This window comes from Collinsella sp. An2, assembly GCF_002160065.1.
Classification (GTDB): domain Bacteria; phylum Actinomycetota; class Coriobacteriia; order Coriobacteriales; family Coriobacteriaceae; genus Limicola.
On sequence record NZ_NFJW01000009.1, the window covers coordinates 1 to 57,671 of the forward strand.

At 63.8% G+C, this 57,671-nt stretch carries 46 protein-coding genes (1 of these 46 running past the window's edge); 31 read left to right on the forward strand and 15 right to left on the reverse strand.

Annotation, left to right across the window (positions count from 1 at the left end; all coding sequences use genetic code 11):
* Positions 1-2: 2 nt before the first annotated feature.
* Entirely contained in the window at positions 3-1,019 is a 1,017-nt protein-coding gene (locus tag B5F33_RS06775) for a hypothetical protein (protein WP_087411054.1), read from the reverse strand.
* A 441-nt stretch (positions 1,020-1,460) separates the two neighbouring features.
* On the opposite strand from B5F33_RS06775, the gene B5F33_RS06780 reads away from it, so the two are divergent.
* Complete coding sequence (locus tag B5F33_RS06780; protein ID WP_087411055.1) at positions 1,461-2,303, forward strand: helix-turn-helix domain-containing protein; 843 nt, start codon at positions 1,461-1,463, stop codon at positions 2,301-2,303.
* A 44-nt stretch (positions 2,304-2,347) separates the two neighbouring features.
* On the opposite strand, the gene B5F33_RS06785 is transcribed toward B5F33_RS06780, so the two are convergent.
* From B5F33_RS06785 to B5F33_RS06795, 3 genes are all read right to left on the reverse strand, one after another.
* Positions 2,348-3,739, reverse strand: coding sequence for a hypothetical protein (locus B5F33_RS06785; protein ID WP_087411056.1), 1,392 nt, complete (start codon positions 3,737-3,739; stop codon positions 2,348-2,350).
* Complete coding sequence (locus B5F33_RS06790) at positions 3,718-4,455, reverse strand: ABC transporter ATP-binding protein (RefSeq protein ID WP_087411057.1); 738 nt, start codon at positions 4,453-4,455, stop codon at positions 3,718-3,720. Before B5F33_RS06790 ends, B5F33_RS06785 begins: the two co-directional genes overlap by 22 nt.
* Before the next feature lie 146 nt (positions 4,456-4,601).
* A complete protein-coding gene (locus B5F33_RS06795) occupies positions 4,602-5,579 on the reverse strand; it encodes a helix-turn-helix transcriptional regulator (protein WP_158095328.1) in 978 nt (325 codons plus the stop codon).
* A gap of 385 nt (positions 5,580-5,964) precedes the next feature.
* Between B5F33_RS06795 and B5F33_RS06800 the strand changes: the two genes are divergently transcribed.
* Together B5F33_RS06800 and B5F33_RS06805 are read left to right on the forward strand one after the other, a co-directional pair.
* Positions 5,965-6,879 (forward strand): helix-turn-helix transcriptional regulator, encoded by a 915-nt coding sequence (locus tag B5F33_RS06800; RefSeq protein ID WP_087411059.1) that lies wholly within the window; start codon positions 5,965-5,967, stop codon positions 6,877-6,879.
* Positions 6,869-8,491 carry an ABC transporter ATP-binding protein gene (locus B5F33_RS06805; RefSeq protein WP_087411060.1) on the forward strand — a complete coding sequence of 541 codons (1,623 nt, stop codon included), beginning with the start codon at positions 6,869-6,871 and terminating at the stop codon, positions 8,489-8,491. The genes B5F33_RS06800 and B5F33_RS06805 overlap by 11 nt, the downstream gene beginning before the upstream one ends.
* Before the next feature lie 36 nt (positions 8,492-8,527).
* On the opposite strand, the gene B5F33_RS06810 is transcribed toward B5F33_RS06805, so the two are convergent.
* Both B5F33_RS06810 and B5F33_RS06815 read right to left on the reverse strand, forming a co-directional pair.
* Positions 8,528-8,923 carry a HepT-like ribonuclease domain-containing protein gene (locus B5F33_RS06810; RefSeq protein ID WP_087411061.1) on the reverse strand — a complete coding sequence of 132 codons (396 nt, stop codon included), beginning with the start codon at positions 8,921-8,923 and terminating at the stop codon, positions 8,528-8,530.
* Positions 8,910-9,410, reverse strand: coding sequence for a type II toxin-antitoxin system RelB/DinJ family antitoxin (locus B5F33_RS06815; RefSeq protein WP_087411062.1), 501 nt, complete (start codon positions 9,408-9,410; stop codon positions 8,910-8,912). The genes B5F33_RS06810 and B5F33_RS06815 overlap by 14 nt, the downstream gene beginning before the upstream one ends.
* Before the next feature lie 228 nt (positions 9,411-9,638).
* On the opposite strand from B5F33_RS06815, the gene B5F33_RS06820 reads away from it, so the two are divergent.
* Complete coding sequence (locus tag B5F33_RS06820; protein WP_087411063.1) at positions 9,639-10,520, forward strand: Fic family protein; 882 nt, start codon at positions 9,639-9,641, stop codon at positions 10,518-10,520.
* Between the two features lie 46 nt (positions 10,521-10,566).
* Here B5F33_RS06820 and B5F33_RS06825 read toward each other — a convergent pair whose 3' ends face one another.
* Positions 10,567-11,004: a YjdF family protein gene (locus B5F33_RS06825; protein WP_158095329.1), complete on the reverse strand. Its 438-nt coding sequence runs from the start codon at positions 11,002-11,004 to the stop codon at positions 10,567-10,569.
* A 654-nt stretch (positions 11,005-11,658) separates the two neighbouring features.
* Here B5F33_RS06825 and B5F33_RS06830 point away from each other — a divergent pair.
* The 15 genes from B5F33_RS06830 (at position 11,659) to B5F33_RS06900 (ending at position 27,291) form a co-directional block, all read left to right on the forward strand.
* Positions 11,659-12,591 carry a virulence protein RhuM/Fic/DOC family protein gene (locus B5F33_RS06830; protein ID WP_087411065.1) on the forward strand — a complete coding sequence of 311 codons (933 nt, stop codon included), beginning with the start codon at positions 11,659-11,661 and terminating at the stop codon, positions 12,589-12,591.
* Positions 12,592-12,717: 126 nt separating this feature from the next.
* Complete coding sequence (locus B5F33_RS06835) at positions 12,718-13,479, forward strand: MerR family transcriptional regulator (protein ID WP_087411066.1); 762 nt, start codon at positions 12,718-12,720, stop codon at positions 13,477-13,479.
* Between the two features lie 93 nt (positions 13,480-13,572).
* A complete protein-coding gene (locus B5F33_RS06840; protein ID WP_087411067.1) occupies positions 13,573-13,944 on the forward strand; it encodes an MmcQ/YjbR family DNA-binding protein in 372 nt (123 codons plus the stop codon).
* A 136-nt stretch (positions 13,945-14,080) separates the two neighbouring features.
* On the forward strand, positions 14,081-14,707 hold the full coding sequence (locus B5F33_RS06845) for a GNAT family N-acetyltransferase (protein WP_087411068.1): 627 nt from the start codon (positions 14,081-14,083) through the stop codon (positions 14,705-14,707).
* Positions 14,708-14,902: 195 nt separating this feature from the next.
* The gene (locus tag B5F33_RS06850) at positions 14,903-15,655 is read left to right on the forward strand and encodes a GyrI-like domain-containing protein (protein ID WP_087411069.1); all 753 of its coding nucleotides are present in this window, start codon (positions 14,903-14,905) and stop codon (positions 15,653-15,655) included.
* A 177-nt stretch (positions 15,656-15,832) separates the two neighbouring features.
* Positions 15,833-16,135 (forward strand): hypothetical protein, encoded by a 303-nt coding sequence (locus tag B5F33_RS06855; protein WP_204214441.1) that lies wholly within the window; start codon positions 15,833-15,835, stop codon positions 16,133-16,135.
* 198 nt (positions 16,136-16,333) lie between these two features.
* The gene (locus B5F33_RS06860; protein WP_087411070.1) at positions 16,334-16,663 is read left to right on the forward strand and encodes a cupin domain-containing protein; all 330 of its coding nucleotides are present in this window, start codon (positions 16,334-16,336) and stop codon (positions 16,661-16,663) included.
* A 52-nt stretch (positions 16,664-16,715) separates the two neighbouring features.
* Positions 16,716-17,060, forward strand: coding sequence for a GIY-YIG nuclease family protein (locus B5F33_RS06865; protein ID WP_087411071.1), 345 nt, complete (start codon positions 16,716-16,718; stop codon positions 17,058-17,060).
* A 619-nt stretch (positions 17,061-17,679) separates the two neighbouring features.
* On the forward strand, positions 17,680-20,466 hold the full coding sequence (mgtA, locus tag B5F33_RS06870; protein WP_158095330.1) for a magnesium-translocating P-type ATPase: 2,787 nt from the start codon (positions 17,680-17,682) through the stop codon (positions 20,464-20,466).
* Positions 20,467-20,720: 254 nt separating this feature from the next.
* Positions 20,721-21,659 carry an ABC transporter ATP-binding protein gene (locus tag B5F33_RS06875; protein WP_087411073.1) on the forward strand — a complete coding sequence of 313 codons (939 nt, stop codon included), beginning with the start codon at positions 20,721-20,723 and terminating at the stop codon, positions 21,657-21,659.
* Positions 21,649-22,422 carry an ABC transporter permease gene (locus B5F33_RS06880; RefSeq protein WP_087411074.1) on the forward strand — a complete coding sequence of 258 codons (774 nt, stop codon included), beginning with the start codon at positions 21,649-21,651 and terminating at the stop codon, positions 22,420-22,422. Before B5F33_RS06875 ends, B5F33_RS06880 begins: the two co-directional genes overlap by 11 nt.
* Positions 22,423-22,531: 109 nt before the next feature.
* The gene (locus tag B5F33_RS06885; RefSeq protein ID WP_204214449.1) at positions 22,532-23,206 is read left to right on the forward strand and encodes a TetR/AcrR family transcriptional regulator; all 675 of its coding nucleotides are present in this window, start codon (positions 22,532-22,534) and stop codon (positions 23,204-23,206) included.
* 139 nt (positions 23,207-23,345) lie between these two features.
* Positions 23,346-24,155, forward strand: coding sequence for a TetR/AcrR family transcriptional regulator (locus tag B5F33_RS06890; RefSeq protein WP_143757959.1), 810 nt, complete (start codon positions 23,346-23,348; stop codon positions 24,153-24,155).
* 166 nt (positions 24,156-24,321) lie between these two features.
* Positions 24,322-25,590, forward strand: coding sequence for an MFS transporter (locus tag B5F33_RS06895; RefSeq protein WP_158095331.1), 1,269 nt, complete (start codon positions 24,322-24,324; stop codon positions 25,588-25,590).
* Between the two features lie 195 nt (positions 25,591-25,785).
* Positions 25,786-27,291 (forward strand): MFS transporter, encoded by a 1,506-nt coding sequence (locus B5F33_RS06900; RefSeq protein WP_087411078.1) that lies wholly within the window; start codon positions 25,786-25,788, stop codon positions 27,289-27,291.
* A gap of 172 nt (positions 27,292-27,463) precedes the next feature.
* Here B5F33_RS06900 and B5F33_RS06905 read toward each other — a convergent pair whose 3' ends face one another.
* Positions 27,464-28,489, reverse strand: a complete 1,026-nt coding sequence (locus tag B5F33_RS06905) for an AraC family transcriptional regulator (protein ID WP_158095332.1) — start codon at positions 28,487-28,489, stop codon at positions 27,464-27,466.
* 160 nt (positions 28,490-28,649) lie between these two features.
* Here B5F33_RS06905 and B5F33_RS06910 point away from each other — a divergent pair, with 160 nt between their 5' ends.
* Both B5F33_RS06910 and B5F33_RS06915 read left to right on the forward strand, forming a co-directional pair.
* A complete protein-coding gene (locus B5F33_RS06910; protein ID WP_204214457.1) occupies positions 28,650-30,506 on the forward strand; it encodes an ABC transporter ATP-binding protein in 1,857 nt (618 codons plus the stop codon).
* A complete protein-coding gene (locus B5F33_RS06915) occupies positions 30,506-32,281 on the forward strand; it encodes an ABC transporter ATP-binding protein (protein WP_087411080.1) in 1,776 nt (591 codons plus the stop codon). The genes B5F33_RS06910 and B5F33_RS06915 overlap by 1 nt, the downstream gene beginning before the upstream one ends.
* A 104-nt stretch (positions 32,282-32,385) precedes the next feature.
* Here the strand turns inward: B5F33_RS06915 and B5F33_RS06920 are convergent, their stop codons facing one another.
* On the reverse strand, positions 32,386-32,985 hold the full coding sequence (locus B5F33_RS06920) for a tRNA (cytidine(34)-2'-O)-methyltransferase (RefSeq protein ID WP_087411081.1): 600 nt from the start codon (positions 32,983-32,985) through the stop codon (positions 32,386-32,388).
* Positions 32,986-33,412: 427 nt separating this feature from the next.
* Here B5F33_RS06920 and B5F33_RS06925 point away from each other — a divergent pair, with 427 nt between their 5' ends.
* Positions 33,413-34,471 carry a hypothetical protein gene (locus B5F33_RS06925; protein ID WP_087411082.1) on the forward strand — a complete coding sequence of 353 codons (1,059 nt, stop codon included), beginning with the start codon at positions 33,413-33,415 and terminating at the stop codon, positions 34,469-34,471.
* Positions 34,472-34,545: 74 nt separating this feature from the next.
* On the opposite strand, the gene B5F33_RS06930 is transcribed toward B5F33_RS06925, so the two are convergent.
* Positions 34,546-37,137 carry an FAD-dependent oxidoreductase gene (locus B5F33_RS06930; protein ID WP_087411083.1) on the reverse strand — a complete coding sequence of 864 codons (2,592 nt, stop codon included), beginning with the start codon at positions 37,135-37,137 and terminating at the stop codon, positions 34,546-34,548.
* 333 nt (positions 37,138-37,470) lie between these two features.
* On the opposite strand from B5F33_RS06930, the gene B5F33_RS06935 reads away from it, so the two are divergent.
* The 3 genes from B5F33_RS06935 (at position 37,471) to B5F33_RS06945 (ending at position 42,416) form a co-directional block, all read left to right on the forward strand.
* Positions 37,471-37,944: a bifunctional precorrin-2 dehydrogenase/sirohydrochlorin ferrochelatase gene (locus B5F33_RS06935; protein WP_087411084.1), complete on the forward strand. Its 474-nt coding sequence runs from the start codon at positions 37,471-37,473 to the stop codon at positions 37,942-37,944.
* A gap of 134 nt (positions 37,945-38,078) precedes the next feature.
* Positions 38,079-38,780: an ABC transporter ATP-binding protein gene (locus B5F33_RS06940; RefSeq protein WP_087411085.1), complete on the forward strand. Its 702-nt coding sequence runs from the start codon at positions 38,079-38,081 to the stop codon at positions 38,778-38,780.
* Positions 38,781-38,789: 9 nt separating this feature from the next.
* Complete coding sequence (locus B5F33_RS06945; protein ID WP_087411086.1) at positions 38,790-42,416, forward strand: FtsX-like permease family protein; 3,627 nt, start codon at positions 38,790-38,792, stop codon at positions 42,414-42,416.
* 114 nt (positions 42,417-42,530) lie between these two features.
* On the opposite strand, the gene B5F33_RS06950 is transcribed toward B5F33_RS06945, so the two are convergent.
* Positions 42,531-43,496 carry a DNA polymerase III subunit epsilon gene (locus B5F33_RS06950; RefSeq protein ID WP_087411087.1) on the reverse strand — a complete coding sequence of 322 codons (966 nt, stop codon included), beginning with the start codon at positions 43,494-43,496 and terminating at the stop codon, positions 42,531-42,533.
* A 153-nt stretch (positions 43,497-43,649) separates the two neighbouring features.
* Here B5F33_RS06950 and B5F33_RS06955 point away from each other — a divergent pair, with 153 nt between their 5' ends.
* From B5F33_RS06955 to proC, 4 genes are all read left to right on the forward strand, one after another.
* A complete protein-coding gene (locus tag B5F33_RS06955) occupies positions 43,650-44,693 on the forward strand; it encodes a putative manganese transporter (protein ID WP_087411088.1) in 1,044 nt (347 codons plus the stop codon).
* 312 nt (positions 44,694-45,005) lie between these two features.
* Entirely contained in the window at positions 45,006-45,923 is a 918-nt protein-coding gene (locus B5F33_RS06960) for a glycyl-radical enzyme activating protein (RefSeq protein ID WP_087411089.1), read from the forward strand.
* Between the two features lie 2 nt (positions 45,924-45,925).
* The gene (gene hypD / locus B5F33_RS06965; RefSeq protein ID WP_204214451.1) at positions 45,926-48,481 is read left to right on the forward strand and encodes a trans-4-hydroxy-L-proline dehydratase; all 2,556 of its coding nucleotides are present in this window, start codon (positions 45,926-45,928) and stop codon (positions 48,479-48,481) included.
* A 62-nt stretch (positions 48,482-48,543) separates the two neighbouring features.
* The gene (gene proC, locus B5F33_RS06970) at positions 48,544-49,344 is read left to right on the forward strand and encodes a pyrroline-5-carboxylate reductase (RefSeq protein WP_087411090.1); all 801 of its coding nucleotides are present in this window, start codon (positions 48,544-48,546) and stop codon (positions 49,342-49,344) included.
* A gap of 315 nt (positions 49,345-49,659) precedes the next feature.
* Here the strand turns inward: proC and B5F33_RS06975 are convergent, their stop codons facing one another.
* From B5F33_RS06975 to serC, 3 genes are all read right to left on the reverse strand, one after another.
* Positions 49,660-50,922, reverse strand: coding sequence for a DUF1015 family protein (locus B5F33_RS06975; protein WP_087411091.1), 1,263 nt, complete (start codon positions 50,920-50,922; stop codon positions 49,660-49,662).
* Between the two features lie 632 nt (positions 50,923-51,554).
* Entirely contained in the window at positions 51,555-52,718 is a 1,164-nt protein-coding gene (locus B5F33_RS06980; RefSeq protein WP_087411092.1) for a phosphoglycerate dehydrogenase, read from the reverse strand.
* A gap of 279 nt (positions 52,719-52,997) precedes the next feature.
* Complete coding sequence (serC, locus tag B5F33_RS06985) at positions 52,998-54,092, reverse strand: 3-phosphoserine/phosphohydroxythreonine transaminase (RefSeq protein ID WP_087411093.1); 1,095 nt, start codon at positions 54,090-54,092, stop codon at positions 52,998-53,000.
* A 449-nt stretch (positions 54,093-54,541) separates the two neighbouring features.
* Between serC and B5F33_RS06990 the strand changes: the two genes are divergently transcribed.
* Positions 54,542-55,381, forward strand: coding sequence for a metallophosphoesterase (locus B5F33_RS06990; protein WP_087411094.1), 840 nt, complete (start codon positions 54,542-54,544; stop codon positions 55,379-55,381).
* A 207-nt stretch (positions 55,382-55,588) separates the two neighbouring features.
* Here the strand turns inward: B5F33_RS06990 and B5F33_RS06995 are convergent, their stop codons facing one another.
* Complete coding sequence (locus tag B5F33_RS06995) at positions 55,589-56,884, reverse strand: oligosaccharide flippase family protein (protein ID WP_239284915.1); 1,296 nt, start codon at positions 56,882-56,884, stop codon at positions 55,589-55,591.
* Between the two features lie 481 nt (positions 56,885-57,365).
* Between B5F33_RS06995 and pckA the strand changes: the two genes are divergently transcribed.
* Positions 57,366-57,671, forward strand: partial view of a phosphoenolpyruvate carboxykinase (ATP) gene (gene pckA / locus B5F33_RS07000; RefSeq protein ID WP_087411096.1) — the 5' portion only. It continues 1,287 nt past the right edge of the window; only the first 306 of its 1,593 coding nucleotides appear in the window; its start codon is at positions 57,366-57,368; the stop codon falls past the right edge of the window.

Below are 57,671 nucleotides of genomic sequence, written 5' to 3' on the forward strand. Positions count from 1 at the left end.
TGTTAGACATTCTTGGAGGCGCAGATAGGCACCGGCGGGGGCGGGTACGGGGCCTCCACCATCGCCCGCCAGGTCGTCCTGTACCGCCCCACCGGGATGAGGGCGATGAGCTCCCGGAGCCGGCCGGCCACCCCGCCGGTCGCGGTGTCCGCCCAGGAGAACCACCACATGTACGACTGCATCCTCCTGGAGCTGACCCCGTCGAACCGCCGCATGAAGCGCTTGATGCGCGAGTGCACGGCGTTCACGGCGTTGACCCGCCCCTCGGCGCGCTCCTGCGCCAGCCCGGCGAGCCTGGCCGCGTGCCCCATCTGGCCGCCCCTCTCGGTCCTGACGACGCACGAGGCCCCGAGGCTCGAGCGCATCATGGCGACGGCGGAGCCCAGCGGGCTGCCCCAGGCCACCCCGACCTCGCTGCCGCCCCGGCCGTCGGCGAGGGTGATCAGGCGCTCCTGGCGCCTCCGGCCCCCGCCCGTCCCGCCCCGCCTGCGGGAGGGCCTCCCGGGGCTGAACGAGGGGTCGCGCGAGTGGTTGCCCGAGAAGCTGGCGGGCAGGTAGGCCTCGTCGGCCTCCACGGGCGCGCCCGACGGGCGGAGGGTCACCGTCTCGATCCCGAGCATCTCGCACATCCTGTGCCGCATGAAGAAGGAGGTCTTGAGGCACACCCCGCAGCGCTCCGCGCAGTCCCTGAGGGTGGCCCCCTCCGCGAAGGCCCGGGCGTACTCCGCCCAGGTGGACGCCGGCAGGTGGGAGCGGGAGAGCAGCCCGAACGACTCCTTGGTGAACGACCTGCCGCACCCCCGGCAGAGCCAGCGCTGCCTGCCGCGCGCGTCGCGCCCGCGCCGCGCCGGGGCGCCCGCGCCGCACCTGGGGCAGCAGGACGGCTCCGCGAGCTCCGCGCGGGCGCGGGCCGCGCCCTCCTCGGCGAGCGACACGACGATCGCCCCGGCGACCGCGGCCCGGTCCCCGGCGTCCAGCCCGAGTGCCGCCCTCACCACTTCCTCGACCGCGCAGCCCATGGCGCCCCTCCCGTCTCTCGTTGACGGGAAGATGGTCCCACCGCGTGCGGACACGAGCCTCCAAGAATGTCTAACATAGCCCAAAAACGGCAAAATCGAGGACTTCGTTTGCGAGGGCGAGGGGCGGGCACGCGGCGGGTCTGTGGTCGAGCGGCGGACACGCACGGAGGGGCCGTGGCCGAGCAGCGTGCACGAGCGGCCGGGGCTGTGGCTGAGCAGCGGGCGCGAGCGGCAGCGGCTGTTGCCGAGCTGTGGGCATGAGCAGCCGGGTCTGTGGCCGAGCAGCCGTGTGACGCCGCTCCTGCGTGAAGGCGCCGATGTGCTGGCTGCCTTCGTTTGCTATCATCCCAGGTCAAAAGCCATGTAAACCACGTTATACAGCGTACTCAGCGCATTTGCCTTACGCTCGGGGTGTCGAGAAGATGACGAGAAGGGGCGGCTATGGACATCGGCAACCAGATCAAGGAGCGGCGCCAGGCGCTCGGACTCTCGCAGGAAGACCTCGCGCAGAAGCTCTACGTGAGTCGCGTCACCATTAGCCATTGGGAAACAAACCGAACCTTGCCCGATGTCCAGAGCATGCTTTTGCTCGCAAATCTCTTCGATACTACGATTGACGAGCTCGTAAAAGGAGACGTGGACGAGATGCGCGGCATGGTGGAGCAAAACGAGCAGCGGACGAAGACCTATGCGGCAGTGCTCGGCGCGGTGGAGATTACCGTGGTTGTGGTGCTCGCTATTACGGCGATGGTGGATCGCGATTATCTGGAGCCGGTGCTGAGACTTTTGCTTGCTGTGCTCGTGCTGGCGTCTGCAATCGTGGCCTTGGTCGCGCGACGGGACAATGCCGAGCAGGGGCAGACGGCCAAAAGCGTGGCCGAGCTTCTTGGTGCGGCGACGGGCGAGCCCGCCGAGGCGGTGCGGCAGAGTACGGCGGCGCACGTCATGGGCCTCGTGCTGCAGGTGTTCGCGGGGCTCGTCGTGGGCATCGGCGTGCTTGTGGCGGGCAGCCTGGTGCTCGACACACAAGCGTTCATCGGCCTTGCTGTTGTGGTTGGTGCCGTCGCTGCCTTTGCCGGCTCGTATGCTCTGGGCCGCTTCACCCATTCGGTATGGACGGCGGCGGTTCTGCCCGCGCTGTGGATAGCGGGTGCCGTTGCGCTTGCTGCGGCGGCCGACGCCCTCGCCTTGCCAAAGACCTGGTTTGCCATTGCAGGCGGAGCGGTCACCCTTGCCGTCTTCTGGGTCGATGGACGCCGTCGTGCCGGCGGGCCCACGAAGTAAGCAAGCGCATCTACTCAAGCATGCCCGCTTGCAGGTTCCTAGCGTCACGCTGCATCGTTGGGCATGGGTATGCCATAGGGGCTGCGAACTGCGGCGACGGTGGGTGCCAACATGCTGCTCGCAAGCAGGAGCAGCCCTAGGGCAGCGATCGCCATGGCAGGGATAGGGGAAAATCCGCACAGCGCGGGCAGCCCTGCTGCCGTCGAGACCACAGCGTCCGATACGAGGGCAATAAGCAGACCGGCAATCAGAGCGTTTACCGTGTGCGCGACGACTTCGAGGACGCGCGCAGCGACGATCGTCGTGCGTCGGGCTCCACATGCCGCCAGAAGACGCGCATCGTTTGTGAGGGCGCGGGAGGTCATGATGACGCTTGAGGCTGCACCTACGGCGCACAGGATTACGGGACCGCCAAACAGCAACAGCATCGACGTGAAATCCAGTGAGGCCGCCATGTCGACAATGCCGTTGCGGGCGATGTATTCCTGGAGCGTGTCGGATATCGAGCTCACACCGCACACCACGCCGATGCCGACCGCGACGGGGACCTCCATCGCGGTGCTTGACGTTAGGCTGTGGCGGGCGCTTGCCCGCGCGAGCATCCAAGGGGTACATCGTTGCGGAATCGGGCGGGTCCATGCCGCGAACAGCGAGGGTAAAAGAAGCGGGGCAGCGACGGCGAAGGCGGCGGAAGCCAGCAGGGGAAGAAACGGGGATACGCTCCATTGGCTCGACGATGTGGGATCCGCCCCGTAGAGAGAGGACGAGGCGAGGCCAAACAGCGCCATCGGGACGAGGGCCGCTGCAGCGCGCCTTATCCGGGCGCCATGCGGACGGGTACCAGGGTGGCCGCTGGGAAGAGGACCGTCGTCAGCTGTTTGTAAGGCAGCAATCGGCGGAGTGGTTCCGGCAAGACGCGCGCTGCGAGCGCCGCCAAGGACAAAGACCGCAGCGCTTCCAAGCCATATCCATGGCATGAGGGGGAGTCCCACATCTACGGTGGTGTGGGAAATGGTCTGGTAGTAGGGCGAGCAGAACACGAGCGGAAAGAGCGGCCGAACCGATGCGGCCTCGAGAGCAGTCCCGAAGGCCGCTCCTACGAAGCCCACGGTGGCAAGTTGGGCGCGTACGATGCGCGCGATGAGGCGGGGGCTTACATTTGCTAGCTGCCACAGCGCGAAAGAACGTCGTTGTGCTACGACGGCAAGGCGAGACGCCGAGGACACGACCGCTGCCGCGGAAGGGGCGGAAAACGCCAGCACCATGTCGCCCCAAAATCCAAGGGAGGTTTGTGCGTGCGTCGTGGCAAGCATCGACGCGCCCCATCCACCAACGAAGCCACATGCCACGGCGACCGCGAATGCGCCTGCCCACGTTGCGGCGTTGCGACGGAGCTCGGCGAATACCAGATGCGTCATCTGCTGGCCTCCATCCATTCCAGAATCTCCTGGGCGGTTGGGCGCGCCAGTTCGCCGGCGACGCTGCCGTCGCGCAGCAGAACGACGCGGTCGGCCAGCGCCGCCGCTTCCAGGTTATGAGTGACCATAACGACCGATCTTGCAGGGTCGGTCGGCACAGCCCGCAGCAGATGCAAGACGTTGCTGGCGTTGTGCGAGTCGAGGGAGGCAGTCGGCTCATCGGCGAACACGATCTGGGCATCGCTGGCAAGGGCGCGCGCAACGGCGACCCGTTGGCGCTCGCCGCCCGATAGCGTGTCGATGCGTGCTCGTGCTCGCTGGGCAAGGCCTACGCGTTCCAGCGCCTCGTTCACCTGTTTGCGTGAAAGGGGATGGCCGGCGAGCCGGGCGGGCAGGGCGACGTTCTCGCTTGCGGAAAGCGAGGGGATGAGATTGTGTGATTGGAAGACGAAGGTAATGTGGTCTCGACGGATCTCGAAGATGGTATCGGGGGCGGCGCCGTGCAGCTCACGCTCGGCGACGCGCACCGATCCCGAATCGAACGCTTCCGACCCTGAAAGGCAGTAGAGCAGCGTCGATTTGCCCGAGCCGGAAGGGCCGACAATTGCGACCATCTCGCCTGCGCGAACCTCGATGTTGATGTCGTTGAGAACGCGGACGCTCCTTCGCCGCCATCGGCTCCGGCCGACAGGAAACGATTTGCACACGGCGCGCGCAGACACCAGGACGCTCATGAGATCCTCCGTAATGGTTGTTGAGGGCTTATTCACGCTGAGATGCGGCGGGTCCATTCACGCTGAGATGCGGCGGGCCCCGTTCGCTCTTCGAATCCGCAGCTTCAACTTCTGATGCTTACGGCCCTAGCCTTTGTGCTCGCGCCTCAGTTTCCGTCCTTGGGGTAAAGGCGTGCGCGGGCAATGCAGCAGCCAATGCCGCCGACCGCCCACGGCACCCAGAAACTGCTCTGAGCGTGCAGGGGTGGCACAAACAGGAGGACGAGTGCCAGGGCGGTTGATGCCAGCATGATTACGGTGCAGACGCTTCGCACCCTTTTCGCACGCTCGGCGCGAGCCCTGATGTCGCCGTCATCCATGGCGTCGATGTCCTGCTCGCTCAGGCCTCCAAGCGCTTTGCGGTTATACGCATCGAGATCGCATCGTCCGCCAGATATAAGCCCCCACGCCGCAGCCGAGACGCCTAATCCCGCCAGAAGCACGAACAGTCCTCCTGCGACCCAGGCATTGGAACCGGTCAAAAACGCCACAACAGCACCGGAAACGACGAGGAGCGCCCCGATGGCAAGCCCGGTCGACCTTTCAATGTCCGCCTGTCGTTTTTGCTTCGAGGTGTAGAAGTCTTCGACGAACGGGTGGTCTTTGAAAAACCACTTCCGGCGAAATCGAGCGGGCAGGATGATGGCGGTCCCGATAGCGAGGCCGACGAGCGCCGCGGCAGAAGCTACAACAGGAGCTGCATGCGCGAAGCCTGCCGATGGAAACAGGCCTGCCAGGAGAAGGGCGGCCGATTCCACGGCGCAGAGAGCGGCGATTCCCATCGCCATGCGTGCCGCGTAGGAGCGAGCCGCTTCGTCGTATCCAGACACATCCTGAGGGGTTCCTCCAAGAGGCGTCCATGCGGTCGCTTCCTCGTCGCGGCAGGTCACGTCTCCTCTGACAAGCTCGTCCAGCGAACAGCCGAAGAGGTCGCAGAGTTTCACCAGCTTCTCCAGCTCGGGATAGGCCTTCCCCGCCTCCCATTTGTTAACCGACTGGCGGCTTACCCCAAGCAGCATGGCGAGCTGCTCCTGCGTCATGTTGTGTGCCGTCCGCATGTGCTGGCAGTTTTCTCGAAAGCCCATCGCTTGCACCGTCCTTATATGCTGAGATGCGTCGTTGGCATTGCGTCCTGTGGCACATCTCATGCTAGCGTCGAGGCTATGGACGAAAACCAACTTCCGGTGGCTTTCTGATCACTGCCGACGTCAACCAAAGGTGACATGCGCAGGTCAGCGGCGTGTCAACTGCTGAGAGGGGAGCGGTCGGTTCGTGGCGAAAGCGCCGCGAGAGGCTGTGTGACGAGTGACGGTTGGCGCCGGCCCCTGAGTTCGTCCAGCGGTTGACTGCTCGCTCAAAAGGTCAACCAGGGCTCCATTGAATCCATAGACAGTTGACCAAATAATGGAAGCAACGAAGCGGCTGAACGCAGAAGCCTTGAAGGCAACGTATCTGATGGGGAGGCCTGAAATGGATGCTTCGCTCAACATCGGGCGCGCGATCGCGCGCGAGCGGCGCCGCATGGGCGTCACGCAGGAGGAGCTCGCCAGCCACTTGGGGGTTTCGAAAGCCGCGGTCTCAAAATGGGAGCTCACGCAGAGCCTACCAGATGTGAGTCTTTTGCCGCGGATCGCCGCGTACTTCTCGCTCACGATGGACGAGCTTTTTGACTGGCGCGACGAGCTCACAGAGGGGGAGTCGGCTGCGCTCTACGCCGAGGTCTACGCGTTGGGCGAGCGGGATCTCCCCGCGGCGTACGCGCGGCTGCGCGAGCTCGTGGCGGAGCATTACTCGGATGCGAACCTGCTGCTCATGATGGCATCTCTGCTGACGACGTGGGCTACCGGCACCGAGGCGCCGCAGGGATCTGCAGCTGAGCGGAACGGTGCAGATGCGGGGGACCCGAGTGGCGCACCCGATGCCGCCGCGCTCGCGGGCGAAGCACTCAAGCTGCTTGATTGCATGCTCGATGTCGCCGCGGAACCGGCAACGCTCTTCCTTGCGCAGCAGCAAAAGGCAACGACGCTCTTTCAGGTGGGGCGCTATGAGGACGCGGCAGCGCTCCTGGAGCCGCTGGCAAAGCGGCGGGACGCCGGAGCCGCGGTGATGCTGCTCGCCTCTGTCTATCGCAAGCTCGGCCGCGTTGACGCACCGCTTTGGGATCGCATGGGCAGCAGGCTTGACCCGGCGCATGCCGGAGACGCGTGGGCTGAGCACAAGACACGCCAGGCTGCTGGGGCAGCAGCGGTGCTGAAGCAAGCCGTTGCGGAGCAGGTTGCATCAGACACGTGGCGGGAGTTTGCGGGAGGCGACCCACGCTATCAGGAGATCGTAGCGGCCGTCCAGCGCCTGGTAAACGGGGAGGCAACCGGTCATGAGGACTGATGCTCGGGCGCTCCGCCTCATCGCTCCGTTTGTGCGCGCTCGCACCAGGCAGCTCGCCGGGGCCGTCGTTCTGCTCGCCATGTACTCTCTTGTGGCGATCCTGCCGGCCTTTATTACCCAGCATCTCATCGATCAGGGGCTTTCAACCGGCAATGTTCCCCTTGTCGCCGCGCTCGCGGGTGCGCTCGTTGCGGCCACGGCTGCTCAGTCAATCTCCTCGGTGCTTGCGGCTCGCGTTCTTTCAGAGGTGGGTGAAGACGTGGCGGCGGATCTTAGGAAGGAGCTTGTGCGCCGCACCTTCGACGCGAGCATGAACTGGATGGCGGGGCGCGATAACGGCTATATCGCGGCGCGGATCACCGAGGCGTCACGCGTCTCGTCCCTGTTTTCAAAAACGAGCTTTACGTTTGTCAGCAGCTTGTTGCAGGCGGCAGGTGCTGCGGCGGCCGTGGCGACGATGAGTCCTGCGGTGCTTGCCCTTACGCTCGTACCCGTGCCCATCTATGTATGGTGCGCGGTGCGGTCGTTGAGGGGCTACCGGGCTTCTGTTGTTGCCGCCATCGAGGCGAGCGCGGGGCTTGCCGGTACGGTTGCCGAGGCGGTGTCCGGGCGTGAGGAGGCTGCTGCGTCGGAAGGTGTAAAGCTGGTTGCCGGACGGGTTGGCGGTGCGAGCGAGCGGGTCAGATCGACCTCGGTGCGTCAGAGTGTGCTGGCTGCGTTCACAGGCGAGGGGATGTCGCTCCTCTCAACGGCGAGCGCCTCGCTCGTCTACGTTGCCTGTGCGGGGCTCGCGGGCTCGCTCTCGGTTGGGCGTACCATCGCTACCGTGCAGCTTGCGGCGCGGATTTACAGCCCCTTTCTCGTCGCTGTCTCAGCGGCAATCACGGTGCAACCGGCTTTTGCTGCCCTTGGACGCATCGCAGAAGCGTTTCCCGAGTCCAGCCGGCGCGGTGGTGTCGAGCTTGCTCGGCCGATACGCGCCATCGAGATCAAGAGCCTGTTCTTCCAGTATGGCGGTGGTATGCGACTTATCCTTGGTGGTCTTTCGGCAACGCTGCGACGTCCTTCGCTCGTTGCGGTGGAAGGTTCAAACGGCTCGGGCAAATCCACGCTGTTGGGAATCCTGCTCGGACGAGTCGAGGGATGGAAAGGGGAGATCCTTGTGGACGGCATACCGCTCCAAGATATTTCTTCGGATTCATGGTGTGCGCATTGTGCTGTCGTTCAGCAACGTCCATTTATGCTCAATGCAAGCCTGCGTGACAACGTGCTGTTTGGCGCCGAAGACATTGACGATGCGGCATACCAGTCGGCTCTTGTGGCCTCCGGGCTTGAAGAGGTGATAGCGCGGCTTCCGGAGGGAGACGCCACGGTTGTGGGGCCATCCGGCTCGCTTCTCTCGGGCGGCGAGCGCCAGCGGGTCGCCCTTGCTCGTGCTCTATTGCGTGGCGCGGATGTGATCTTACTTGACGAGCCGGCAACCGGGCTCGACCGAGAAGCGCGGACAGCGCTACGCGCCCTTCTGAGCCAACTTGCTTGCGAGCATCTTGTAATCGTGGTTGATCATGAGGGGCTTTTCAATGAGGTCGCGGAGCAGGTGATTGAGCTCTAGCTTATATCCGCCTATCTGAGTTATCCAGGAGCGGGCTCATTCCGGCTTGTAGCCGTCGAGTTTGATATTGCGGCGCTCGGCATATTTCAGGCAAAACGATTTGAGTGTGGGGAAATCGTCGGTTACGGCGCTCCAGATAACGGCGCGGTCGAGCTTGCCGTAGTCGTGGGCAAAGATGTTGCGCATGCCATGGATGGCCCGCCAGGGAATGTCGGGGTAAGCACGCTGCGTCTCGTCGGACATGTTGCCTGCTTCTTCGGTGACGTGAAAGACGCACATGAAGATTGCATCGACGTTGATGCGCCCCTGTAGCGATTCGTCTGATACAAAACGCTCTTTGGTGAGCCCGAGGGCACTCACGCGCGCCTTCGTCTCGTTTAGAATGCGCCAGAGCTCAAGAACACGGCCGTCGTCCGAATTACGGGCGCTCATAGATCGTCACCCCATCACGCTCAATCTCTCGGGCAAACTCGTCGTTTCCCAGGTCGTGTCGAGAAACGATGTCGACCGATTTGCCCGTGGCTGCTTGAACATCTTGGAGGAACTCTGACAGACCAAAGAGCGTAAGCGTTCCTTCGTCATAGGAAACGCGCAGGTCAATGTCGCTGTCCGGTCGCGCCTCTCCGCGCGCGTATGAACCAAAGAGCATGACGCGCAAGATACCCGGCTTGCGCATAGCGGCTTGGGCGACAGCGGTGGCTATTTCGTCGCGTGAGAGGACTCGTTGTGCGGGTTGCGATGCCGTGCGAGTATGCGCAGGCTCGGTGCTGATCTCAAAGGGAATGCGTCGCTCCCGAAGCGTTTGCCGCGCGAACAGATTGATTGCGGTCGAAACGCTCATGCCCACTTCTTCGCAAAACGCGGCGAAGGCGGCCTTGGTGTCACTGTCCATGCGTACGCTGAGAACCGATTGCGCCATATGATCACCTCTGTATGACATTGTATAGCATATTGCGTGCATTGTGGGCGTAACTCATTCTGAGGCAGGCTATTCTGGCTCAGGGCGAGCGGAATCCGGCGACTGCAGCTGCCACCACATCTGTTGCGAGCAAAAGATGCTCCACATTTCGCTAGCGGCAAAATAATTCGACATAAATTGTAAAATATTGCATGATAAAGTGCCGATAACGGAAGGAGCCTGGGAGCTATGTGGACCGTTGCACAAGCAGCTAAGGCGTGGGGTGTCTCGGAGCGCTCGGTGCGTGGATACTGCGCGCAAGGACGCGTGCCGGGTGCGGAGCTTATCGGCAAGACATGGGCCATTCCCGAGGGCGCGGAGAAGCCTTCGCGCAAGCCTCGCGTGTCAACGCGGCCGGTTGGGCTGCTCGAGGCGCTGCGACGTGAAAAGGCTTCCGGCATCTCGGGGGGCATCTATCACCATGTGCAGATTGAGCTGACATACAACTCGAACCACATCGAGGGTAGCCGTCTGACGCACGAGCAGACACGCCATATTTTTGAAACGAACACGCTGGGCATCGCGGAGCGCGTGAACGTGGACGACATTGTGGAGACTGCACACCATTTTCGCTGCATCGACATGGTAATCGATGCGGCTGAGCGGCGGTTGAGTGAGCGCATGATCAAGCAGCTACATTTGCAGCTCAAAAGTGGGACGAGCGATAGTCGTAAATCATGGTTCCGGACGGGGGAGTACAAGCTGCTGCCCAACGAGGTCGGCGGGCGTGAGACTGTGGCGCCCGAGGAAGTGTCTGCGCGTATGCGCGAGCTCATCGACAGCTACGAGCGCTCGGACGCACCAAAGTCGCTCGAAGACATCGTTGCCTTTCATGTGGCGTTTGAACGCATCCATCCGTTCCAGGATGGCAACGGCCGCGTGGGCCGGCTGGTGATGTTCAAGGAGTGCCTGCGCCATCGCGTGGTGCCATTTATCATCACGGATGAGATCAAGCTCTTCTACTATCGCGGACTCAGCGCATGGGACCGCGAGCCGGGGTATTTGCTGGATACATGCCTGGCGGCTCAGGATGCGTTCAACGAGCTTATGCGACGATTTCGGATTGAGTGACCTATTTTGAGACGGGGCCGCCCTGGCCCGTTTGGCCCACGCTATGTCAATGTCCCTTGCGCTTGCGATGCCTTTTTGCCTGCTTCTGCTCGTATCGCTCCTGTTTGTCTGCTTGTCGTAACGCCGCTTGATGCGCATGCCGTGCGTCTTTGCGTGATTCCCGCATTACGGCAAGCGCTTCCTGTGCTTTGGTGCTTGGTCGAGCGCGTGCTGCTTCCCGCGCCGCCGCACGCTGGCGCCGCTTGGGATTGCCATTCTTGCGCCGCATCGTCGCATCTTCAACGGCAGATGAGAACGACAAAGTTGCCCATTTTTTGAGCACGAGCTGATAGATTTCCTCGTTAGTCGGTTCGGCGCCGAAGACTATTCGACACGCCTCGACGCCACCTGCACTTCGGCGTTCTGCGACGCCCACCCAGAACTGCCCGTCAAAAAATACAGTCAATGTGGTGGAAACCGTAGCTCTTTCGTCCAACGTTCGCATGACAAAACCTCCTTGACTCGACAAGGTCATGCGAAGAAGGGACAACCGCGCATGCGGCAGGCTACGGACGGCCAGGTGACCGCGCCCCGACTACCCAACGGGGCCGTGATTTGATCTTCTGGGGGTAGTGTAACTGAGCGGACCCGCTTCGGGCAATCGGTCGGGTTATGGTTTGGCACAAGGTACCGGACGAGGCAAGCCTGGAGGAGGGTTTCAAGCTGCAATGGACGGGTTGTCGCAAAAAATGCGACAACTCGGGCAGATGGCAAATCGCATCAAGTGGGGAATTTGCTCCTGATGACCCATTCTGGGACGGGGCCATTATGGTCCATGGCGCGTCATCGGCTCCCGTGTTTACGACAGTAAGTCGGGGCGAGACGAACGCGAAGAAGTATTAGTAAAAAAATAGAACAAATGTTCTGAATTATGATATCATATACCTAAAGTACAGAGCTGGATGTGAGTTGGCACGGAGGCCCCCAATGGTACGTGTCAGCGGGTATGCCGGATACCGCCCATGAGCAAAGAGGCCGGCTGCACACATGCGGCTTTGGGCGGAGTAGCGCTCCCGCTTCCCGGCGCCCGTCAATGCTGGGACTTCGCAGAGGCACCTAAGAGGTGCATGGATTGCCGTGAAGAAGCGGAGGCTCTGTTATGGCTGTTCAACAGCACGAAATCGTATTGTTCACTTCGAATGACGGCGAAATTACGCTGCCGGTGACGGTGGATGCCCAGGCGGATACCGTTTGGCTCACGCAGGCGCAAATGTCTGAGCTGTTTGACCGGAGCGTAGGGGTTATTTCTCGCCACGTTAAGAATGTTTTCGAAGAAAAAGAGCTGGTAAAAGAGAGTAATTTGCATTATTTGCAAATTGCAAATTCTGACAGGCCGGTTGCTTACTACAGTCTCGACGTCGTGATTTCCGTTGGCTATCGTGTGAAGTCGCAGCGCGGCGTGGAGTTCCGTCGCTGGGCTACGGGTGTCCTTCGCCGGTTCATCATGGAAGGTCATGTTGAGAACGACGAGCGGATGCGCCAGCTCGGCATCGTGGCGCGCATCATCGAACGCCTTCCCGGTGAGCTGGCGTCGCGTCAAATCCTCGACATCGTGGAAAGCTACACCGACGCACTCCGGCTTCTTGACGAATACGACCGCGCGGAGATCGAGCGCCCCAAGGGAACCGTTGGCACGTACGTGCTGGATTACGACGAGTGCATGGCCCTCATCGCCCAGATGCGGCCGCGTTTTCACAGCGATGTCTTCGGGCGCGAGAAGGACGATTCGTTCCGCAGCAGTATCGCCGCCATCTACCAAGGATTCGGCGGAAGCGACCTGTACCCGTTGGTCGAAGAAAAGGCAGCGAACCTCCTCTACTTCATCATCAAGAACCACTCCTTTGTCGACGGCAACAAGCGCATCGGGTGCAGCCTCTTTCTCTACTTCCTCGACCGGAACGGTCTGCTGTTCAACGGGCTCGAGAAGCGCATTTCCGACAGCACGCTGGTAGCGGTGGCGCTCATGATCGCCGAATCGCGGCCCGAAGAGAAGGAGTCGATGGTGGCGCTCGTGATGAACTTCTTGGCATAGGGGCGAGGATCCGCGCTTTGGGGTGTTGGGAGCCACTGCCAGCTTTTAAAACGAAAGCCTTTTGTCCCTACCCGCTTGACCCTGCCGTAACGGAAGGGTTTATCGTGTGGCCGAGGAGGTGGCGCGATGAACCGCTCTTATACCATTGGCGAGCTTGCGGAGCTTTCGGGCGTTTCGGTGCGAACGCTGCGCTTTTACGAGGAGGCGGAGCTACTGGCGCCTGAGCGCGACGCGCAGAACGGCTACCGTCGCTACGGGCGCGCGGATGTTGACCGGCTACAGGAGATCCTGCTGCTCCGCCGGTTGGGCGTGGCGGTGCGCGACATTGCGCCGCTGCTCAGCGCCTCGGACGGCGAGAGGCGCGCATTGCTCGCGAAGCATCTCGATGCGCTCCGGGATGAGCGACGTCGACTCGATGGATTGATCATAACGGTCGAGCGATCGCTCGCCGAGTTGGAGGGAGGGCCTACCATGGCAGACCGGGAGAAGTTCGAAGGGTTCAAACGCAGGCTGGTAGATGAAAACGAGCGCCGGTATGGCGCGGAGGCGCGGGACCGTTTCGGTGATGCGGCGGTCGAAGAGAGCAATCGGAGGATGTTGCACATGAGCGAGGCGGACTATACAGCTTGGCAGGAGCTCGATGCCGAAATCCGTGCCGCGCTCACCGCCGCCGTTCGCGTGGGGAAAGACCCGACAGGTCCGGAAGGTGCGCACATCTGCGACTTGCATCGTCGGTGGTTAGGCTATACCTGGCCGTCGTATTCGGCCGAGGCGCACCGAGCCCTCGCCGAGTCCTACGTGGCGGACGGGCGCTTCACCGCGTATTATGATCGCGAGGTTCCCGGTTGCGCTGCGTGGCTGCGCGATGCCGTGCTCGCTCATGCGTAGTCGCGTGCAGATTGAACGCAGGCGCATGTAGCTCCGCCTGTCATCGAAGCCGATGGCAGCCTCAGCGCAAATCTGTAGGAAGCGAGGCGGGTCATGGATGTTGCGACGATCGATGAGCGCCTGCTCAGCCATCCTGGCGCCACTAAGGCGTTCCACGAGCGGTGGGGCTGGATGGTTTATTGGGTCGGTGGTAAGCAGTTTGCCTGCGAGTTCACGGCGAAGCGGGATGCCAAGCAGCCCTATGCGGGACGCCATCTGCTCTCGCTCAAGTGCGATCCCAATCGCATCTTGGCGTTGCGCGCGGAGTATCCCGACGCGATTCTTCCCGGCTATTATTCGGACGGACGCACCTGGATTTCCATCGATCTCGATTGCGATCTGCCCGGCGAGCTTGTGCTCGACTTGTGCGATATGAGCTACGAGCTCGTCGTCGCCAAGCTTCCTAAACGCGCACGGCCCGTCTAGCCGCTGGCGGGTGCGTGCGGCCAGCCTGAGAAGCTGCGCTGCGCCAACCCGGAGAGCCTTGAAACGGCGGCTCGCCATTCGGTGCGGCATCCATAGGGTTGCAGCGAAGGCGAACATCGTGCTCTGGAGGTAGCGAATGATTGCGTTGGAAACGGAGCGGCTCAGATTGCGACGATGCACCGAGGCGGATGTCCAAGCCTTATTCGAGATGCTTTCAGATGAAGACGTGGTGCGATTCCTGCCATTTGAAAGGATACGGACCCGTCGTTATGCCGAGCGAGTGCTTGACGAGAAGTTCCTCGACCGGTATCGGCGTGCGGATGCGGGGGAGGGGCCGCAGTATGGGGTGCCCCTTGACGCGCGGTGGGCCGTTGAGGAGCGCGATAGCGGCTCCTTCATCGGCTTCGTTACCGTCGGCTGCAATGAGGCACATGACGTGGGCTATGCGTTGCGTCGCGAGAGCTGGGGCAGAGGGTGTGCGCGCGAGGCGTTACGTGCGGTATTCTCCTGGGCCCGTGCTTGCGGGCTCGGGTTTCTGACGGCAACGCATGACGTTGACAATCCGCGCAGCGGCGCCGTCATGGAAGCTTGCGGTATGACGGCGCGCTACATCTACCGTGAGCAGTGGCTTCCAAAAAAGCCAATCGTGACGTTTTGCATGCATCAGGTCGATTTTGTGCCAGAGGTAGCGGAATATCAGGGATATTGGAATCGATGGCCGGACCACTGGCGCGCGCAAGGATGTTCCCGGAGGCAACCCTAACAACATGGTGAGAATGCTTGCGTCGCCGCTGTACCAGACCTTCGACGGTGTGTCGTGTGGCAGTTCGTGGAGCAGACGGTGTTCGCGGTCATCCTAGGGGTTGCTGCCTGCGGAAACGTATAGAGGTATCTTACATTTGATTTAGAACATATGTTCTGATACTCTTTTGGAAAGCAGCCGAGCCGAGGAGGCGCCATGGCGTACGACTTCAAGCGCGAGTACCGTGACCTCTATGTTCCCAAGACCACGCCAGCGCTCATTGACGTTCCGGCTATGACCTTTGTCGCGGTGGCCGGGACGGGCGATCCCAACGCGGCGGGCGGGGCCTACCAGGAGGCGCTCGGCCTGCTCTACGCCTTCTCGTACACGGCAAAGATGCTCAAGATGGGCCCGTGGCAGCCCGAGGGCTACTTCGACTACGTGGTGCCGCCGCTCGAGGGGCTGTGGTGGGCCGGCTCCGGGGCTTTCGACGGCTTGCATATTGCCAAGAAGGACGCGCTCTCGTGGGTTTCGCTCATACGCCAGCCCGACTTTGTGACGCCCGAGGTGTTCGAGCGGGTCTGTGACATGGTCGCTCAGAAGAAGCCTGAGTTCGGCCCGGCGCTTGTCTCTGATGAGCTGAGGCTTGTTCGATTTGCCGAGGGGCCGTGCGCGCAGGTCATGCACAAGGGCCCCTATGACGAGGAGCCGGCGACCATTGCCAAGCTCGCGGCATATATCGAAGCCGCGGGGTTGGCGCCGGACATCGCCTCGGGTGGCGAGTCGCCCGAGGGTCACGTTGCCACGGCGGCGTTTGACGGAGGGGCGCTTCTCGCGGCGCTCGATGCGGGCGGCGCCGTGCCCACGGTTCGCCTGCATCACGAGATCTACCTGGGCGACCCGCGCCGGACCAAGCCGGAGAACCTCAAGACGGTCATTCGCCACCCCGTGCGCCCCGCCGTCGATTGATTGGCGGCCGAGCCGGGGTCGCGCGGGCAGGCCGCTGACGGCTGGCGGTCGCTTCCCGGCTGCCCAACGGCGCCGCGTTTCCGCCTCAGATGAGCCGATGATGGCAGAGGTGGGCTGTGGGGTATCGCCTGCGGGTATACTGACGTGCAAGACAAAACGGAAGTGAGGTGCGATTGCATGATATACCCGTTCATGACGCTCAATGACGGCACGGAGATCGTTCACTCTGACATGGGCGACGACGGTCGCGTGAAGGTGTATATCGAGCGACCTGACGCCAGGGATTGCTTCCACCATGTCACCTGCTACCTGCCGGACGGGACGTGGACAGACAACCTGGGCTTCTCAGATTCGGAGCTTGCGTATCTGAGAGAAGTCGTTGAGTCGACCGCAAACCTCATCCTTGAGTTCGCCACCGGATGGGGGAACCATCGTGTCGAAAATCAGGGACCTGATGCCTTCAGAATACGACCAGCTTGACGACTTTCTCTACGAGGCAGTCTTCACCGCACCCGGCGAGCTGCGCCCTCCGCGCGACAAAATCACTCTCTTCGGCTGAAAATGGGGCAGGTTCCGGATTGTATCATTCGGGCTTTTGCAAGCGGCGGGCCTCGCTTGCTTGGCATACAATGGGCGAGCTTTCAAGCCCCCGTGTACGCCGCTGCCGAAAGGAACACCATGCGCATCGATTTCAACGAGATCAATGAAGTGACCGTACCCGGCATGAATGGCGGTACGGGCGAGATGTCGGCGCGTATGCATATGAGCGAGCGCGGCAAAATCATTCCGTGCCGCATCCATCCGGCTAGCTCGATCGGTGCGCATCGCCACGAGACAAGCGACGACATCAACTACGTGCTCTCGGGCACGGGCGTGGCAACCTGCGACGGCGTAGAGGAGCCGCTCTCGGCGGGCGTGTGCCATGTGTGCCCCAAGGGCTCCGAGCATGCCATCGTCAACACGGGCGACGACGATCTCTGCCTGCTCACCGTCGTGGTGGAGCGGTAGCGCATCGCGCTTGCTCAGGTCTGCAACGCTATCGACTGATGAAGGACGCGCAATGGACGCGAACCGTAAAAAGGAGCTTAAGCAGCAGTGGAAGCTGCGCCACCCCCAGATGGGCGTGATCGCCATCCAGTGTGAGGAAACGGGGGAGCTCTTCGTGGGAGTTTCTAAGGACATTCCTGCGGAGTTCAATCGGCATCGATTCCAGCTGGCGGCCGGCCTGCATCCTAACAAGCGTATGCAAGAGCTGTGGCGCCAACGTGGCAAAGAGTGCTTAACATTTGGTATTGCACGCGAGCTGGACTACGAGGACCCGCTCAAAGACCATGCAGACGAGCTTCAGGAGCTGCTCGACGAGGTTATGGCCGAGCACCCAGAAGCGCAGCCTATCGTGCAATAGGCGTATTCGCTGAAGAATAATGCATATCGGGCAGGCGGCCGCGACCCGAGCCGCGGACGCTTGTCCGTATTACGGCTGAGTGCTACTGCTGGGTCATACTGCGCTTGAGGAGTCCCCGGAAGAAGGGACGGGCCTGTCACGGCGAGGTTAGTGCCGCTGCGACAACGTGGTTCTTTCGGCATGAATCTGCAGTGGCCCCATTCTCCAGGCACATTCACAGTCCCATCTCGCTCGTGCGCATGCCATTCATGGAAGGGGTTTGCCCGAGGGCAAATTGTGCGGGGTCCGTGAAGATGGTCGCCGCGCGCAAGATGCCCGGACCCTTGCCCGCTTTTGAGGTTCACAATGTGGGCGCCCGGGCACATGCAGTGCTTTCGGGTTCTCGATTCATGTTCTGACGGCTGGGAAGCCGCGATGTCGAGGAGGTGCTCATGGACGGTTTCAGTAATGGCCCGCGATCAGCCGGCGACCATGCAGTGGTGCGGCTGCCCATGGGCCTTCCGATGAGCGCCTAGGGCGTTTCCGCGTTCAACAACCGCATCATTGCCTGGTCATACATCGGGGCGCGCTGCGCCTCTGCAACCACACAACCTGATATTCCAGGAGGTGTCCTATGACCATGGCACTCATGACGCGTGCGCGCCGCGTGCTCGCGCGCCGCGTTGACGCATTCAAGTTTGTTTCTCGTTCTACGGATACGGCGCATGCGCGTACCCGAGCCGTCGAGCGCCGACAGCTCGACGAGCTTGCCACCTGCTCGGTGGAAGAGGCGTTCGCGCGCCTGCAGAGCGGTCCGCAGGGGCTGTCCGCCGATCAGGTCGAGCGCGCCCGTGCCCGTTATGGCGATAACGCCGTGGACCGAGCGAGCTCGCGTTCGGTCGCGCAGCTGCTCGCGGCGGCTTTCGTCAACCCGTTTACCGCGATTCTCGCGGTGCTGGCCGCGGTATCGTTCTACACCGATGTCTGCCTCGCGAGCCCGGGCGATCGCAGCTTCGCCACGGTGGCGATCGTCGTGGCGATGATCGTCGTGTCGGGCGCGCTGCATCTGGTGCAGGACGTCCGCAGCGGCAGGACGATGGCTGCCCTCGAGCACCTGACGGAGGATGCCTGCACCGTGGTGCGCGATGGCGCCACGCGCGAGGTGCCGCTCGATGACGTGGTGGCGGGAGACGTCGTGTGCCTCGCGGCGGGCGACCTCGTCCCGGCGGACGTTCGGATCGTGGCGGCGCGCGACCTCTTCGTTGCGCAGGCGGCGCTGACCGGCGAGTCCGAGCCGCAGGAGAAGGTTGCCGACGTCGCGTCCGCTCCCTCTGAGGCCGCCAGCGGAGCCGGCGGCCTTGCCTATCCTACCCTCGCCTTCATGGGTACGAGCGTCGTGTCCGGCACCGGGCATGGGGTCGTGATCCGGACGGGCGCGCGGACGATGTTCGGCAGCATGGCGTCGGCGGTCGCGCACGCGGGCGGCCCCACGGCCTTCGATCGCGGCGTGGCCTCCGTTTCGCGCGTGCTCGTGGCGCTCATGCTGGCTATGGTGCCGGTGGTCGTCGCCGTCAACGGCTTCGCGCGCGGCAACTGGATCGAGGCGCTGCTGTTCGCCGTGTCGGTCGCCGTGGGCCTGACGCCCGAGATGCTGCCGATGATCATGACGACGTGCCTCGCCAAGGGCGCGCAGACGATGGCGGAGCACAAGGTGGTGGTCAAGCGCCTTGATGCCATCCAGGACCTGGGCGCGATGGACGTGCTCTGCAGCGACAAGACGGGCACGCTCACCCGCGATGCCGTGGCGCTCGAGCGAGCGCTCGACGTGTCGGGCCGCGATAACACGCGCGTTCTGCGTCATGCCTACCTGGTGAGCAGGTACCAGACGGGCTTGCGCAGCGTGCTCGACCGCGCGGTGGTGGAGCACGTTGCCGCGCTCGCGCAGCGCGACGACAGCTTCATGGCGGATGCGGACCGCTTCCAGAAGGTGGACGAGCTGCCGTTCGACTTCGCGCGGCGGCGCATGAGCGTGGTCGTGCGCGATACCGCCGGCAAGACGCAACTCATCACCAAGGGTGCGGTGGAGGAGATGCTCGGCGTCTGCTCGTTTGCCGAGATGGACGGCGCCGTGGTCCCGCTGGACGGTGCGGCGCTCGTCCGCGCGCGCCGCACCGCGGACGATCTGGGGGGCGCGGGCCTGCGCGTGATCGCCGTCGCCCAGAAGGCCGACCCGCGTCCGGCGGGCGAGCTCACCGTCGCAGACGAGTGCGATATGGTGCTACTGGGTTACCTGGCCTTTCTGGATCAGCCCAAGGAGTCGGCGGCGCAGGCGGTGCGCGAGCTCGCCCGGCGCGGCGTGGCCGTGAAGGTGCTCACCGGCGACAACGAGCGCGTGGCCGCGGCGGTCTGCGGCAGGGTGGGCATCGATGCGTCCGCCGTGCTCACAGCCGACGATATCGATCGACTTTCCGATGCGAAGCTCGCCGAGGCGGCGAATAGCTGTCAGGTCTTCGCCCGTCTCACACCCGAGCACAAGATGCGCGTCATCGGGGCGCTGCGCGCCTCCGACCACGTGGTGGGGTTCATGGGCGACGGGGTCAACGATGCGGGCGCTCTGCGCGCGGCCGATGTCGGCGTCTCGGTCGACACGGCGGCCGATGTGGCGCGCGAGGCAGCGGACGTCACCCTGCTCGAGAAGGATCTCCGCGTGCTCGCGGCGGGCATCGACGAGGGGCGTCGCACCTATATCAACATGATGAAATACATCAAGATGACGCTCGCTTCCAATTTCGGCAACGTCATCTCGGTGCTCGTGGCGAGCTTGGTGCTACCGTTTTTACCCATGAGCGCGCTGCAGATCGTGCTGCTCGGTCTCATCTACGATCTTTCCTGCGCGGCGCTTCCGTGGGATGCGGTCGATTCCGAGCTGGTGTGTGAGCCGCGTCGTTGGGAGGCGGGATCGCTCGTGCGCTACATGGTTACGCTGGGTCCGTTGAGCTCGCTGTTCGACGTGCTTACCTTCGCGTTCCTGTTCTTTGTGGCGTGTCCGCTCGCGGCGGGCTGCCCGCTGTTCGCTCCAGGGGCGTATGCCGCCCTGGACGGGGCGGGCCAGGCGCTCTTTGTGGCGGTGTTCCAGGCTGGATGGTTCGTCGAGTCCATGTGGAGCCAGAGCCTTGTGGTGCATCTGCTCCGCACCGAGCGGGTTCCGTTCATCCAGAGTCGAGCGAGCGCACCGGTGTGTGTGCTCACGGCGGCGGGCATCGCGGTGGCGACGCTGCTCCCGTTCTTGCCCGTCGCGGGCGCGCTCGACATGGCACCGCTCCCGCCGGCGTTCTTTGCGTTCCTCGCGGCGGCGGTCGCAGGGTATCTGGTCTTGGGAATCATCGCGACCCGTGTCTACCGCCGCAGGTTCGGATCGCTGTTGTGACGGTTTGTGCACCAGCCGTGCTGCAGGGGCAGAAGTCCGGGGAGGCGCCTTTGGGCAAACGGTTCGGGGAGATCCGGGACGAACGGTCTGGGGTTGTCCGTCGTTGCGGCTCCGTCGTACCGTTTCTCCCCGATGCATTTTCTGGCGAGCACGCTGCTCTCCGTCTATCGCTTGACTTCAAAGTTTACAGTGTTAACATTTTTGCCAGCCGGCTAAGTTAACACTGTAAACATCTATAGGAAGCCAGGTGAACTATGGCAGATGGACGAAGCGACGCCCCGGAGATTGTGCTGCGCGGCGTCGAGAAATCCTTTGGAGCGCACCGGGTGCTGTGTGGCGTGGACCTCACGGTGTGGCCGGGGCAGGTGTTGGGTCTTCTGGGGCGCAACGGCGCCGGCAAATCGACGCTCATCTCCATCATGTGCGGGCTCGAGCGCGCGGACGCGGGGACGGTCAGTATCTGTGGGTGCGACCCGGCACGCCGGCGCGTCGGCGACCTCGTGGGTCTGGCGCCGCAGGATATCGGCGTCTACCCGCAGCTTTCGATGGCGCAAAACCTCGTCTGCCTCGGTGCGGTCGAGGGGCTCTCTCGCCGGGAGGCCCGCAACCGCGCGAGTGAGGTGATGGGTCTTCTGGGTCTCACGTCTCAGGCGCGTCAACGCGCCCGCGACCTCTCCGGCGGTCAGCGACGCCGGCTTCATACGGGTATCGCGCTCATGCATCGGCCGCGGGTGATCTTTCTCGATGAGCCCACGGTAGGGACGGATGTAGAGGCGCGCCGTGGCGTGCTCGATGCCGTGCGTGTGGTGGCAGCAACTGGGGCGGCGGTGGTCTACACCACACACTACCTGGGCGAGCTTGAAGAGCTGGGCGCCGACATCGCCGTGCTCAACGGCGGGCGCGTCGTGGCGGCGGGTAAGCTCAACGAAGTAGTCGACGCCCATGCCCGCCCGACGGTGCGCGTACGCTTTGCCGGCGGGGCCGATCCCGGTGTCCCCGGCTGGACGTCTGCCGCCGATGGCTACTTCGAGCCCGCGGTGCCGCCCACAGATCCTGGGTCTGCCGTGGCGGCGTTGCTCTCCCAAACCGCTTCGCGCGGTCTTGTCCTCGATGACGTGCGCGTAGTCCACGCCAACCTGGAAAGCGCATACCTCGCCATCGTGGGGGAGGAGGTGACGCCTCATGCAGCCTAGGCGCTATCTCGCGGTTGTGCGGCTCGGGGCGCTCCTGCGGCTGCGCGACGCCGGCCTCGTCGTCCTCATGACGCTTGCCCCGCTCGTGCTCATGCCGTTCATGATTCCAGCGTGCAAAACCATGCTTGCCTCGGAGGGTTATGCTGCGGCCGCGGGCGCCGAACAGGCAGTTCCCGGTATGGCGACGCTTTTCTCGTTTCTCTCGGTGCAGGTGATCGTGCAGTCGTTCTTCCGCGAGCACGCGTGGGGTACGTGGCCGCGCCTACGCGCGTCGGCTGCGACGGCAGCCGACGTGGTGCTCGGCAAGGTGACGGTGGCCTACGTGGTCCAGGCGCTGCAGCTCCTCGCGGTGCTTGCACTGGGAAGCGCGCTCTTCAACTATCGGCCCGCGGGCGATCCGGCGGCGATTATCGTCGTCGCGCTGCTCTTCGCCGCGGTGTTGGCTGCCTTTGGCGTGGCGCTCTCGCTTTGGGCGCGCACGGAGGGCACCGCACTTTCACTGGCGAACCTTATCGGTATGCTCGCGGCGGGCCTTGGCGGCACGCTCTGTACGGTGGCGAGCTTTCCGGAATGGGCGCAGCCGCTTGCAAAGCTGTCGCCTGCGTACTGGGCACTTGACGCTGTGCGCGCGGTGAGTCTTGACGGCGCGGGCTTCGGCGATATCGCGCCGCAGCTCGCGGCGCTCGGCGTGTTCCTTGCCGTGCTGACAGCGCTCGCGATGGTACGATGCTTCTTGGGAATCGACGGTGTGAAAACCGAGTAGCGGATAGCAGTCGGGCAGGCGCACATTCTTGGCAGGGCGGCAGGGGCCGTCGGGGGAGATGTCGGGGACGGCGACCTGCCTTATGGCTGCATTGGACGGAGGGACGGGCGTGGCGACTACAGCGACCACACAACGGCGCGGACTCACGCGTGAAGCGATTTTGGCCGAGGCGCTTACGCTTGTGGACGCCGAGGGTCTCGACGCGCTCTCCCTCCGTGTGCTGGGAAAGCGGCTCGGCGTCTCGCAGACCGCCATCTACCGACACGTTCCCGATAAGGCGGCGCTTCTCGATGGCCTTGCCGAGCAAATCTGGTCGGAAGCGCTTTCCTCGTTTGATGAGCGGGTTGCGCAGGAAGCTCCGGCCGATTGGCGTGCCGCCTCCTGTGCGTATGCCCGCGCCCTTCTGTCCGTGCTCCGCGCGCACCCCAATGTGGTGGTCCTCATGCTCACGCATCCCATTTCTACGCCAGGACAGTTTGCACTGGTCGCGCGCTCGCTTGCCCGTCTGGCGAATGCGGGCGTGGTGCTGCCGGGCAACGCGCTCGACCTGCTGTGTGCTCTGACGGTCTACACCACGGGCTTTGCGGCGGCAGAGGTGGCGCCTCCTGCGGGCGGCGCGGCCGACGAGCCGGGCGCGGGCCTCGCCGAAGCGCTAGCCGACGCAACGAACGACGAGCGCACACAGCTTGAGCGCCTGCTTGCCCCCATGCATGAAGACGGCTGGAACCTTGCGGGCCAGTTCGAGACCGGCCTCAGCGCGCTCATCGCTGGATGGAACGCATGACATAGGGCGAGGCGTGTTGCATGCACCATGCCCGGCCCTCTCGAGAGCGCGGCCTCGCGGCTGTCGTTGCCAGCTATAGAGCCATGAGGTTTCGATCCATTATACATACCAAAAGTATGTATAATGGGCTCGAACGACCGTGGATGTGCTGGAGGCAGCGATGGCGCGGAACAAATACCCGGAAGAGACGGTTCGTCGCATTCTAGACGTTGCTGAAGAGCTCTTCATGACCAAGGGCTACGACCATACGACGATGTCAGACATCGTGGAGGGGCTCGGCGGGCTCACGAAGGGCGCCGTCTACCATCACTTTAAAAGCAAAGAGGACATTTTTGAGGCTGTATTCGAGCGGGCGAATAAGCCGGTGCTTGAACGATCGGACGCCATCTTGGCCGATTGCAGCCTTTCTGGGCTTGAAAAGTTGCGAGCCTTGGACCGCGCGTCATCCGAGGGTCCGGCGGCCGATATGTGGCATGCGATGCAGCCCTCATCGGACCCCATCCAAAATGCGCGCATTCTCGCGCGCGAGTATGCCGACGTGTTGGAGACGGCACATTGTTATGTGGAGCCCATCATTCGCGAGGGGGTGGAGGACGGAACCATTTCGGCCAAACACCCGCGTGAGGCCGCCGAGGCTCTACTGCTGCTGGCTAACTTGTGGATGGTGCCGCTCTTTAACCCGATACCAGCCGATGACCCTGCTGCGTATCAGCGCCGCGCAGAGACCTTCTTGACCATTACCCATGCATTGGGAATAGATTTGGTGGATTGGGAGTCTCTTGATCCCGCACGCATGGGGCACGTTGCGTCGGAGCAGGCGTGGACAGATTGGCAATGGCTTGCGAAGGAATCTGGAGCAGGCGCGCGTGCAACGCAGGACGAGTCGGTGCCTATTGCTGGTTGCACGGAAGAAAAGCAACCACAAGATGGTGGAGGCAACCGGGCGTAGCCCGTATGGTCAAGAAAGAGGAGAGCCGCCTCGTGCGGCTTTCTTTCAAAGGCATTTACATACCTACCGAATGTATGAAAGAAGGAAAGGAGGATCAGATACCAGGCAGACAAGAACCGCGCCCCGAGCGCCCTCATTCGTACCGCCCGTTCTGAAAGGAATTTCCATGTCTACAGCTAGCACGCCACATAACGACGCGCCGCACGACCACGCGTCCGGCCTCCTGGTTACCCCGAGCTTCCGCGCCATCGTCGTAGCGCAAGTGTTCTCGCTTCTCGGTATCGAGATCTTACAGTTCGTCTTGCCCCTCTACCTGCTCAACCTCACCGGCTCGGGTGCGCTCTACGGCGGGGTGGTGGCCGCTGGGTTCATTCCCTACATTGGCCTTTCGCCTGTTGGCGGCGTCATCGCGGACCGAACACGCAAGCGTGGCGTCATGGCGGCGCTCGATGCACTGCTTGCTTTCATGATGCTCGGCTACATGGCCGCATCGGGCACGCAGCATCTTGTTGCCCTTACCATCTTCGTGCTCATGGTCGCATTTGCCGCGCAGGCCATCTATCATCCGTGCGTGCAATCGGCGGTGCCGCTCGTAGTGCCGCAGGAGCGCATTCCGCAGGCTACGGCCATCGCTAACCAGGTGAGCATGATCACGGGCATCGGCGGGCCGGTGATTGGCGGCATGATCTTTGGTTTCTTTGGTCTGGCGCCCATCATGCTCGTCGCGGCGGCATCGTTTGGCGTGTCGTGCGCGCTCGTGCTCGGCTTTGTGCGCATCCCGTACGAGCCGCCGGCGCGCACCGCCGGCATGGTCGAGACCGCTGTATCCGACCTGCGTGATGCCTTGGGCTTCCTTCGTGGCCGCCCCGTGCTGTGGCAGATCATCATTGCGGCGATGTTCGTCAATCTGTTTGGATCGTCGTTCATCAACATCGGCACGCCGTACATCATTACCGAGTCGCTCGGTCTTTCCAATCAGCTGATGGGCGTGGCGCAGGGCGTGCTTGCGGTCGGCGGGCTTTTGGGAGGCGCGGTCGTGATGCTTCGCCCTGAGCGCATGACCGTGCGCACATCCCCCTGGCTCATCGGGCTTGCCACGGTGGGCATTGGGGTTGTTGCGGCCGTGCTGCTGGTGGTGGGTGAGCCGCTTGTCGCTTTTGCCGGCATGCTGGTGAGCTATCTGTGGGTGATGGTGTGCTGCATGGCGGCATCGATTCTTATGACATCGTTTTTGCAGATGGAGGCGCCAGCCGAGCTGACGGGTAAGGTGATGAGCCTGGCGATGATGTTTGGCAACCTGGCCACGCCGCTGGGGCAAATCGCGTACGGTGCGGCGTTTGACCTTGCTGCCCCGTGGGTGGTCGCAGCGGTGGCCGCCGTGGCCGTCGGCTTGGTGGGTGTCTATCTGGGCCGAGGCTACGCGCGAGAGCAATAACTCCGTTGTCTGGCAGGGTACAGCGTCATATGTGCGGCGATGTGGTGAAGATGCGGGAACAACATGGTATGATGCCATGGCCCGTAGCAGGAACGAGGCATCGCCGCCCCCTGCGACAGCGTCCGGCGTGGTAGCTGGAGAGGCGCGTTCTCAGGCGCGTGGATCTATCCGCGACTGCCTGGGGGAGGGCAACGTATGCAACAAGATATCAAGACATCATCGGCCGCGCACGGGGAGGCATCCCAGCCAGCCCGGGCTGCGCAAGAGCTTGGCCAGGCGGTTGGCCGTACCGGCGCCTCTAGCGCTCCCAACAAGTGGATCGTGCTTTTCACCGTGGTGCTCATGACGTTCATGTCCACGCTCGACAGCAGCATCGTGAACGTTGCGCTTCCCGCCATGCAGCGCGAGCTTGCTGTGGGGGCCAGCGACATCCAATGGGTGTCGAGCGTCTACTTGCTCGTGTGCTGCGTCACCGTGCTCGTGTTCGGCCGTCTGGGCGACCTCTTCGGCAAGGTCAAGCTGTTCCAGGGAGGCGTCGCCCTCTTTACGATCGGCTCTGCGCTCTGCGGGCTTTCGACCTCGCTTCCCATGCTCATCGCCGCCCGCGTGGTGCAGGGTCTGGGAGCGGCAAGTGCCACCGCGAACAACATGGGCATCGTGACCGAGGTATTTCCCACAAGCCAACGCGGGCGAGCGCTCGGCATCGTGTCGACGTTCGTGTCGCTGGGCATGATGTGCGGCCCCACCATCGGCGGCGTGCTCGTGTCCGTTTTTCCATGGGAGTCGATCTTCCTCATCAACGTTCCCGTGGGCATCGTCGCCCTGCTGGTGGGACTCAAAACGCTCCCGCGTGACCTGCCGCGCGGGGAGTCCTCCGGATTCGATGTGCCGGGCGCCCTGCTGCTGGCGCCTTCGATCTTCCTGATCTTCTTCTCGCTGACGAACCTCGCCGGGGGCGTGACGGCGCCGCTTATGGTCGCCCTGGTCGCAGGCATCGCGTTGTTCGTTGGGTTTGTTGTGGTCGAGCGCCGCGTGGCGTCGCCGCTTGTACGTCTGGACGTGTTTCGCAACGCCGAGTTCTCGCTCAACCTCGCCGCGATGTTTCTGTGCTTTGTCGCCGTGGGAGGCACCGAGCTCATTCTCCCGTTTTATCTGCAGGATGCCTGCGGTCTGCCCTCCAACATCGCGGGACTGGCACTGACGGCGATTCCGCTTGCCATGGCGGTTGCCGGCCCGTTTGGCGGTGCCCTGTCCGACCGAATCGGCAGCTTCTGGCCGTGCCTGGTGGGTCTTGCGATCTACGCCGCGGGCATCGCGCTCGTTGGCGGCTTGACCGAGCTGTCGCCGATCGTCCAGATCGTGGGCCTCATGGCGTTCATGGCGGTGGGCACCGGATTGTTCCAGTCGCCGAACAACTCGCTCATCATGGGCTCGGTTGACCTTGCGCATCTGGGATTTGCGGGGAGCTTGGTGTCGCTCGTGCGCTACATGGGCATGTCTGCAGGTGTGACCGGCGGCACCGAGCTGCTCTACGGTCGCATGAGCGCACTCGCGGGAATGCCGGTGTCGGGATACATCGAGGGCAGACCTGACCTGTTCCTTGCTGGGTTCAGCTTTACCTTTATGGTGTTCGCCGCGCTCACCGTGCTTGGAGCCGTCTTTTTGATTGCCGGCGCCGCCGCGAAAAAGCGCTCGCGCTAGCGCGGCCCCGGTGCCGGCTCGGCCCTTTTACGGTCGCGGTGGGGGATGCGGACGATTTCTTGGACAGGTCTAGGCGGCCCGCCCGAGCCGCTTCCTGCGGTCCCTTTTGCGGCCGCGTTGCCTGCTTTGTCCTCCACCGGCGATCCACGACACTCGCTTGCTATCTTCCGGCTCAGCCCTGCCGCATCCTCCAGGCGGTGGGGCTGAGTCCCATTTCCTGTTTGAACGCGACGTCGAAGCTCGAAGGCCGCGGGTAGCCCACCTCGCGGGCAATCTCTGCCACGGTTAGGTCGCCGATCTCGAGCAAGGCGCTGGCGTGTTGCATGCGGGTTTTGCGGATGTAGGCGCCAAGCCCCATGCCGGTCTCTTGATGAAAGGCCGCACAGAGGCGCGTCCTGCTGGTAAGCAGATCGCGCGCAAGTGCGTCGACGGTGATCTCTCGCGAAAGGTTGCGGTCCACGAGGCGCTTGGCGCGGCGCACGAGCCGCGCCTGCTCAAACGTACCGGAGGCCCTTTCGGCGCGGTCTTGAGCCTCGTGCCAGGCGACGGCGAGCGTGACGGCATGCTGAACGCAGTGCGCGAGGTTGCGGCAGCCAACGAAGCGATTGCCAAACAGCGGCGTTATCAGACGAATCGCCTGATCGATGGGTGCGGCGCCGGCATCCTCGCAGACTACGCCCGGCTCTTCCATGATTCGGTAGGCGCACGCGCGCTCGCCCTGTTCCAAATGGTCGATCCAGCCGGGCAACAGCATGATGGACGTGGCGTTTTGGGCCGTGCCCGCCCGCATCCATCCGCAGGTCTCGACCGCCTCAAGTCCAAATGCGACCACATTGCCATACCGACGCGTCTCGCGCGGCTGTACGACGGGGCAGAGCGGAAGGCAGTCGGCGGCAAGGCTGCTCAGGCAGAGTCCGCGGAATCCCTGCTCGTAAAAACGAACATGTCGCTTGACATGGACGCGGTGGGACGTGATGGCAAAGCACCCATCTTGAAGGTAGACGAACACCTCTGCATCGACGAGCTCGTTGGATGCGGCGCCTACCAGGACGTTGCCTCTGCGGCGCAGCTTGACGCCCAACTGTTCGACCTGCGGCTCGTAGGCGGCTGCAAGCGGTTCTGTCGATCGAAGGACGGCGGGCGCGCGGTGACATGCCGCGTCGCGGACACATCCAGCGCTCTGGACTTCTCGCATCATTGCGTTCCCGCCTTTCGAATTCGTCCCGACCTCTGTCGCAAGAGTTAGCTCTAACTTACTTGAATGATACGGTAAGGGACGCAGGAAACACAAGGAGGAAAGGACTGATATGGCTTCTGCATCACGTGCCGCTGCGGCCGAAGAGCCGCGGGCGGCCTCCATGTCGGCACCCGGGGGAGAAGGCCCCGGGGAGCGCGAACGACATGGCTCGATCGGCCAGCTCTTGGCATTTGCGGGACCGCGGCGGGCGCTCACATACCTGGGTTGCGCTCTCTCGGCCGTCTCTATGATCATCTCGTTTGGACCGTATGTCTGCGTGTGGTTCGTGGCCCGCGACCTCATTGCTGTGGCGCCCCGCTGGACAGAGGCGACGGGCATCGCGGTCTACGGTTGGTGGGCGCTTGCATTTGCGGCGGCAAGCATCGCCGTGTACTTTTTGGCACTTATGTGCACGCATCTGGCGGCGTTTCGCTGCGCTTCCAACATGCGTAAGCAGGCGACAGAGCACCTGATGCACACCTCGCTTGGATATTTCGACACGCATGCGTCGGGCGCGCTGCGGCGCGTCGTGGACGGCTGCGCTTCCGAGACCGAAGGGCTCCTGGCGCACAAGCTGCCCGACACAGCGGGTTCCATCGCCATGATCGTCGGCATGCTTGTGCTGTTCTTCGTGTTTGACTGGCGGCTCGGCCTTGCCTGCCTTGTCCCCGTGGCGCTTTCGCTGGTGTGCATGTTCTACATGATGGGCGGCCGCGGCATGGACTTCATGCGGCGTTATATGGGTTCGCTCGTGACCATGAACAAGACCGGCACCGAGTATGTGCGCGGTATCCCCGTCGTAAAGGTCTTCCAGCAAACGGTCTACTCGTTCAAGGCCTTTCACGATGCCATCGATGAGTTCACCCGCCTCGCGCAGGATTATGCGGTTACATGGTGCCAGAATCCCCAGTCGTTCTCGCTGACGGTGATCAACGGCGTCGCGATGTTCTTGGTGCCCGTCGCGGTGCTGCTTGCCCCGGGCGAGACGGACCCGGTGCATTTCTTGGCAAACGTCGCGTTCTACGCCATATTCTCGGCTGTGATCCCCACCGCCATGACGCGGGTGATGTTTATGTCCGACGCGGTCCAGACGGCGACCGATGCGCTCCAGCGTGTCAGCGAGGTGCTTGACGCCCCCGAGATCAAGGCGCCTGCCGCGCCGCAGGTACCGCAGGGCAACGATATCGTGTTCGACGATGTGTCGTTTTGCTACGAGGGGGCAGATAGCCCCGCGTTAAGCCATGTGTCCTTTACGGTTCCCGCGGGGTCGACGGTGGCCTTGGTGGGGCCAAGCGGCGGCGGCAAGTCGACCGCGGCGTCGTTGGTGCCGCGCTTTTGGGATGCGGACGAGGGACAGGTTCGCGTGGGAGGCGTCGACGTGCGCTCTGTGGACCCGCAGGTCCTTATGGGTCGTGTGGCGTTTGTGTTCCAGGCGAACCGTCTGTTTTCCCAGAGCATCTTGGAGAATGTGCGCGCGGCTCGTCCCGACGCGCGGCGCGACGAGGTCATGGCGGCGCTTGCTGCCGCCCAGTGCGACGACATCCTGGCGAAGCTGCCGGATGGCATCGACGCGCAGGTGGGAACCGGTGGCGTCTACCTCTCGGGCGGTGAGGTCCAGCGCCTCATGCTCGCGCGCGCTATCTTGAGGGACGCGCCCATCGTGGTGCTCGATGAGGCGACCGCCTTTGCCGACCCGGAAAACGAGGTCCTGATCCAGCGAGCGCTTGGCCGGCTTTCCCAGGGACGCACGACGCTTATGATCGCGCACCGGCTCTCCACCGTGCGCAATGCGGACAAGATCGTCGTGCTCGACCACGGACAGGTCGCAGAGCAGGGCGCCCATGAGGAGCTTGTGGCGGCGGGCGGCCTCTATGCCCGCATGTGGGCGGACTATGAGCAGGCTGTTAGCTGGCGCATCAGGGCAAATTCTTCGGAGGAGACCTGCAGCCTGATGCCGGAGGAAGGGGGCGATCGCTGATGTCTATCAAAGAGAGCTATGCCCTCACCGACGAGGGCGTGCGAAACGTCAAGCTTGGAGCGGTCTGGACAACCATCACGAACCTGGTGGTCTTTGCGGGTGTGGGTCTTATCTACCTGGTGATGAGCTCGCTTGCCACCGCGATGCTCGGCGAGGGCGTTGCGTCCGGCCCCGCTGCTGCCTGGGGCATCGACCTTCTTGCCGTGCCCGCGCCCTGGCTGGTCATCCTCATGCTCGTCTACGGCGTGGTGCTCTTCGTGTGTGAGCGGTTCCAGTACTACTACCAGTACGGCGTCATCTACAAGGAAAGCGGCCGGCAGCGCATCGGTCTTGCCGAGCGCCTGCGGAAGCTCCCGCTTTCGTTCTTCGGCCGGCGCGACCTGGCCGATCTTACCGAGACTTTGATGACCGACGTCAAGACGACCGAGCATGCCTACAGCCATGTGCTCCCCGAGCTGTACGGCGCCTATGCGACCATGATCATCGCGTTCGTGGGCTTGCTGTTCTTTGACGCGCGCCTGGCGGTGGCATCCATGTGGTCGGGGCCGGTGGCGCTGCTTCTGCTGTTTGGGGTGCGCGGCCGCCTGCAGCCGCTCATGCGCAAAACGCGCATGGCCGGCCTCCAGACCTCGGAGTTCATTCAAGAGGCGCTCGAATGCGTGCGCGAGGTGCGCGCGACCAACCAGGTCGACCGTTATCTGAAGCATATCGACGAGAGCGTCGACGCGGCCGAGCGCTGCGCGGTGCGCGCGGAGCTCATCACGGGCATATGCGTCAACGGAGCTCAGATCGTGCTGCGCCTGGGGTTCGCGACGACCTTGCTCGCCGGTGCGCTGTTTGTTGCCGACGGCAGCTGCGACTTCCTCACGCTGTTCTGTTTCCTAGTTGTGGTGTCGCGCATCTACGCACCCTTTGACCAGGCGCTTATGCTCATTGCCGAGCTGTTCTCCGCGCGCACGGCGGCGGCTCGCATGAAGAGCTTCTACGAGGAGCCCCTGGCGGAGGGAGGCCGGTCCTACGAGCCGGCAGGCCACGACGTGAGGTTCGAGCATGTGAGCTTCGCATACGACCGCGGCGCCGAGCAGGTGCTCACGGACGTCTCCTTTACCGCGCGCGAGGGCGAGGTGACGGCGCTGGTCGGTCCCAGCGGCTCAGGCAAATCCACGTGCTCCAAGCTTGCCTGCCGCTTCTGGGATGCCGATGCGGGTACCGTCTGCGTGGGCGGCGTCGATGTGTCGACGGTCGACCCCGAGCTGCTGCTGCGCGATTTTGCGGTGGTGTTCCAGGACGTCCTGCTGTTCGATGACACCGTGGTGGGCAACATTCGCTTGGGTCGGCGCGACGCGACCGACGAGGAGGTGCTCGCGGCGGCGCGGGCGGCGAACTGCGACGAGTTCGTGCTGCGCATGCCGGAGGGCTACCAGACCATGATCGGCGAGAACGGGTCCAAGCTGTCAGGAGGGGAGCGGCAACGCATTTCCATCGCCCGCGCGCTCCTCAAGAACGCTCCGATCGTGTTGCTTGACGAGGCGACGGCGAGCCTTGACGTCGAGAACGAGACGCAGGTCCAGGAGGCGCTGTCGAGGCTGCTTGCGGGCAAGACCGTCATGGTGATCGCCCACCGTATGCGCACCGTGGAAGGGGCCGACAAGGTGGTCGTCCTCGACGGCGGGCGCGTGGTCGAGCAGGGATCGCCCTCCGAGCTCATGGCAGCAGACGGGCTCTTTGCCCGCATGGTGCGCCTGCAGCGCGAAAGCGAAGGCTGGACTCTGTAGACCCCGCATGTGATACATCCCCAGGGCAAACGGCCATGGTGACCGGGTGTCCTGGGGATGTTGCCGTAGCTGTTTGATTGAGATGCCCGGGCGCCGCGGACGCACTACATGCCGGGAAAGCCCGTCTGCCGCAGCGCCTCGTACAGCACGATTGCCGCCGCGTTTGACAGGTTGAGTGCGCTGATGCGGTAGTCCTCGGGGTCGATGAAGTTCCCGCAGATGTCTTGGCGGTGCAGCGCCTCATGGCTGGGATGGGTGTCCGCTCCGCTCGCGGCGGCCCAGTCGTGGGCGTTTGCCAGCGAGGTCTCGTCGGGCAGCATGGGGATGCGCTCGCAGCATGTGGGGTGTGCGGCCAGCAGCTCCTCGGGGATGCCGGAGCTCTCCTTGCCCAGGATCAGATAGTCTCCGTCGCGGTAGGTGGCCTCGGAATAGATGCGAGCGGCCTTTTTGGTCAGCAGGTGCAGGCGTGCCTCTGAACCCGGTGTCGTAAGGCCGCAGCGCTGCATGAAGTCGTCCCAGCTGTCGTAGACGGTCACGTCGAGGTTGTGCCAATAGCCGAGTCCCGCACGGTGCAGGGCTCGGTCGTCCAGCGAAAAGCCGAGCGGGCGGATGAGGTGCAGGCGCGTTCCCGTCACCACGCAGGTGCGGCCGATGTTTCCCGTGTTGGCGGGAATCTCGGGTTCGAAGAGTACGAGGTTGAACATACATGCTCCTTGGCTCGCCATTGGGGACGGGTACATATGACAGATTTTGCCAATGGGGACGGGTACGGTTGGCAACAATTTGCCAGCTGTGGCCATTGAGCCATTGGGTGTGCCATTGGGGACGGGTACAGATGGCAACACTGTTGGCAACATCTGGCCGCGGTCGGTCCCCGTTGGCTGGGCAGCCGGCGCGTGAGGCGGCGTCCTTTCTGGCGTGCGGTTCATTCTACGCCGAGGGACACGCTCGTTCGCAGGAGAATGCGGCGCTCGCAAGCGAGGAGCCCGCACGCCCGGTTTCCTAACACAATCTTTACGCGCTATATACCGGCAAGCATCATTTTTCCAGTAGGTTGGACCTATATCGAGCGGCGCGCGACCCGTCATGCGCCGGAAAGGTGAGGACGGACGGGATTCGGGAGGACGAGCGATGGCACGGCCGCGCTTCGAGGCACATGGGATATCGCCGGGCACCCTGTATCGGATGCAGGACCATACGCAGAGCGATCGCAAGACGCTCGCCGTAGTCTTCTGCATCGCCGCGGCGGTCATCCTGTGCGGCGTGATGCTCGCCCGCGTGCTGCCAGCGTCTGCGGGAGGGGTCGTTGCGGCCGGTACCCTTGTGGCTGCGTTCACGGCGGCGGCAGCGGCGGCCCGCGCCCTCCTGCGTCCGCGCCGGCGCGCCTGTGCCAGCGTGCTGCCCCAGGTCATGAGCGAGCTGTATCCCGACTTCTCCTTCGACGCCTCGGCCGGCCCGGACCAGATTCGAGAGCGCCTGCCGCAGCGAGTGCTCAACCTGGTCGATGGCGTCGCGGCATATGAGGGAACGCTCTGTCGACGCACGCCCCAAGGAGACATTCGCATCTATGCGGTCGAGGCGCGCAGCGGCTCGGACGCCACCGGCGCTTTGCGGCAGCATCTGGTCTACGAGCTGCGCGCCCCGCTTTCGCTGGCTTCGACGCGCGGCGGCTTCGTCGAGGTGTCCGACCGTCGTCCGTCCTGCGACGGGAGCCTGCGCGATCGGCTCGCTGCCGCGGCTCAAGGCCTGGCAAGCGATATCGCGACCCTGTTGCCTGGCGAGGCATCGGGCTTCGGCAAGGCTCCGGGCAGCTGGCTGCATTTTCGCTCCGACACGCCCGATCGAGCGCACGCCGTGCTCACTGCTTCGGTCATACAGGCGCTTGAGCGCTATTTCGAGACATGCCGGCTTCATGCGCCCGCCTTGCGGCCCGGCATCGTGGTGTTTGCCGAGAACATGCTCTATGTGGTGGTGCCCGACGCCACGCTTGCCCTGGAAGGAGCGTCCTGGCGCCCGCCGACCGAGGCTTCGATCAACGGAAACGCGGCCATGGTCTGCCGCAGGCTCGAGGCGATCGCTGCACTTGCGGCACATATAGACTGCGGGCCGGCCCGCGACGCGAAAGGCGTCGCCAGACCGACCCGTCTTGTTCCTATGTCGCCGCGCGACCCGTCGCCGGCTCGGCGCTAAGTTCACGGCTCGGCGCTAAGTTCAGCGTGGAGCCGTGGACACGCCGGCAGCAGTCCGCGGCGCGTCCCTCTGTGCTAGCAGGTGGCGCCGCCCTTGACCTCCTTCTTCAGGATGGCGTCCTTGTCGATAGGGGCCGTGAGCAGCTTCTCCTGGACATAGTCAAAGCCCAGGCGCGCAATGGTGTCGCTCAGGCGCTCGCCGCTCTTGCCCTCGTCGCGGAAGAACAGGATGGCACGCTCAACCACGTCCATGACCTCTTCCTCGCTCGTGAAGATCTTGTCCAGTGCCTGGCCGTGTGCGGTCTTTTTGCCCCAGCGGCCACCGACGTAGACCTTGTAGCCCTGGCCGCCTTCGGTCACGGCGTCGAACGGGCAGGTGCTAATGCAGCGCCCGCAGTGGTTGCACAGTTCTTCGTCGATTGCGATCTTGCCGTTCTCGGCAATGTGCGCGTCGCCCATGGGGCAGGATTCGACGACCTGGCAGACCTTGCAGCCGCGGCATGCGCTCGCGTCGATCTGCGGGATGCGCTGGCCCACGATGCCCAGGTCGTTGAGGTCGGGCTTCACGCACATGTTGGGGCAGCCGCCCACGGCGATTTTGAACTTGTGCGGCAGCTCGACACCGTGGTAGCCCACATAGAAGCGCTCATGCAGCTTCTCGGAGAGGTCGAAGGTGTCGATGAGGCCGTACTGGCAGGTCGTGCCCTTGCAGCTTACGACGGGCCGCACCTTGGAGCCGGTGCCGCCGGCATCCAGGCCATGCTCCTGCAGGAAGTCGATGCAGGCGGGAATGTTGTCGTAGGACACGCCTTGAATCTCGAGCGTCAGGCGCGTGGTCATGGTGACCTCGCCGGAACCAAACTGCTCGCTCGCGTCGGCGACGACCTTCTGCTCGGCTGCGGTGAGCTTGCCGTTGCGCGTGATCACACGGACGTTGAACACGTCGTCGAAGCGCTTGTCCTGCAGGCAGCCCAGGCCCTTCAGGCGCTTGATCTCGGATGCGGGGAGCTTCTTGCCGCGGCGCGGCACGCGCACCTCGTTGAAGGTCGCGCCGCCCTCAAGCACCCGCGTGGCGGTGTAGCCCGCGGCCTTAAGACGATTCTGGGCGAAGTAGCCGCGCTTGCCCTTGGCGCACACAAGCAGCACCTTGGCGTCGCGGTCGATGCCCTCGATGCCGTCCGGCCCAATGCTCGCCAGGTTCACCCAGCGGGCGCCGGGAATCGTGGGCTCGGGCAGGACGTCGATGACCTCGTAGTCCTTCGCCTCGCCAGCCGCGTACTGCGCGGGGGTGAAGGTCTCAAAGCGGCCGGCAAGCTTGTTTTCCAGGATGTAGCAGCAGGTCACCAGCGGATGGATCGCCGTCGAGAACGGCGGGGCATAGCTGAAGTCCATGAGGTCGAGGTCTTCGATCGCAAGCTTCTGGTAGATGGCCACGACCGCGACGTCGCACACCTTGTCGACGGCTCCGGCGCCAAATACCTGCACGCCGAGCATACGGTGGGAGGAGGCGTCGGCGATGAGCTTGATATAGAAGCTCGAAGCTCCCGGATAGTAATGGGCCTTGTCATCCACGATGGCGACGACGCTTGCGGGCTCGAAGCCGGCTTCACGCGCCTGGCCCTCGGTGAGGCCGGTGCGTCCGCCGTTGAGTGTGGCCGAAAGCTTCACCACGCCGGTTCCCAAGACGCCGGGATAGGAGGTCGGGGTTCCGGTGAGGGTCTTCGCAAGGGCGCGCGCAGAGATGTTTGCCGTCGAGCCCATGGCGCTCCACTGGGGCTTGCCGGTGATGGCGTTGCGAACCTCGGCGCAGTCGCCGGCGGCATAGACGTCGGCGAGGTTGGTCTGCATGTACTCATCGACGAGAATCGTGCCCTTGAACATCTCGATGCCAGAGCCCTCGAGCCATGCGGTCGCGGGGCGGATGCCGATGGCAAGCACGACGACGTCGGCCGGAAGGGTTCCGTTGGCGCATTCGACGGCCACGGCGCGCGCGGCGGCCTCGCCCTGGCCGGCCTTGATGCCGGAGAGCGCGCACGAGGTCATGACGCGCATGCCGCCGGCCTTGAGCTGACGCGTCGCCCAGGCGGCCATCTCGGGGTCGAAGGCGTTCGGCATGATTTGCGAGGCGGCGTCGATGACCGTGACGGCAAGGCCGCGCGCCTGGAGGTTCTCGGCGACCTCGAGTCCGATGAAGCCGGCGCCCACCACGACGGCCTTGCGGCAGGAGCGCTCCTCAACATAGGAGCGGATGGCCTCGGCGTCGTCGGGGGTGCGGACGCAGAAGACGCCCGCAAGGTCGGTGCCCGGCACCGGGGGCACGAAGGGGGAGGCACCGGTCGCTATGACGAGCTTGTCGTAGGATTCGGTTCCCGTCGTGCCGTCCGCCCTGCGCACGGAGACGGTTTTCGCCGCCGCATCGAGCCCCGTGGCCTCGACGCCCGTCTCGACGGACACGCCGGTAAGGCCCTCGTACTTGGCGGGCGTGTTTACGATGAGCTCGTCGCGCGTCTCGATGCTCCCGCCGATGTAATAGGGCAGGCCGCAGCCGGCATAGGAGATGTCGGCATCTCGGGTGATGACGCGCACGTCGGCCGTGCGGTCGCAGCGCTTGATCTTGGCTGCCGCCTTGGTGCCGGCGGCCACGCCGCCGACGATCAGGTACTTCATGCAGATCCCCTCTCATGTCTGTGCGCCGCGCGGGCGCAACGTCTACCTCCATGGTAGGGCTGTCTGGGCTGGGCCGCATCGTGTTTTACGGCGACGGGTGAAGAATACCCGCGGAGGGGTTCTTTGCCGGCGCCTCACTCCGTCGAATGCCCGTTGTGCGAGAATGATGCCGAAGGGCGATCAGCGTATCTTCGACGGCCGGCGTGCGGCGAGGATGCGCATCAAGCGAAAAGAGGGGGCCATGGCGTTCGTGTATTCTGCCGGCTGCGGCGCAGCCGAGCTCATCGCAGGCGAGCGCGCGGACAGCGCCCTCGAGAACGCGGGGAGACGCTGATGGACACGCCCTCGCGGTTTCCGCTGTTTGTCGACCTGACCTGCGCACGGTGCCTCGTGGTGGGCGCCGGCTCTGTGGGGCGTCGCCGTGCGAAGGCGCTGGCTTGCCATGGTGCCTGGGTGACGGTGGTCGACCCCAAGGCCGCCGCGGGGCAGGCGGACGAGGCCGCACCAGGTCGCATTGACGTCAAGGCGCGCACCTATCGTTTGGGGGACGAGGGCGGATGCCGGCTCGTCGTGGCGGCGACAAACGACCGGGCGGTGAACCTTCTGGTGGGGCAGCGTTGTCGCGCGGCGGGTATCCCGGTCTCGGTTGCCGACGCGCCGGGTGAGTGCACGTTTTTCTTCCCGGCGCTCTGTGAGGGGGCGGGGCTTACCGTGGGCGTGGTTTCGCGCACGGGCGACCACAGGCTTGTCGCCCGCGCCGCACGGGCCATTCGCTCGCTGCTGGCAGACCTTGACCGTCGCGCGTGACGGCGCTTTCGGCGGGTGTCGCTCAGGCAGGCGCGTTGTCGTGCAGATTTGATGCGAACGAGCTGGTCGGCTGGGTATAACAAATCCAATACGCCGCCGGTTGACGGTGAGTCAATCGTCGAGAGGAAGTTCGCATGGCATATATAAATGTCATCGATGAGTGCAAGCGCTACCAAAGCGGCCCCGACGTCATCGCTGCTAACGACCACGTCTCGTTTGAGGTCGAGCGGGGAGAGCTCGCCATCGTGCTTGGCCCGTCGGGGGCCGGCAAGTCGACCCTCCTCAACATCCTGGGCGGCATGGACACCTGCGACGAGGGTTCGGTCTGCGTCGACGGACGCGACGTCGCCCGCCTGTCTCCGCGTGAGCTCACGCGGTATCGCCGCACGGACGTAGGGTTTGTCTTTCAGTTCTACAACCTTGTCCAGAACCTTTCGGCTTTGGAGAACGTCGAGCTTGCGGCCGAGATTGCGCCCGACGGGCTCGACGCCGAGGATGTGCTGCGCACCGTGGGGCTCGAGGCTCGCATGGACAACCTTCCCTCGCAGCTTTCCGGCGGGGAGCAGCAGCGCGTGGCCATCGCCCGCGCCGTGGCGAAGAACCCTAAGGTGCTGCTTTGCGATGAGCCGACCGGCGCGCTTGACTACAGGACGGGCAAGCAGATTCTCAAGCTGTTGCAGGACATGAGCCGGCTTCACGGGGCGACGACGATCATCGTGACCCACAACGCCGCCATTGCCGCCATCGCCGACCGCGTGATCCACATGCGCGACGGAGCCGTCACCGGCGTGAAGCGCAACCCCAGCCCTCGTCCTATCGACGAGATCGAGTGGTAGGAGGTGGGAATGGAAACGTCTGCTCCTGTGCGCCGTCGCGGCACAAAGCATATGCTCTGGCGCGATATTCGCCGAACGGTCGGAAGGTCGCGCGGCCGCTTCGTGTCCATCGTGCTCCTCATGGCGCTGGGCTCCTTTGCGCTCGTGGGGCTCAAGGCGGCGGGCCCCGATATGCGCGCGACCGGCGAGCGCTACTTCGACACGTACAACGCCGCCGACCTCACGGTGATCGCCAGCATGGGCATCGACGATGACGACGAAGCGGCCATCGACCAGGCAAGCGGCGTTGAGCAGGTGGAGTATGGCTACCTGAAGGACATGGTGATTTCGGGGACTATTGACGCCGTGCGCGTGTACTCGCAGCCGGAGGAGATCTCGCGCGTCGAGGTCGCCTCGGGGAGGCTTCCCCGGAGCGTTGACGAGATCGCCGTATCCCCGACTGTGGCGGAGGAGCACTCCGTGGGGTCGGTCATAGCGTTTGACGAGGAGCCCGACATCTCGGGCGCCGACGCGCTGGTGCGCCATGAGTTCACCGTGGTGGGCGTCATCAATTCGCCCGAGGTGATCTCGAAGGTCAACATGGGCCAGACCCAGACGGGCACGGGGAACCTCTTTGGGCTTGCTGTGGTCGCTCCTGACGCGTTTTCCGTTGACTACCACATGATTGCACGGCTGAGATTTAGCGACACCATGGGGCTCGACCCGTATTCCCAGGAGTATCTCGATCGCGTCGCGGCCCATAAGGAGGAGCTGGAGGAGCTGCTTGCCAACCAGCCGCAGCATCGCTACGAGACGGTGGCATCGTCGTTTGACGAGAGCATCGCGAGCGGTCAGCAGCAGCTGGACGAGGCCCGCTCGACGCTCTCCGACACGGCAGATGAGCTGGCACGGGCCGCATCCGAGCTCGAGGAGGGCCGCGCGCAGATTGCGGCGGCGCAGCAGGAGGTCGATGCAGCCCCGGCGCAGCTCGCTGCGGGGCGGGATGCGCTCGACGCCTCGTGGGAGATTCTCACGGCGTCAGCCCCCGAGCTGGCCCAGGCGCGCGAGCAGCTTGCCCAGGGCAAAGACACGCTTGAGCGGTCGGCGCGCGAGCTGCAGGCGGCGCGCGACGAGCTGGCGCGCCAGCAGGCGGCCTATGACGAAGCTGTAGCGCCTGTGGACGAGGCTCAGGCCCAGATCGACGCGTCGCGCTCACAGCTGAACGAAGGACTGAGTCGCTTTGAGGGCGCGGTTGCCTCTGCGCAGCAGGCGGTGGACGGCCTTGCGGTCCAGGTGGCTGCGGCAAAGGAGCGGCTCGACGAGATCGACCGGCAGCTTGCTGCGCTCGACCCGGCGGACGCGAGCTACGACGAGGCCCGCCAGGAGCTCGAGGGTCAACGCGACGCATGCGCAGCGCAGCTTGATGAGCTTGAACAGTCGCAGGCTCAGGCGCAAGAGGCGCTCGATGCCGCCCTCGCCGCGCGCGAATCGTTCCTTTCGGTCGACGCCACTCCCGGAGACGGCGTCGACGACGGAGGCTATACCGCGTGCTTGGCCGCGCTCGACGCGAAGCAGGAGCAGGTCGATGCCCTGCGCGCGCAGCTGCAGCCGGCCAAAGACGAGCTCGCTGCCGCCGCGGCGCTGATCGATGAGGCGCAGGGGCGCTATGACGCGGGTGCCGCCGCCTATGAACAAGCGCTTGGAGCCTATCAGGTAAACGCCGCTTCCTATGAGGAGGGGCTTGCTGCCTGGCAGGCGGGGGTCCAGGAGCTTGCCGCCAAGACGGGCGCCTACGAGCAGGCGCGCGCCCAGCTGGCGCAGGCCCGGGAGCTGCTGGCTCAAAACGAGCAGACGTACGAGGATGGTCGCGCGGCCTACGAGGAAGCCCTGCCTGCGGCGCAGCAGACCATCGACGATGCCGAGGCGGACCTTGCCGCGGCGCGCGACGCGCGCGACAGCCTGGAAGTCCCGACCTACGCCGTCTATAACCGGCGCGAGATTCCGGGCGCCGAGGGCTATACCATCTATGCCACGATTTCGGAAATCGTGGATTCTCTCGCCAACATCTTCCCGTTTTTCCTGTATTTCGTCGCGGCGCTGGTGACCTTTACCACCATGACACGCATGGTGGACGAGGAGCGCGTGGGCGCCGGGACCCTGAAGGCGCTTGGATACGACGACGCCGACGTCATGAAGAAGTTCGCGTTCTATGGCGGTGTCGCAGGACTTGTGGGTACGGTCATCGGCATCGTGGCGGGGCACACGCTGCTGCCGCTCATCGTCTGGGCGGCCTATGCGCACGCCTATACGCTGCCGGTCATCGAGCTCCATATTCATCCAGGCGTGACCGTGCTCGCGCTTGCGTTCGCCTTCATTGCGGCGGTTCTGCCCGCCATGGTCGCCGCGAAGCACGAGGTGCGCGAGAAGCCTGCGAGCCTGCTGCTTCCCAAGGCGCCCGCCGCCGGCTCGACGATTCTGCTCGAGCGCATTCCCTTGATCTGGCGCCGGCTGTCCTTTACGCACAAGGTGACGGCGCGCAACCTCTTTCGCTACAAGCGCCGCGCACTTATGACCATCGTGGGTGTGGCCGGGGCGGCATCGCTGCTCTTCTGTGGGTTTGCGGTCCAGCATTCCATCTCGGGCATCGGCGACCGGCAGTTCGGCGAGCTCATCGGCTACGACCTTATCGTGGCGGAGCGCGGGCATGTGACCGATGCCGAGGATGCCCAGGTCCAAGATGCCCTCGCCGACGATGCGGTGGCCGACAGCTCGGCGATTCGCTATGAATCGCTCACCAAGGTCGCCGGCAGCAAGGGCGACACACAGTCCATCACCCTGTTGGTGCCTCGGGACGTAGAGGCCTTCACGCAGTACCTCACCATTCAAAACCGTGTAACGGGGGAGCGCCTCGACCTGCCGGCGTCGGGAGCGGTCATCTCGGAGCGGCTGGCAACGCTGACCGGCACCGACGTGGGCGACCTGTTCACGTTCGTCGACGGGGACGGGGTCGAGCGCAGCGTCCGTATCGTCGGCATCTGCGAGATGTACGTGACGCACTTCATGTTTATGAGCGCCGATGCCTATCGGGAGGTGTTTGGCCAGGAACCCTCGCCGAATGCCTATGTGGCGACGCTGGCAGACGGCAGCATCGAGAACACTGAGGTCCAGGCGGCGCGGTTCATGGAGCTTCCAGGCGTGGCGGGCGTGGTGCAAAACACCATGTATATCAACCAGGTGAACATCATCGTCCGGTCGCTCAACATGATCATGACTGTGCTGATCGGCATTGCGTCGGGGCTTGCGGTGGTGATTCTCTACAACCTGGTGACCATCAACGTCTCGGAACGTATTCGCGAGCTTTCGACCATCAAGGTGCTTGGGTTCCGTCCGCGCGAAGTGACCATGTACATCTACCGCGAGACGATTCTGCTCTCGATCATCGGCGTGCCGCTGGGCTGGGCGCTGGGCCGGCTGTTGCAGCTCTATATCATCACCGCGGTGCCTCCCGAGGAGACCATGTTCAACCCTGCGTGCGGCGTGCTCGCCTTCGTGGTGCCCACGCTGGTGATCGCCGCCGTCGTGGCCCTGCTGTACCTGGCGGTCGACCGCCGCCTGCGCCGCGTCGACATGCTCGAAGCGTTGAAGTCGGTCGACTGATAGACGGCCTATATACGGAACATCCCCCGAGGGATCGCCATGCTGGCAGCTCCCCCGGGGGATGGCGCTTTGTAGGGCCGTAGGGCCGTTTGTCGCGCGTCCGTTCCCGTCTTGTTACTTTGCGAACATACCCTTGCGGTTGAACTCCGCCTGCATGGTGCGCAGCATGAGGTCGGTGTCGTCCAGGCCCAGGTGACGCTCGGCCTCGTCCTGAGCAAGCGTGCCGCGGCGACGCGCCCAGTTCTCAAGGCTTGCGGGCGAGCTCTCGCGCGGCAGGGTGCGCACCTCTTCGTCGATGGAGCGGCAGATCTGGCGCGAGTCGATGACGATGATCTTGCCGGCGCGGCGTGCCTCGGCGTAGCCCGGCAGGTGCAGCATGAACCAGGAATCCTCAAACGCCGCGTTGTGAGCCACGTAGGGGCGCTTCTTCATCAGCGAGAGCAGGCGCTTCTGAAGCTCGGTGTCCTCGCGGAAGGGCTTTTTGCCCTCGACGTCCGCCCAGGTGATTTGGTGGATGTCGGCCAGCGGTACACCGGTCTCGCGATACATGTCGGGCAGGCCGCAGAACACGCTTTCCCCACCCTCGGGAACCGCGTCGCTCGTGAGGTCCATGAGCTCCCAGCCTACGTTGATGATGTAGCCGCGCTCGGGCGCACGCCCGGTGGTTTCGATGTCGATGCCAAGCACCTTGCCCTTGATGGGCTTGCGCACCCATTCCACCGCGTAGGCATCGCGGTCGCCGCGCACGGCGCGCGCCACGGCAGAGGCGGAGCGTCCCTGCAGCTTGGCGATGCCGGCACAGGTGTCGTTGTCGGATAGGCTGCGGGCAAGCAGCGGGCTCGAGAGGTTGCGCAGGCGGTTCTCGCCGATCTGATCGCAAAGCTCACGGTTCTGGTCGGCGAGCTGCAGGATCACGTTGAAGTCAAAGCCGGGCTCGTCGTTGGAGCGCCACTCGTCGATCAGGGTCTTCATGGCTTCTTCGCCGCGGCGGCGCTCAGACTCCATGGCGTCGTAGTCGCCGTAGATGAACATGGGGATGAAGGGCTGCATCGAGTATTCAAGTGCTTGGTTGACGTTCACGCTGTGGGTCACCTTCCGAATTCTATGAATAGTTTGCCATATGAAACTAGCACGGATACAATACCGAAATCCGCTTGCCGTTTATGGCATATCGTAGGAAGGGTACGAACCTTCCATATTGGGAATCGATTATACGAAAGAGAGCATCGCTCCATGGATCTTATTCTTCACGTGCTTGAGCATGCATTTGAAGACACGCTGCCGCTCGTGCCGTTTTTGCTGGTGACATACCTTGTGCTCGAGGTGCTCGAGCATGCAGCCGGCGAGCATGTGAACGCCGCCGTACGCCGGGCGGGCGCGGCGGGGCCCGTCGTAGGTGCGCTTCTGGGCATCGTGCCGCAGTGTGGATTCTCTGCCATGGGGGCAACGCTGTACGCTGGCCGCGTGATCACGCTTGGAACGCTCGTGGCCGTGTTTTTGTCCACCTCCGACGAGATGCTGCCGTTGCTCGTGGCCGAGCGCATGGAGGCGGGCGCGCTCGTGCAGATTCTGCTCGTGAAGGCGGCGGTCGCGGCGGTGACCGGAGTCGCTATCGATTTGGGGCTGCGCGCGCTCAGCCATAACGCGCGGGCCCATGCGGCGCTGCGCCGCATCGCCCGCGGCGAACGCGAGGACCACGACCTCATCGACGAGATGGCGGACGCCGGCGCCGGAGCGGACCACATCCACCGTCTCTGCGAGCACGACCACTGCGGCTGCGACGACGATGCCGAAGGGCACGGCCACGCGCATGGACGCCACGACAATGATTCGGAGTCCGCGGGCTGCTGTAGTCATGGCCATGCGCACGACCATCATGGCGGCATGCTGGGCTCCATCGTGAAGAGTGCACTGTCCCATACGATTCAGGTGACGGTCTTTATCTATCTTGTGACCTTCGTGCTCGTGCTGTTGCTCGAGACCGTGGGGGAGGATGCGCTTGCGACCTTCCTGTCGGCCAACGAGGGGCTTGCTGTATTTGCCTCGGCGCTCGTGGGACTCGTGCCCAACTGTGCGGCGAGCGTGGTCATCACCCAGCTGTTCCTGGAGGGCGTGCTGGGCTTCGGCCCGCTCATGGCCGGCACGCTCGTGTCGGCTGGCGTGGGCTTTTTGGTGCTGTTCCGCTCCAACCACAACGCGCGCGAGAACGCCATCATCCTGGCGCTGCTATACGTGCTTGGCGTCGCCTGGGGCTTTGTGTTCATGGCGCTTGGTTAAGAGGTGTTTTTCGGGTGCGGGCGGCGCTCTGTGCAAGTTCGTTTCGGAAAAGGGCGTCCAAACGGCGATCTGCCAAGTAGCCCTAAATGCGCCACCTGTTCTACCTGCGGTTTTCTCTTTGAAACACCTGGTCTACTCGCCACATCGCGTTTTGGACGCCCTTTTCCGAAACGAACTTACCATCGTGAGGCCTCGGAAGCCTTTATTCAGTGTTTCCCGAGAGTCCTCCGCTCTCCCGCGGCAACCCAGGCGTCGTGGCGACTCCCGCTACAATGGATACCGTCGCAGCAACGATTCGTCCGGGAGGCGCACATGGGGACGACCCCGCTCATCTTCAACATTCAGCGGTTTTCGACGCATGATGGGCCGGGCATTCGCACGACGGTCTTCTTTAAGGGCTGCCCGCTTCGTTGCGCGTGGTGCCACAATCCCGAGTCGCAGTCCTTTACGTCCGAGCTTATGGTCGACGCGGATTGCTGCAGCGGCTGCGGCCTGTGTGTCGACGTCTGTCCTGAGGGTGCCATCGCTCTGGCGCCGGACGGTCGCGCGCGACTGGATCGCGGCCGCTGCACCGCTTGCGGGTCGTGCGTCGATTACTGCGCCCAAGCCGCCCGCGAGGTGGCAGGCGAAGCGGCCCCTCCTGTCGAAGAGCTCGTCTCATTGCTTCTTAAAGACCGGTCCTTTTTTGAGCAGTCGGGGGGCGGCGTCACTCTGTCGGGAGGCGAGTGCCTGGTGCAAGATTCTGCCTACCTCGAGGACCTGTGCGCGCGCCTTCACGCGTCGGGCGTCCATGTGGCAGTCGATACCTGCGGCGATGTTTCCTGGGAGCGCATCGAACGCGTGGCTCCCTATGTGGGTCTGTGGCTTTACGACCTCAAAGCGCTTGACGACGAGCTCCATCGCAGCCTGACGGGTGCCTCCAACGCCCGCATTCTCGACAACCTTGTTCGATTGGTGCGCATGGGCGCAGACATCCGTGTGCGCATGCCGCTTGTGCATCCGGTAAACGACAGCGAGGAGAGCATCGGGTCAACGGTGCATTTCCTGCTTGACAAGGTGGGCCGGCTGCCGGTGAGTCTGCTACCGTATCATGCAGCGGGCAATGGCAAGTACCGACGCCTGGGGCGCGCACCGCGCGAGGACTTTTCTGCGCCGGATGATCAGGCGCTCGAACGTATCAGACAGCGATTCGTTGACGCCGGGTTTTCCGACGTCGAGATAGGAGGCTAGCTATGGAGGACCGTGCAGAGGTGGCTGCGAAAGCCGCAGGACAAGACGGCGCCGCGTCGGCGGCCCCGGCGAGCTTCTTCGATCTTGAACGTGCGCAGCTCGCTCGCATCGACGCGGCGCTCGAGGCGATTCGCTCCCACACCGCGCCGTGCCGCACCACGTCGCACGCGACCTGGGAGGACGACCGCGGCATGAACGACCGCGTAAAGCGTCTGCGTCATCAGTCCGAGACCACCCAGCCCTACCTCGACATGGAGCGCGCCCTTATCGAGACCAAGACCTACCTGGCTCATGAGGGCGAACTTTCCCAGCCCGAGCTGCGCGGCATGGTTCTGCGCGATTACTTTGCCCAGAAGACTATCCGCATCGAGCCGGGCGAGCTCATCGTGGGCGAGAAGGGGCGCGGCCCCCAGGCGGCGCCTACGTTTCCCGAGCTCTGCTGCCACACGCTCGAGGACATGCATAACATGAACGACCGCGAGCAGGTGAACTTCCGCGTGACGGAGGACGACCTTGTCGCGCAACGTGACATCATCATTCCGTTCTGGTGCCGCCGCGCCTCGCGCGAGCGCATCATGGAGGCACAGACTCCCGCGTGGCACGATGCCTTCGAGGCCGGCATCTTCACCGAGTTCTACGAGCAGCGCGCAGGCGGACACACCTGTCTGGGCTCCGAGCGCGGCGCCCACGCCGGATTCGACGAGATTCGCGCGCAGATCCAGGACGCCATCGATGCGCTCGACTACTTTGAAGACGACCGGGCGGTGGACAAACACCAGGAGCTCTCGGGGATGCTGCTTGCCCTCGAGGGCGTGCAGGTGCTGGCGACCCGCTATGCCGAGCTGGCCGAACGTATGGCGGCAGACGAGCCCGATCGGCATCGCGCCGAAGAGCTGGCGCAGATCGCCGAGAACTGTCGCGTGGTCGCACACGACCGTCCGCAGACCTATTGGCAGTGGATCCAGCGCTACTGGTTCATCCACCTGGCAATAACGAGCGAGACGAATCCGTGGGACGCCTATACGCCGGGGCGGCTGGACCAGCATCTCATCGGCTACTATACGGCCGATGTCGTAGCGGGGCGCCTTACCCGCGAACAGGCGCTCGAGCTGCTGGAATGCCTCTGGGTGAAGTTCAACAACCAGCCCGCGCCGCCCAAGGTGGGCGTGACCCTGAAGGAGTCCGGCACCTACAGCGACTTCGCCAACATCAACACCGGCGGTATCACGCCCGACGGCAAAGACGGCGTGAACGACGTGTCGTATCTCATTTTGGATTGCATGGACGAGATGATGTTCATCCAGCCCAACTCCAACGTGCAAATATCACGCAAGACGCCGCGCGCCTTCCTGCGCCGTGCCTGCGAGGTGGCGCGCGCCGGCTGGGGCCAGCCGGCGTTCTACAACACCGAGGAGATCATCGACGAGCTTCTAAACGCCGGTAAGAGCCTGGCCGACGCCCGCCGCGGCGGGTCGTCGGGCTGCGTGGAGACGGGTTGCTGGGGCTACGAGGCCTATCCGCTCACCGGGTACTTCAACCTGCCCAAGATTTTGGATATCACGCTGCATGATGGCGTGGATCCGCGCACAGGCAAGATGATCGGCATCAAGACGGGCGATCCGCGCTCGTTTGCGACGTTCGACGAGCTTATGGACGCCTATTTGCGTCAGATGGATTACTTCATCGACATCAAGGTGCGCGGCTCAAACATCAACACGCGGCTGTGCGCGCAGCTGAACCCCGTGCCGTTCATGTCGCTCATGACCGAGGATTGCATTGCACGCGGCGAGGACTATAACGCCGGCGGCGCGCGCTACAACACGACCTATCTGCAGGGCGTGGGCATCGGGTCCATCACCGACGCGCTGGCGTCGCTCAAGTACAACGTGTTTGACGAGCGCCGGTTTGGCATGGACGAGCTGTTGCGGGCACTCGACGCGAACTTCCAGGGCGCCGAGTTCGTGCGCATGAAGAACCTCGTTTCGCGCAAGACCCCCAAGTATGGCAACGACGACGACTACGCCGATGGCGTCATGCGCGCCGTCTTCGACCATTTCCACGATGCGGTGACGGGCCGGCCCAACATGCGTCGCGGCGAGTGGCGTATCGACATGCTGCCCACCACCTGCCACATCTACTTTGGAGAGGTCACCGGCGCCTCGCCGTCGGGCAGGCTGGCGGGAGAGCCGGTCTCGGACGGCATCTCGCCCGAGCGCGGCGCCGATACGCAGGGGCCGACCGCTGTGATCAAGTCGTGCTCTAAGATGGACCATGCGGCGACGGGCGGCACGCTGCTCAACCAGAAGTTCGCCCCGGCCGCCATCGAGGGCGACAAGGGGCTGGACAACCTGGCCGACCTCGTGCGCACGTACTTTGATCTGGATGGCCATCACATCCAGTTCAACATCGTGGACAAGGCGACGCTTATCGACGCGCAGAAGCATCCGGAGCAGTACCCGGATCTCATCGTTCGCGTTGCGGGCTTCTCCGAGAAGTGGTGCAACCTGGGGCGCGAGCTGCAGGACGAAATCATCAACCGGACGGAGCAGGCGTTCTGATGTCCCAAACGGAGTGGATGCCCGTTGGGACACGTTAGGATTTGGAACTGAAAGGGTTTGATATGGCAAAGGAATTCGCTCTGATTGGATGCGGCAATATGGGCGGCGCGATTGCGCGCGGCATCGTGGGCGCGGGGCTTATCGCGCCGGAGGACATCGTGGTGTCGGACGTCTCGCAGGCTGCCCAGGAGCGTCTGGCGGGTGAGCTGGGTTGCGCGGGAACATGCGATAACGTCGAGGCGGTACGGGGCGCCAAGATGGTGCTCATTGCAGTCAAGCCTCAGTATCTCGATGGCGTGGTGAGTGCGTTTGCGGATGCGGTCGACGATGAAGCGATCGTTGTCTCCATTGCCGCGGGTGTGTCCATCGAGCGCCTGGAGGGGCTGCTTGGATCCAGCCGCAAGATCGTTCGCGTCATGCCGAATCTTGCCGCGACCGTCCGTGCGGCTATGAGCTCGCTGTCGCCCAACGCGAATGTTTCTGAGGACGAGGTCGCGCAGGTCAAGAGCATTTTTGACGCGCTCGGGCGCGCCGAGGTGGTTCCCGAGCACCTGATCGATGCGGTCATCGCCGTTTCGGGAAGCTCGCCTGCCTATGTGTGCGTGTTCATTGAGGCCCTGGCCGACGCCGCGGTGGCAGAGGGCATGCCGCGTGCCCAGGCCTATACGTTTGCCGAGCAGGCCGTGATGGGCACGGCAAAGTATCTGCTCGAGACGGGCACGCACCCCGCCGTGCTCAAGGATATGGTGTCGAGCCCCGCAGGTACGACGATCGAGGCCGTGGCGGCCCTTGAGGCCGGCGGCCTGCGCGCTACCGTGATCGATGCGGCACGCGCCGCTGCCGCCCGCAACCGCGCGATGTAGGCGCGCCGCGCGCATGCACAAGGCCCCCTGCTGCGACCTGGAAAGGGTCGGGCAGGGGGCCTTGTCATGTCTTGGGAGTGGCTGCAGGAGGGCTGATGGGGGACTCCCACAGGGCGTCCTTAGGCCGTGCTCGCGGGACGAGGCCGCCACCAACAATTGATCCGCAGCCCGTTGTCGATATGGTGTGCCGCCCGCGTGGGTATGGCTCTTGCCAATTAGTGGTATTCGCAAGTGCTCAAAACTGCCATTTGGCATACTGACGAGCGGGGTCGACCAAAAGGTTGAAATCAACCCCGCTCCGTGATAAGCCGCGTGCTAACGGGCGATGCGATGCAGGAACAGACCGCTTCTAAGCTTAGGTTCAAACCACGTAGACTTCGGCGGCATGAGGAGGCCGGCGTCGGCAACTGCCATGAGCTCGTCGATGTCCGTTGCATGCAGGGAGAACGCAACGCCGTCTGCGCCCGCGCGCCGCTCCAGCTCAGCGGTGCCACGGATGCCTCCCACGAAATCGATGCGGGGGTCGCAGCGCGGGTCGCCGATTCCCATAATGGGTTCGAGCAGGTAGTTCTGCAGTACGGTAACGTCGAGCCCGGCGACCGGGTCGTCCTTGGAGCCCTCGGCTATCGCTGCGGCTAGATCATCGGCGAGAGAAAGGCGCCACCAGCGACCGTCGGTGAACATGCCAAATTCCCCATGGGTGGCAGGTGTTACCGCGCCGGCGCTCTCCTCGACATGGAATCCCGCTTCGCGGACGCGCCCAATGAGTTCGTCCGGCGTAAGGCCGGAACGGTCCGCGACGATTCGGTTGTACGGCAGCACCGTGAGCTGGCTTGCCGGGAACAACACCGACAGGAAGTAATTGAACGGCTCCTTTCCTGTGAAGGTGCCGGCAGCCTGAGCCTCGCGGCGCAGCTCGAGTCCTACTTTGACGGCGGATGCGGCGCGGTGGTGTCCATCCGCGATGTAGGCGCAGGGAATCTGCTGGAACATGGCGTGGATGGCCTCGACGGCGTCGGGACGTTTAATCTCCCAGACCGTCTGCTCGACGTCGGCGTCGGCAAAGTGATACAGCGGCGTTGCCGATTTGGCCGCACCGATGATGATGTCCAGCACGGGCTGGTCGCGGTAGGTCAAAAAGATTGGACCGGTCTGATATCCCAGGGCCCGAATGTGCTCGATGCGGTCGCGCTCCTTCTCTTCGCGCGTGAGCTCGTGGCGCTTGATGGTGCCGTTTTCGTATTCATCGATGGAGCAGATGCCCACCAGACCCGTTTGAACATGGCCGTTCCAGGCGAGCTCGTACAGGTAGTAGCTGCGCGCGCCGTCCTGCAGGAAGGTGTGGTCTGCGATGCGTTCTTGCAGCAGCTCGGAAGCCTTGGCGTACACCTCGGGTGCGTACATATCTTGGTCGGGTGCAAACTGCGTTTCCGGCCGGTCGATGTTTAAAAACGAGAGCGGATGCCCCTCTACGTAGGCAGCGGCTTCGGCACGGTCAAACACGTCATAGGGAAGGGCTGCTACGTCGGCTGCCACCTCGGGAGCGGGACGCGTGCAGGGAAACGGTAAAACCTTCATGGAGAAATCCTCCCAGTTGGGGGCAATATTGGTCGCATTTATCTTCGCACAAGTTGCCCACCTGCCCCGCTGCCGTGGCAGTGTTTTCTCGTGGCGGTCAACTTGACTAGCGGGCCTTGCCGGGTTGGTGGTCGGCTATGTGCCTGAAGGGGGTCACTGTGGTCTCAGGGCTGTGGCGTGGTCCGGTATGTATAAGTCCTGGCGGGCAAACGAAGGGAAATCTGCGCTCTAGGCGAGCCCAGCCTGGCGGGTACGACCCGGTGCGCATAGGTTCTTTTGGACGCATCGTTGTTCTTGCGGCTCGGCGGGTGTCAGTTGGATACGCTGGTCTGTCAGCGGCTATGAGAAATGGCCGTCGCGTTCTCTTAAACCGCTACTTTCGTCGGTCTTTTGTTAGGTCGTTTCGAAAAAGGGCGTCCATTTGCAGAATTGCCGAGTAGCCCAAAAAGCACAACGCTCCGACCTGCTGTTTCTTTGAAGGAAAATCTCGGCTACTCGAGGGTTTCCGATTCGGACGCCCTTTTTCGAAGCGAGTGCGTACGGCGCGGGCCAGGATAGGTAGAAGCGGGGCGGATGGCGTGGCGCCAAGCCCGCATCCGTCCCGCGCCGGCTTCGTCGGTGCCGGGAGGGGCTTACTTGATCACGCGGACGCGATAGACGGCGGGGATCTGCTTCAGCGCCTCGATGGTCGAGTCCTCCAGGTGTTCGTCGGTGTCGAACATGGTGTAGGCGTTCTCGCCAGCGCTTTCGTTGACCATGCGCTGCACGTTGGCGTTGTCTTTGGCAAGGATCGCCGTGATCTGGCCGATCATGTTGGGCACGTTGGCATGCAGGCAGGCGATGCGGCTCGCTGCGCGCGCCTTACCCATGGAACAGCTTGGGTAGTTGACCGAGTGTGCGATGTTGCCGTTTTCCAGATAGTCCTTGAGCTCGGAGATGGCCATGTCGGCGCAGTTCGCCTCGGCCTCGCTTGTGCCGGCGCCCGAGTGCGTGGTCACGTAGGTGTTGGGCATGAGTACCGTCTTGGGCGTGGCGAAGTCGGTGGCAAACCAGGAGAGCTGACCGGAATGCAGGGCGTCGTTCACCGCGTCTTCGTCAACGATGGTCTCGCGTGCGAAGTTGATGAGGATGGCGCCCGGGGCCAGCAGCGCCAGCTGGTCGGTGCTGATCATGCCGATCGTGTCGGCTTTGCTGGGCACATGGAGCGTAAGGTAGTTGCAGTTGCGGCAGAGGTCCTCAAGGGTGCCGACGCGCTGCACGTCGCGGCTAAGCTCCCAGGCGTGTTCGACCGAGATGAAAGGATCGTAGCCATAGACATCCATGCCAAGCTGCACGCATGCGTTTGCGACCTTCGATCCCACGTTGCCCAGGCCGATGACGCCGATGCGCTTGTCTTTGAGCTCCTGGCCCACGAATGCCTTCTTGACCTTTTCGGCGTCGACCATGATGTTGGGGTCATCGGCGTTGTTGCGCACCCACTCCATGGACTGCACCACGCCGCGGCTGGAGAGGATCATCATGCACAGGACCATCTCCTTGACGGCGTTGGCATTTGCTCCGGGGGAGTTGAACACCACGACGCCGCGCTTGGCGTAGTCGTCGACGGGGATGTTGTTCACGCCTGCGCCGCAGCGGGCGATGGCGCGGATGCTCTGCGGCAGGTCGTAGCCGTGCAGGTCGGTCGAACGCATGAGGATGGCGTCGGCTTCGGCGGTGTCTTCGACGAACTCGTAGCCCGAGCCAAACTCGACGCTTCCGTCTTTGGTGATGTCATCGATGATTTTGATCTTGCGCATGATGCTCCCATCGGTGGTCGCGTGCGTTTCTCCTCCGCTCGGGCAGTCCTGTTCGTTCGGAGTCGCCACTGGCGTCTCCGGCTCGTGCGGAACTCGCTGAGGAGAAACGCACGCGACCACCTGCGCGGCAGGGGAAACGGGTCAGTACAGAAAAAGGGGTGCACGGGGGTCTGCTTGGAGGGGCCGTGCGGGGCGCGACCTATGTGGCCTGTACGGCGCGGGACCACGGGGTCGCAGAGCGGCGTGGGCTAGCGGCGGGGACAAGGCCCTGCGGCTAGCCTAGAGCGATCGATGGGCAGCCTCGAATTCCTCCATGTAGGCGGCAAGCGCCTGAACGCTTTCAAGAGAGACGGCGTTGTAGATGCTCGCGCGCATGCCGCCGGTGAGCCTGTGTGCCTTGACGCCCTCGAGGCCGCGACTGCGTGCTCCCTCGATAAACGTGGTGTCCAGCTCGGGGGAGGTGCAGCGGAAGGTCACGTTGGCGATGGAGCGTGACGCGGGCTCGGCAAAGGGCTTGAAGACCTGGCTGCGGTCGAGCAAATCGTAGAGGGTCTGCGCCTTTTCGTGGTTCATGCGGCCCATGGCCTCAAGGCCACCTTGCTGCTCGACCCAGCGGAACACCTTGCCGCATACATAGATACCGAAGGTGTTAGGGGTGTTCATCATAGAGCCGGCATCTGCCTGGCGGCGATAGCTCATGTAGGTGGGGCAACACGCCTGCGCGGGGCCGTCCCCAACAAGGTCGTCACGAACGATAACCACGGTGACGCCTGCGATGCCCGCGTTCTTCTGCGCGCCGGCGTAGATGAGCCCATAGCGTGAGACGTCGATCGGCATGGAAAGGAAGCAGCTTGAAACATCTGCTACCAGGGGGGTCTCGCCTGTGTCGGGCAGGTCGTGGAACATGGTGCCGAAGATGGTGTTGTTCTGGCAGATGTACACGTAGTCCAGCCCGTCGGCCTGCGCGCGCACGCCGCTGAGGTCGGGGATGCGGTCGAACCCCGTGTCCTCGCTGGTTGCCAGGACGGGCGCCTCTCCATAGTGGCAGGCCTCCTGCCATGCGAGCTTCGCGAAATGGCCGGTGACGATATAGCCGGCCTTGCCGCGGCGCATGAGGTTCAGCGGGATGCCCGCGAACTGCAGCGTGGCGCCGCCCTGCAGGAACAGCACCCGATAGGAGTCCGGAATGTTCATGAGGCGGCGCAGCGTGGCCTCGGCGTCCTCGATGATAGCGGCGTACGCCTGCGACCTATGGCTCATTTCCATCACCGACATGCCGGTGCCATGGTAGTCGAGCAGCTCCTGTTGAATCTCTTTCAGCACGGGCAGCGGCAGCGCTGCCGGGCCGGCCGAGAAATTGTGGACGCGGGCCATAGGACGATCCTTTCGGATGGGGGTTATTCGACGTTGTGCGGTCTTTGCCGCGACGTCGGCGTTTGTTCGGGTTACTCTACCATAGTAAAGCTTCTGCGGATACCCGCTGCATATAATCCGAGTGAAAAACTATGATTAACATTGTGGCGCCCCATTGACTGGGGCTTGGGAGGGCGGGCGAGCGGCGGCAGGCGAGCTGAGGCGGATGAGCGGGAGCAGGTGAGTGGGGGCAAGCGAGCGGAAGCAGACGACCGGAGCAGGCAAGCGAGCGGAAGCAGGCAACCGGATCAGGCGAGCGAGCGAAAGCAGGCGGCCTGGCGAGCGGCCGGGCGACCGGGCAAGCGAGCTGAAGCAAGCGACCAGGGGCAAGGAGGGCGGATTGTCTATGGTGCGGGTACCGGCGCGATACAATAAGGAAAACCGTCCGGCGACGGATTGAGAGGCGTGGTATGGCGATCTATGTGACATCCGATGCTCACGGGCACCTGCGCGCGTTGGATCGCGCCCTGGAACTTGCCGCGCCTGGTCCCGACGACACGCTTTACGTGTTGGGGGATATGGTCGACCGCGGACCCGAGCCCGTGGGCGTCCTGCAGCTTGTGCGCGGCATCCCGGGCGTCCGCGTCCTCATGGGCAACCACGAGCGCATGATGCTCGACGCACTGCTTCACGACAGCGATATCGACTTGGGAACCTGGGCCCTCAACGGAGGCTATGCGACTGCTCCGGGTCTCGACAGCCTTCCGCGCGAGGAGTTCTCGGACCTGATTGACTGGATTGCTAACCTGCCGCTCTACGACGTGGTGGAGACTCCCGAGCGCGCGTTCATCCTGGCGCATGCGGGAATCGATGCGCTGGCCGCGCGCGGGTACCTGGCGACGGCTGGCGTCGATTGCAGCGAGGGCCGAGGCGCCGGAGATGCGACGCGCGAGCAGCTGATGGACATGATGTCGCAGCAAGACCCCCAGGACCTGCTCTGGATTCGCGAGCGTTTCTGGGCGGAGTCGACGGGTTTGGTCGGTGCAGACGGTACGGGGCCCGTGGTAGTTGCGGGGCATACGCCGTCGACCGCCCTTGGCTTCTATGCGCAGGCGGGAGAGGGCGTCGGCGTCACCGAGGACGGGCGCGGCGTGGTCACGCCGCTTGGAGCCTGCGAGGCAACCGGAGGGGTCGCCGACCGCATCGATATTGACTGTGCGGCTGCGGGCGGCGCCGACATGGGACGCGTGGGCGTTTTGCGTCTGGACGATGGCGCCACCTGGTATGCGGAGGTTAAGCCGGGGGAGTAGCACGGGTATCGGACGGAGCGTTGGCAGACACGCGCCGCTGTGTGCCGCCGCGAGACGAGCCGCGTCGCCGGACGAGCGCCGCTTTCGGGCGGGTCGCTTGCCCGGTCGCCCGCTCCGGTCGCTCGCCGAAGCGCCTGGCGCAGCCGGCTTGGTGCAACCGGTTACCTTGCGTCGCCAAGCGCGCGCTGCCGCAAAGCAAGCGCGCCGCTAGGCGAACGGGTTGCGCTCCCGCGTGATCTCGCGCCGCACGCGCGCGTATTCGACCACGAGCAGCACGAGCAGCAGCGACATGGTGCCCAGATAGCTCGCCACCGCGCCGGCAAGCCCCAGCAGGTTCACGAGCACGAGCGACAGCACCACGGACGCTCCAAACGAGAGCGCGTAGAGCTTCATGACCGCACCCTGCCGGCGCAGCACCGTGATGATGGCATAGAGAAAGTCGATGGCCGCCGTCACGCCGCCGGCGAGCACCATTAGGTGGGCAAGGGCCTTGAACTGCGAGAAGTCGACGCCGTACATAAAGCTCATGAGCGGGATGCCCAGCCACTTCATGAAGAGCGTCATGACGATGGTGAGGCCCAAGATCACGGCCATGACGGCGACGATGATGAGGTCGAAGCGCCGGCGCTTGCGCGGATTGGACCAGATGCTCGCCAGGCGCAGCAGCTGTGGCTTGTACACGAAGCCGATGGTGAGCAGGATGCCCTGCGCCGGGAAGTAGAGCGCGTTGAAGTAGAGCTGGTTGTCGTAGGGAAGGGCGCCTTCCATCACGAACTTCGGGACGCTCTCGATAAGGTTGAACAGGAAGAGCGCCGCAAAGAGTGGGAAGCAATGGCGAAAGAGGTCGATGACCTCGTCGATCTTCCAGCTGCGGGACTTCTCGGTCTCAAAGAGGGCGAGCGGCAGCGTAAGCAGGACGAGTGACGCGACGGAGGCCACCGCCATGGCGACCGACGCCACGGCGAGGTCGCGGGTGACAAACAGGAGGAGCGAGAACGCGGCAACTGCGGCGACCGAGCGCAGCGCCTGCGAGATCCCTGCAAGATAGAGCTTGTCGGCCTGCTGCAGCCGTCCCTCGTAGACATCGGCGATGCCGTCGACAAGTTTGTAGACATAGACGCCCGCGCAGATGGTGAACATATGGGCGTCGTAGTCGCGCACGGTGCAATAGAGCAGGCCAACCACAAACGCCGTGATGCCCGTGAGCCACCGGTTGATCTGGTACGACGAGAACGAATGCGTCTCGTCGATGTCGGATACCTGGTAGTTTCTCACACCGTAGTTGGCGGCGATCATGAGCAGCGTGCCGGTGACGAACGCCATGGAGAACATGCCCGCTTCCTCGGTGCCGGCAAGCTGGGTCGACACCACGGTGAGGATGGGGAAGACCACACCCCATATCGAGGTGCCGATGGTGTTCCACACATAGTCCCGACCGGTGCTATGGGATTCGTACTGTGCCTCCTGCTCGCTGAGCGAGCCCTTGTAGACGGCTTGCAGCAAACGTGTCCACCATTGGTTGATGACGCGGGCGAGCCAGGGCTGGTGGGTCGGGCGTCGCGCGGTGCGGGCGGATGCGGACCCGTGTCCGGGCCTCACGTCTACACGTGCCCCCGAAGTGGCTTCCGCGTCTTCCGCTCGACGAAAAGACGGCTGGTCAGCGTGCCTGTCGCTCTGAGGTAGGCGTTCTCGAATCTTGTCCCAAGGCGTCATGGTTTTCGATGCTCCCATCCGTGGCGCCGTCGCGTCGTCGGTGCACATCGAGTCATTATACCGTCGAATCCGCTGGTATAGACAACCGGCACCGTTCCCCGATAAAGCGGTGCGCCTCCATGGCGAATGCGGTATATCAGATGTGATTTGTGTCACTGCCGGTGACGCACCCCCGCCCGCCTGCACGTTGGCGTCGGCGGATGCGGGGGATTGCCGAGCCGGGCCGGCGTGGACACCCGTGGCCTGCGCCTTTGGGATGAAAGGTGAACCTATGATCGAAACGATATTGCTGGAGTCGGGCATCGACTGTGACATCGACCGCGTGCACGTTGACTGGAGCCCCGCCAAGCTCATCGAGCACGCCATCTCCCACCACGAGGCCTACCTCACCTCCACCGGCTCCCTGTCGGTATCCACGGGAGCCTTCACCGGCCGTTCTCCCGAGAACCGCTACATCGTCGACGCGGGTGCTGCCGACGAGAACGTCAACTGGGAAAGCCCTACCAACAAACCAATCGATGAGAAGACCTACAAGCGCGTGCGCAAGAACGTGACGCGCTACATGTCGCAGCGCCGC

Bases quoted from the DNA above. Each gene is read 5' to 3' on its own strand.
- B5F33_RS06880 (WP_087411074.1), top strand. From the start codon at position 21,649: ATGCAGCCTAGGCGCTATCTCGCGGTTGTGCGGCTCGGGGCGCTCCTG.
- mgtA (WP_158095330.1), top strand. From the start codon at position 17,680: ATGGCACTCATGACGCGTGCGCGCCGCGTGCTCGCGCGCCGCGTTGAC.
- proC (WP_087411090.1), top strand. From the start codon at position 48,544: ATGGCAAAGGAATTCGCTCTGATTGGATGCGGCAATATGGGCGGCGCG.
- B5F33_RS06860 (WP_087411070.1), top strand. From the start codon at position 16,334: ATGCGCATCGATTTCAACGAGATCAATGAAGTGACCGTACCCGGCATG.
- B5F33_RS06790 (WP_087411057.1), bottom strand. From the start codon at position 4,455: ATGAGCGTCCTGGTGTCTGCGCGCGCCGTGTGCAAATCGTTTCCTGTC.
- B5F33_RS06825 (WP_158095329.1), bottom strand. From the start codon at position 11,004: ATGCGAACGTTGGACGAAAGAGCTACGGTTTCCACCACATTGACTGTA.
- B5F33_RS06930 (WP_087411083.1), bottom strand. From the start codon at position 37,137: ATGAAGTACCTGATCGTCGGCGGCGTGGCCGCCGGCACCAAGGCGGCA.
- B5F33_RS06830 (WP_087411065.1), top strand. From the start codon at position 11,659: ATGGCTGTTCAACAGCACGAAATCGTATTGTTCACTTCGAATGACGGC.
- B5F33_RS06945 (WP_087411086.1), top strand. From the start codon at position 38,790: ATGGAAACGTCTGCTCCTGTGCGCCGTCGCGGCACAAAGCATATGCTC.
- B5F33_RS06835 (WP_087411066.1), top strand. From the start codon at position 12,718: ATGAACCGCTCTTATACCATTGGCGAGCTTGCGGAGCTTTCGGGCGTT.
- B5F33_RS06900 (WP_087411078.1), top strand. From the start codon at position 25,786: ATGCAACAAGATATCAAGACATCATCGGCCGCGCACGGGGAGGCATCC.
- B5F33_RS06785 (WP_087411056.1), bottom strand. From the start codon at position 3,739: ATGGATGGAGGCCAGCAGATGACGCATCTGGTATTCGCCGAGCTCCGT.
- B5F33_RS06975 (WP_087411091.1), bottom strand. From the start codon at position 50,922: ATGAAGGTTTTACCGTTTCCCTGCACGCGTCCCGCTCCCGAGGTGGCA.
- hypD (WP_204214451.1), top strand. From the start codon at position 45,926: ATGGAGGACCGTGCAGAGGTGGCTGCGAAAGCCGCAGGACAAGACGGC.
- B5F33_RS06895 (WP_158095331.1), top strand. From the start codon at position 24,322: ATGTCTACAGCTAGCACGCCACATAACGACGCGCCGCACGACCACGCG.
- B5F33_RS06810 (WP_087411061.1), bottom strand. From the start codon at position 8,923: ATGAGCGCCCGTAATTCGGACGACGGCCGTGTTCTTGAGCTCTGGCGC.
- B5F33_RS06980 (WP_087411092.1), bottom strand. From the start codon at position 52,718: ATGCGCAAGATCAAAATCATCGATGACATCACCAAAGACGGAAGCGTC.
- B5F33_RS06800 (WP_087411059.1), top strand. From the start codon at position 5,965: ATGGATGCTTCGCTCAACATCGGGCGCGCGATCGCGCGCGAGCGGCGC.
- B5F33_RS06940 (WP_087411085.1), top strand. From the start codon at position 38,079: ATGGCATATATAAATGTCATCGATGAGTGCAAGCGCTACCAAAGCGGC.
- B5F33_RS06850 (WP_087411069.1), top strand. From the start codon at position 14,903: ATGGCGTACGACTTCAAGCGCGAGTACCGTGACCTCTATGTTCCCAAG.
- B5F33_RS06815 (WP_087411062.1), bottom strand. From the start codon at position 9,410: ATGGCGCAATCGGTTCTCAGCGTACGCATGGACAGTGACACCAAGGCC.
- B5F33_RS06960 (WP_087411089.1), top strand. From the start codon at position 45,006: ATGGGGACGACCCCGCTCATCTTCAACATTCAGCGGTTTTCGACGCAT.
- B5F33_RS06915 (WP_087411080.1), top strand. From the start codon at position 30,506: ATGTCTATCAAAGAGAGCTATGCCCTCACCGACGAGGGCGTGCGAAAC.
- B5F33_RS06905 (WP_158095332.1), bottom strand. From the start codon at position 28,489: ATGATGCGAGAAGTCCAGAGCGCTGGATGTGTCCGCGACGCGGCATGT.
- B5F33_RS06845 (WP_087411068.1), top strand. From the start codon at position 14,081: ATGATTGCGTTGGAAACGGAGCGGCTCAGATTGCGACGATGCACCGAG.
- B5F33_RS06855 (WP_204214441.1), top strand. From the start codon at position 15,833: ATGATATACCCGTTCATGACGCTCAATGACGGCACGGAGATCGTTCAC.
- B5F33_RS06775 (WP_087411054.1), bottom strand. From the start codon at position 1,019: ATGGGCTGCGCGGTCGAGGAAGTGGTGAGGGCGGCACTCGGGCTGGAC.
- B5F33_RS06920 (WP_087411081.1), bottom strand. From the start codon at position 32,985: ATGTTCAACCTCGTACTCTTCGAACCCGAGATTCCCGCCAACACGGGA.
- B5F33_RS06820 (WP_087411063.1), top strand. From the start codon at position 9,639: ATGTGGACCGTTGCACAAGCAGCTAAGGCGTGGGGTGTCTCGGAGCGC.
- B5F33_RS06910 (WP_204214457.1), top strand. From the start codon at position 28,650: ATGTCGGCACCCGGGGGAGAAGGCCCCGGGGAGCGCGAACGACATGGC.
- B5F33_RS06840 (WP_087411067.1), top strand. From the start codon at position 13,573: ATGGATGTTGCGACGATCGATGAGCGCCTGCTCAGCCATCCTGGCGCC.
- B5F33_RS06865 (WP_087411071.1), top strand. From the start codon at position 16,716: ATGGACGCGAACCGTAAAAAGGAGCTTAAGCAGCAGTGGAAGCTGCGC.
- B5F33_RS06955 (WP_087411088.1), top strand. From the start codon at position 43,650: ATGGATCTTATTCTTCACGTGCTTGAGCATGCATTTGAAGACACGCTG.
- B5F33_RS06935 (WP_087411084.1), top strand. From the start codon at position 37,471: ATGGACACGCCCTCGCGGTTTCCGCTGTTTGTCGACCTGACCTGCGCA.
- serC (WP_087411093.1), bottom strand. From the start codon at position 54,092: ATGGCCCGCGTCCACAATTTCTCGGCCGGCCCGGCAGCGCTGCCGCTG.
- B5F33_RS06925 (WP_087411082.1), top strand. From the start codon at position 33,413: ATGGCACGGCCGCGCTTCGAGGCACATGGGATATCGCCGGGCACCCTG.
- B5F33_RS06795 (WP_158095328.1), bottom strand. From the start codon at position 5,579: ATGGGCTTTCGAGAAAACTGCCAGCACATGCGGACGGCACACAACATG.
- B5F33_RS06990 (WP_087411094.1), top strand. From the start codon at position 54,542: ATGGCGATCTATGTGACATCCGATGCTCACGGGCACCTGCGCGCGTTG.
- B5F33_RS06875 (WP_087411073.1), top strand. From the start codon at position 20,721: ATGGCAGATGGACGAAGCGACGCCCCGGAGATTGTGCTGCGCGGCGTC.
- B5F33_RS06805 (WP_087411060.1), top strand. From the start codon at position 6,869: ATGAGGACTGATGCTCGGGCGCTCCGCCTCATCGCTCCGTTTGTGCGC.
- B5F33_RS06780 (WP_087411055.1), top strand. From the start codon at position 1,461: ATGGACATCGGCAACCAGATCAAGGAGCGGCGCCAGGCGCTCGGACTC.